Annotated in this window: 48 protein-coding genes (1 of these 48 running past the window's edge); 28 read left to right on the forward strand and 20 right to left on the reverse strand. The window is 71.1% G+C overall.

What is annotated here, in order from left to right; translation table 11 throughout:
* Positions 1-121 precede the first annotated feature (121 nt).
* Complete coding sequence (locus tag ABT070_RS10065; RefSeq protein WP_351757398.1) at positions 122-856, reverse strand: class I SAM-dependent DNA methyltransferase; 735 nt, start codon at positions 854-856, stop codon at positions 122-124.
* A gap of 195 nt (positions 857-1,051) precedes the next feature.
* Positions 1,052-1,255: a cold-shock protein gene (locus tag ABT070_RS10070; protein ID WP_003974443.1), complete on the reverse strand. Its 204-nt coding sequence runs from the start codon at positions 1,253-1,255 to the stop codon at positions 1,052-1,054.
* A gap of 288 nt (positions 1,256-1,543) precedes the next feature.
* On the opposite strand from ABT070_RS10070, the gene ABT070_RS10075 reads away from it, so the two are divergent.
* From ABT070_RS10075 to ABT070_RS10085, 3 genes are all read left to right on the forward strand, one after another.
* The gene (locus ABT070_RS10075; RefSeq protein WP_351757401.1) at positions 1,544-2,392 is read left to right on the forward strand and encodes a menaquinone biosynthetic enzyme MqnA/MqnD family protein; all 849 of its coding nucleotides are present in this window, start codon (positions 1,544-1,546) and stop codon (positions 2,390-2,392) included.
* 72 nt (positions 2,393-2,464) lie between these two features.
* Positions 2,465-4,198: a serine/threonine protein kinase gene (locus ABT070_RS10080; RefSeq protein ID WP_351757404.1), complete on the forward strand. Its 1,734-nt coding sequence runs from the start codon at positions 2,465-2,467 to the stop codon at positions 4,196-4,198.
* Entirely contained in the window at positions 4,195-4,800 is a 606-nt protein-coding gene (locus tag ABT070_RS10085; protein ID WP_351757407.1) for a hypothetical protein, read from the forward strand. The genes ABT070_RS10080 and ABT070_RS10085 overlap by 4 nt, the downstream gene beginning before the upstream one ends.
* A gap of 11 nt (positions 4,801-4,811) precedes the next feature.
* On the opposite strand, the gene ABT070_RS10090 is transcribed toward ABT070_RS10085, so the two are convergent.
* Entirely contained in the window at positions 4,812-5,807 is a 996-nt protein-coding gene (locus ABT070_RS10090; RefSeq protein ID WP_351757410.1) for a hypothetical protein, read from the reverse strand.
* 144 nt (positions 5,808-5,951) lie between these two features.
* Between ABT070_RS10090 and ABT070_RS10095 the strand changes: the two genes are divergently transcribed.
* The 3 genes from ABT070_RS10095 (at position 5,952) to ABT070_RS10105 (ending at position 8,873) form a co-directional block, all read left to right on the forward strand.
* A complete protein-coding gene (locus ABT070_RS10095; RefSeq protein ID WP_351757413.1) occupies positions 5,952-6,989 on the forward strand; it encodes a prepilin peptidase in 1,038 nt (345 codons plus the stop codon).
* Positions 6,990-7,060: 71 nt separating this feature from the next.
* Positions 7,061-8,260, forward strand: coding sequence for a cyclic dehypoxanthinyl futalosine synthase (gene mqnC / locus ABT070_RS10100; protein ID WP_351757416.1), 1,200 nt, complete (start codon positions 7,061-7,063; stop codon positions 8,258-8,260).
* 7 nt (positions 8,261-8,267) lie between these two features.
* Positions 8,268-8,873 carry a hypothetical protein gene (locus ABT070_RS10105; RefSeq protein WP_351757419.1) on the forward strand — a complete coding sequence of 202 codons (606 nt, stop codon included), beginning with the start codon at positions 8,268-8,270 and terminating at the stop codon, positions 8,871-8,873.
* A 118-nt stretch (positions 8,874-8,991) separates the two neighbouring features.
* Here ABT070_RS10105 and ABT070_RS10110 read toward each other — a convergent pair whose 3' ends face one another.
* The gene (locus tag ABT070_RS10110; RefSeq protein WP_351757422.1) at positions 8,992-10,035 is read right to left on the reverse strand and encodes a chitinase; all 1,044 of its coding nucleotides are present in this window, start codon (positions 10,033-10,035) and stop codon (positions 8,992-8,994) included.
* Positions 10,036-10,342: 307 nt separating this feature from the next.
* Here ABT070_RS10110 and ABT070_RS10115 point away from each other — a divergent pair, with 307 nt between their 5' ends.
* The 4 genes from ABT070_RS10115 to ABT070_RS10130 are packed head-to-tail and all read left to right on the forward strand — an operon-like array spanning position 10,343 to position 15,330.
* Positions 10,343-10,753, forward strand: coding sequence for a hypothetical protein (locus ABT070_RS10115; protein ID WP_351757425.1), 411 nt, complete (start codon positions 10,343-10,345; stop codon positions 10,751-10,753).
* A gap of 19 nt (positions 10,754-10,772) precedes the next feature.
* On the forward strand, positions 10,773-13,163 hold the full coding sequence (locus tag ABT070_RS10120; protein WP_351757428.1) for a bifunctional polysaccharide deacetylase/glycosyltransferase family 2 protein: 2,391 nt from the start codon (positions 10,773-10,775) through the stop codon (positions 13,161-13,163).
* Positions 13,163-14,602 carry an acyltransferase family protein gene (locus ABT070_RS10125; protein WP_351757431.1) on the forward strand — a complete coding sequence of 480 codons (1,440 nt, stop codon included), beginning with the start codon at positions 13,163-13,165 and terminating at the stop codon, positions 14,600-14,602. The genes ABT070_RS10120 and ABT070_RS10125 overlap by 1 nt, the downstream gene beginning before the upstream one ends.
* Positions 14,603-14,634: 32 nt before the next feature.
* Positions 14,635-15,330, forward strand: a complete 696-nt coding sequence (locus ABT070_RS10130) for a demethylmenaquinone methyltransferase (protein WP_057602793.1) — start codon at positions 14,635-14,637, stop codon at positions 15,328-15,330.
* A gap of 185 nt (positions 15,331-15,515) precedes the next feature.
* On the opposite strand, the gene ABT070_RS10135 is transcribed toward ABT070_RS10130, so the two are convergent.
* Together ABT070_RS10135 and ABT070_RS10140 are read right to left on the reverse strand one after the other, a co-directional pair.
* Positions 15,516-15,830 carry a PASTA domain-containing protein gene (locus tag ABT070_RS10135; protein ID WP_351757434.1) on the reverse strand — a complete coding sequence of 105 codons (315 nt, stop codon included), beginning with the start codon at positions 15,828-15,830 and terminating at the stop codon, positions 15,516-15,518.
* Between the two features lie 148 nt (positions 15,831-15,978).
* Positions 15,979-16,485 carry a GNAT family N-acetyltransferase gene (locus ABT070_RS10140; protein WP_351757437.1) on the reverse strand — a complete coding sequence of 169 codons (507 nt, stop codon included), beginning with the start codon at positions 16,483-16,485 and terminating at the stop codon, positions 15,979-15,981.
* 97 nt (positions 16,486-16,582) lie between these two features.
* Between ABT070_RS10140 and ABT070_RS10145 the strand changes: the two genes are divergently transcribed.
* Positions 16,583-17,878 (forward strand): geranylgeranyl reductase family protein, encoded by a 1,296-nt coding sequence (locus ABT070_RS10145; RefSeq protein WP_351757439.1) that lies wholly within the window; start codon positions 16,583-16,585, stop codon positions 17,876-17,878.
* Positions 17,879-18,439: 561 nt separating this feature from the next.
* Here the strand turns inward: ABT070_RS10145 and ABT070_RS10150 are convergent.
* Positions 18,440-19,246 carry a C40 family peptidase gene (locus tag ABT070_RS10150; protein ID WP_351757442.1) on the reverse strand — a complete coding sequence of 269 codons (807 nt, stop codon included), beginning with the start codon at positions 19,244-19,246 and terminating at the stop codon, positions 18,440-18,442.
* Positions 19,247-19,987: 741 nt separating this feature from the next.
* Here ABT070_RS10150 and ABT070_RS10155 point away from each other — a divergent pair.
* The 15 genes from ABT070_RS10155 (at position 19,988) to recQ (ending at position 38,340) form a co-directional block, all read left to right on the forward strand.
* Entirely contained in the window at positions 19,988-20,347 is a 360-nt protein-coding gene (locus ABT070_RS10155; protein ID WP_007383963.1) for an NADH-quinone oxidoreductase subunit A, read from the forward strand.
* Between the two features lie 13 nt (positions 20,348-20,360).
* Complete coding sequence (locus ABT070_RS10160) at positions 20,361-20,915, forward strand: NuoB/complex I 20 kDa subunit family protein (protein WP_062640096.1); 555 nt, start codon at positions 20,361-20,363, stop codon at positions 20,913-20,915.
* Positions 20,912-21,676, forward strand: coding sequence for an NADH-quinone oxidoreductase subunit C (locus tag ABT070_RS10165; RefSeq protein WP_351757445.1), 765 nt, complete (start codon positions 20,912-20,914; stop codon positions 21,674-21,676). Before ABT070_RS10160 ends, ABT070_RS10165 begins: the two co-directional genes overlap by 4 nt.
* A complete protein-coding gene (locus tag ABT070_RS10170; RefSeq protein ID WP_351757448.1) occupies positions 21,673-22,995 on the forward strand; it encodes an NADH-quinone oxidoreductase subunit D in 1,323 nt (440 codons plus the stop codon). The genes ABT070_RS10165 and ABT070_RS10170 overlap by 4 nt, the downstream gene beginning before the upstream one ends.
* A complete protein-coding gene (nuoE, locus tag ABT070_RS10175; RefSeq protein WP_351757451.1) occupies positions 22,992-23,864 on the forward strand; it encodes an NADH-quinone oxidoreductase subunit NuoE in 873 nt (290 codons plus the stop codon). Before ABT070_RS10170 ends, nuoE begins: the two co-directional genes overlap by 4 nt.
* The gene (gene nuoF / locus ABT070_RS10180; RefSeq protein ID WP_351757454.1) at positions 23,861-25,213 is read left to right on the forward strand and encodes an NADH-quinone oxidoreductase subunit NuoF; all 1,353 of its coding nucleotides are present in this window, start codon (positions 23,861-23,863) and stop codon (positions 25,211-25,213) included. The genes nuoE and nuoF overlap by 4 nt, the downstream gene beginning before the upstream one ends.
* Complete coding sequence (locus ABT070_RS10185) at positions 25,210-27,714, forward strand: NADH-quinone oxidoreductase subunit G (RefSeq protein WP_351757456.1); 2,505 nt, start codon at positions 25,210-25,212, stop codon at positions 27,712-27,714. Before nuoF ends, ABT070_RS10185 begins: the two co-directional genes overlap by 4 nt.
* The gene (nuoH, locus tag ABT070_RS10190) at positions 27,711-29,072 is read left to right on the forward strand and encodes an NADH-quinone oxidoreductase subunit NuoH (protein WP_351757459.1); all 1,362 of its coding nucleotides are present in this window, start codon (positions 27,711-27,713) and stop codon (positions 29,070-29,072) included. The genes ABT070_RS10185 and nuoH overlap by 4 nt, the downstream gene beginning before the upstream one ends.
* Entirely contained in the window at positions 29,065-29,715 is a 651-nt protein-coding gene (gene nuoI, locus ABT070_RS10195) for an NADH-quinone oxidoreductase subunit NuoI (RefSeq protein ID WP_351757462.1), read from the forward strand. The genes nuoH and nuoI overlap by 8 nt, the downstream gene beginning before the upstream one ends.
* On the forward strand, positions 29,712-30,554 hold the full coding sequence (locus ABT070_RS10200; protein WP_351757465.1) for an NADH-quinone oxidoreductase subunit J: 843 nt from the start codon (positions 29,712-29,714) through the stop codon (positions 30,552-30,554). The genes nuoI and ABT070_RS10200 overlap by 4 nt, the downstream gene beginning before the upstream one ends.
* Entirely contained in the window at positions 30,551-30,850 is a 300-nt protein-coding gene (gene nuoK / locus ABT070_RS10205; protein WP_020130147.1) for an NADH-quinone oxidoreductase subunit NuoK, read from the forward strand. Before ABT070_RS10200 ends, nuoK begins: the two co-directional genes overlap by 4 nt.
* Positions 30,851-30,865: 15 nt before the next feature.
* On the forward strand, positions 30,866-32,779 hold the full coding sequence (gene nuoL / locus ABT070_RS10210) for an NADH-quinone oxidoreductase subunit L (protein ID WP_351757468.1): 1,914 nt from the start codon (positions 30,866-30,868) through the stop codon (positions 32,777-32,779).
* A 5-nt stretch (positions 32,780-32,784) separates the two neighbouring features.
* Positions 32,785-34,380 (forward strand): NADH-quinone oxidoreductase subunit M, encoded by a 1,596-nt coding sequence (locus ABT070_RS10215; protein ID WP_351757471.1) that lies wholly within the window; start codon positions 32,785-32,787, stop codon positions 34,378-34,380.
* Positions 34,377-36,035: an NADH-quinone oxidoreductase subunit NuoN gene (nuoN, locus tag ABT070_RS10220; RefSeq protein ID WP_351757473.1), complete on the forward strand. Its 1,659-nt coding sequence runs from the start codon at positions 34,377-34,379 to the stop codon at positions 36,033-36,035. Before ABT070_RS10215 ends, nuoN begins: the two co-directional genes overlap by 4 nt.
* A gap of 226 nt (positions 36,036-36,261) precedes the next feature.
* Positions 36,262-38,340, forward strand: a complete 2,079-nt coding sequence (recQ, locus tag ABT070_RS10225) for a DNA helicase RecQ (protein ID WP_351758525.1) — start codon at positions 36,262-36,264, stop codon at positions 38,338-38,340.
* Positions 38,341-38,499: 159 nt separating this feature from the next.
* Here the strand turns inward: recQ and ABT070_RS10230 are convergent, their stop codons facing one another.
* The 8 genes from ABT070_RS10230 to fahA all read right to left on the reverse strand — a co-directional run bounded on the left by ABT070_RS10230 (position 38,500) and on the right by fahA (position 48,416).
* The gene (locus ABT070_RS10230) at positions 38,500-41,532 is read right to left on the reverse strand and encodes a fumarate reductase/succinate dehydrogenase flavoprotein subunit (protein WP_351757475.1); all 3,033 of its coding nucleotides are present in this window, start codon (positions 41,530-41,532) and stop codon (positions 38,500-38,502) included.
* A gap of 11 nt (positions 41,533-41,543) precedes the next feature.
* Complete coding sequence (locus ABT070_RS10235; RefSeq protein ID WP_351757478.1) at positions 41,544-42,371, reverse strand: ABC transporter ATP-binding protein; 828 nt, start codon at positions 42,369-42,371, stop codon at positions 41,544-41,546.
* The gene (locus ABT070_RS10240) at positions 42,355-43,236 is read right to left on the reverse strand and encodes an ABC transporter permease (protein ID WP_351757481.1); all 882 of its coding nucleotides are present in this window, start codon (positions 43,234-43,236) and stop codon (positions 42,355-42,357) included. Before ABT070_RS10240 ends, ABT070_RS10235 begins: the two co-directional genes overlap by 17 nt.
* Positions 43,233-44,579 carry an ABC transporter substrate-binding protein gene (locus tag ABT070_RS10245; protein WP_351757484.1) on the reverse strand — a complete coding sequence of 449 codons (1,347 nt, stop codon included), beginning with the start codon at positions 44,577-44,579 and terminating at the stop codon, positions 43,233-43,235. Before ABT070_RS10245 ends, ABT070_RS10240 begins: the two co-directional genes overlap by 4 nt.
* A 15-nt stretch (positions 44,580-44,594) precedes the next feature.
* Positions 44,595-44,822: a 4Fe-4S dicluster domain-containing protein gene (locus tag ABT070_RS10250; RefSeq protein WP_020130156.1), complete on the reverse strand. Its 228-nt coding sequence runs from the start codon at positions 44,820-44,822 to the stop codon at positions 44,595-44,597.
* 142 nt (positions 44,823-44,964) lie between these two features.
* Positions 44,965-45,753 (reverse strand): GntR family transcriptional regulator, encoded by a 789-nt coding sequence (locus ABT070_RS10255; RefSeq protein WP_351757486.1) that lies wholly within the window; start codon positions 45,751-45,753, stop codon positions 44,965-44,967.
* A gap of 136 nt (positions 45,754-45,889) precedes the next feature.
* Positions 45,890-46,828, reverse strand: coding sequence for a M56 family metallopeptidase (locus ABT070_RS10260; protein WP_351757489.1), 939 nt, complete (start codon positions 46,826-46,828; stop codon positions 45,890-45,892).
* 376 nt (positions 46,829-47,204) lie between these two features.
* On the reverse strand, positions 47,205-48,416 hold the full coding sequence (gene fahA, locus ABT070_RS10265; protein WP_351757492.1) for a fumarylacetoacetase: 1,212 nt from the start codon (positions 48,414-48,416) through the stop codon (positions 47,205-47,207).
* A gap of 301 nt (positions 48,417-48,717) precedes the next feature.
* On the opposite strand from fahA, the gene ABT070_RS10270 reads away from it, so the two are divergent.
* Both ABT070_RS10270 and ABT070_RS10275 read left to right on the forward strand, forming a co-directional pair.
* A complete protein-coding gene (locus tag ABT070_RS10270; RefSeq protein ID WP_351757495.1) occupies positions 48,718-49,953 on the forward strand; it encodes a DegT/DnrJ/EryC1/StrS family aminotransferase in 1,236 nt (411 codons plus the stop codon).
* Positions 49,946-52,378, forward strand: a complete 2,433-nt coding sequence (locus tag ABT070_RS10275) for a lipopolysaccharide biosynthesis protein (RefSeq protein ID WP_351757498.1) — start codon at positions 49,946-49,948, stop codon at positions 52,376-52,378. The genes ABT070_RS10270 and ABT070_RS10275 overlap by 8 nt, the downstream gene beginning before the upstream one ends.
* Here ABT070_RS10275 and ABT070_RS10280 read toward each other — a convergent pair.
* From ABT070_RS10280 to ABT070_RS10300, 5 genes are all read right to left on the reverse strand, one after another.
* Positions 52,299-53,705 (reverse strand): glycoside hydrolase family 26 protein, encoded by a 1,407-nt coding sequence (locus ABT070_RS10280; RefSeq protein ID WP_351757501.1) that lies wholly within the window; start codon positions 53,703-53,705, stop codon positions 52,299-52,301. The genes ABT070_RS10275 and ABT070_RS10280 overlap by 80 nt on opposite strands.
* 179 nt (positions 53,706-53,884) lie before the next feature.
* Complete coding sequence (locus ABT070_RS10285) at positions 53,885-54,544, reverse strand: hypothetical protein (protein WP_351757504.1); 660 nt, start codon at positions 54,542-54,544, stop codon at positions 53,885-53,887.
* Positions 54,545-54,564: 20 nt separating this feature from the next.
* Entirely contained in the window at positions 54,565-56,487 is a 1,923-nt protein-coding gene (locus ABT070_RS10290; RefSeq protein WP_351757507.1) for a hypothetical protein, read from the reverse strand.
* A 72-nt stretch (positions 56,488-56,559) separates the two neighbouring features.
* Positions 56,560-57,315, reverse strand: coding sequence for a polysaccharide deacetylase family protein (locus ABT070_RS10295; protein WP_351758527.1), 756 nt, complete (start codon positions 57,313-57,315; stop codon positions 56,560-56,562).
* Between the two features lie 86 nt (positions 57,316-57,401).
* A protein-coding gene (locus ABT070_RS10300) for a glycosyltransferase family 2 protein (RefSeq protein ID WP_451101760.1) crosses the window boundary here: on the reverse strand, positions 57,402-57,671 show its 3' end. Its footprint extends 927 nt past the window's final position; only the last 270 of its 1,197 coding nucleotides appear in the window; its start codon lies off the right edge, out of view; the stop codon is at positions 57,402-57,404.

Consider the following 57,671-nt stretch of genomic DNA (forward strand, 5'->3'; position numbering starts at 1 on the left):
GTCGGCCCCTGCGGATTGCCGGTGACCGTGACGTTGTTCCTGCGCTCGATGTCCATACCCACCAGTTTCCCCGACCTCGCCCGTCACTCCGGTACCCGGCCGGGGTCACCCCATGCCCGGCTCAGGCGTCCTGCGCGGCCGGCCTGCGGGCGATGAGAAAGGCCTGCGGGGTCGACTCGGCGGGGCCCGGCTCCCGGACCGTGCGCGACACCATCGCGAAACCGGCCGCCGTCAGCAGCTCGGCCATCCGTTCCGGGCGGCGCCGCAGGAAGTCGATGGCGACCGGGTAGCCCCACGGCTGGTCGTAGTGGCGCGGTTCGTCGCCGACCTGGAAGGCGAAGAGGAGATGGCCGCCGGGGGCGAGCACGCGGAGGAACCCGGCGAAGAGGGCGGGCAGCTCGTCCACAGGGGTGTGGATGGAGGAGTAGAAGGAGACGACCCCCGCCAGACTCCCGTCGGCGAAGTCCAGCTCCAGCATCGAGCCCTGCTCGAAGCGGATCTCCGGATTCTCCCGCCGTGCGATCGCCAGCATCGACTCCGACAGGTCGAGCCCGCAGATGTCGAGCCCGCGCGAGGCGAGGAACCCCGTCGACCGGCCGGGACCGCACCCCAGGTCCGCCACCCGGCCACCGGCGCCGACGAGCTCGGCGTACGCGGTCAGTACGGCCCGCTCCAGCGGCTTGTCCACCAGCTCGCCACGGAAGCGCTCGGCGTACTCCTCGGCGATGGCGTCGTAGAAGGTACGGGTCACGGCGACGAAGCCGGGGGTGGCGGCGGCGGGAGTGGCGGGAGCGCCGGTGACGGAGGCGGAGTCGGAGGCGGGAGGAGTGGGGGTGGCGTCCGTGGTGTCGGTCATGGACGGGGACCCTAACCGCGCCCACTGACAATCCACGCCCACCTGCAACCCCGTGCCCGCCGACAGCACGGGAGCGCCGACAGTGCGGGAGCGCCGACAGCACGGGAGTGCCGGGCAAAGGCAGGAGCCCCGTGCCGGAAGGCACAGGGCTCCTTGGGTACTGCTCTCAGACTTACGATCTCAGGGTTCTGAAGATCAGACGGGGGTGACGTTCTCCGCCTGGGGACCCTTCGGGCCCTGCGTCACGTCGAAGGAGACCTGCTGGTTCTCCTCGAGCGAGCGGAAACCCTGCGCGTTGATCGCGGAGTAGTGGACGAAGACGTCGGGGCCGCCGCCTTCTTGGGCGATGAAGCCAAAGCCCTTTTCGGCGTTGAACCACTTCACGGTTCCGGTAGCCATAAGCCCTCCTTGGGCCCAAAGGGTTGCCCTGCTCCAGAACCCTGCAAGCGTGAAAGCAAGTGCCGCACAACTGCATACGTCTGAAAACGACGAGAGCCCGCGGTTACATGCTCCGCAGGCTCTGTACTGCAAGGGAAACCAAACTGCAACTTGCGGCGAGCCTAGCATGCAGGCACCCGAAAGCAATAGAGGTCAAGATCACGTCACCCGGATGTTTGAACATGCCCGGAAGAGCTTGACCGAGGGGGTGGAGTGCCCCCGCTATCCGATGGGGTCTAGCCTCGCGATGTGGACAATTCTCGCACCCGGCCGCGCGTCGGCCACATCCAGTTCCTCAACTGCCTGCCCCTCTACTGGGGGCTCGCGAGAACCGGCACGCTCCTCGACTTCGAGCTGACGAAGGACACCCCGGAGAAGCTCAGCGAGCGACTGGTGGCGGGCGACCTCGACATCGGGCCCATCACCCTCGTCGAGTTCCTCAAGAACGCCGACGACCTCGTCGCCTTCCCCGACATCGCGGTCGGCTGCGACGGCCCGGTGATGTCCTGCGTGATCGTCTCCCAGGTCCCGCTGGAGGAGCTCGACGGCGCCCGGGTCGCCCTCGGTTCGACCTCCCGCACCTCCGTGCGCCTCGCCCAGCTGCTGCTGGCGGACCGTTTCGGCGTACGGCCGGACTACTACACCTGCCCGCCCGACCTCAGCCTGATGATGCAGGACGCCGAGGCGGCCGTCCTCATCGGAGACGCGGCGCTGCGGGCCAACCTGCTGGACGGACCGAAGTTCGGCCTGGAGGTGCACGACCTCGGGGCGCTCTGGAAGGAGTGGACCGGCCTGCCGTTCGTCTTCGCGGTGTGGGCGGCCCGCCGGGAGTACCTGGAGCGCGAGCCGGTCATCACCCGTCAGGTCCACGAGGCCTTCATCGAGTCCCGCAACCTCTCCCTCGACGAGGTCGGCAAGGTCGCCGAGCAGGCTGCCCGCTGGGAGGAGTTCGACGAGCGCGTGCTCGAGCAGTACTTCACCACCCTCGACTTCCGCTTCGGCGGGCCCCAGCTGGAGGCCGTGACCGAGTTCGCCCGCCGGGTCGGCCCGACGACGGGCTTCCCGGCGGACGTGAAGGTCGAGCTGCTCCGGCCGTAGCCACGGCACTACGCTGCTGCCGAGTCCTAGGGGCCCCGCGGGGGCGCCTTTCGGGGGAGAGGTGGACGTCCCATGCAGCCGCTCGGAGCCGACGAACCCACGACCGTGGGTCCCTACCGGCTGCTCGGCCGCCTCGGTTCCGGCGGGATGGGCCGCGTCTACCTGGGGCGCAGCGCCGGCGGCCGCACGGTCGCCGTGAAGATCGTGCACCCGCACCTCGCGCTCGACGAGGAGTTCCGCGCCCGTTTCCGGCGCGAGGTCGACGCCGCGCGGCGGGTCGGCGGCGCGTGGACCGCGCCGGTCCTGGACGCCGACCCGGAGGCGACGGTGCCGTGGGTCGCCACCGGCTACGCGGCCGGCCCGTCCCTGGCCGCGGCGGTCGCCTCCGGCGGCGGACCGCTGCCCGAGCACTCCGTACGGGTGCTGGGCGCGGGCCTGGCGGAGGCGCTGGCAGCCGTGCACGAACTGGGCCTGGTGCACCGGGACGTGAAGCCGTCCAACGTCCTGCTGACGGTGGACGGTCCGCTGCTCATCGACTTCGGCATCGCCCGGGCGACCGACGGCACGGCGTCGCTCACCTCCACCGGCGTCTCGGTCGGCTCGCCCGGCTACATGGCCCCTGAACAGATCCTCGGCAAGGTCGCGTCCAGCGCGGCCGACGTCTTCTCCCTCGGCGCGGTGCTGGCGTACGCGGCGACCGGACAGCCCCCGTTCCCGGGGGACTCCTCGGCCGCCCTCCTCTACAAGGTCGTCCACGAGCAGCCCGAGCTGGGCGCGCCGGAGGGCCGGCTGCGGGGCGGACTGCGGGCGGTCGTCGAGGCCTGTCTGTCCAAGGACCCGACCGCCCGGCCGACCCCCGCCGAGGTGGCCCGGCGGCTCGCCCCCGAAGGCGCGGCCCGGCTGGTGGCGGGCGGGTGGCTGCCGGGTGCGCTGGTGGAACAACTGGGGCGGAGCGCCGTACAGCTGCTGAATCTGGAGGGGACGGGGGCCGGTGCGGAGCCGGCCCTGTCCGGACCGGTGGGGTTCAGCAGCCCGGCGGTGACCACGGGGAGCCCGGCGGTGACGCTGGGGGAGTTCGGGCCGCCGCCGGTGATGGGCGGAGGCGCCGCCGCTCCGGCCGACGAGCCGCGTCCCGTCCCCCAGCCGAGGGACGCCGGGCCGGCGGCCACCGGCCCGGACCGGCCGGGCAAGGTCTCCGTCACCGTGGCGGCCACCGCGACCCCGGGGGAGGGCGGCCGCGGGCGGCGGCTGAGCTGCACCGTCGCGCTCGCGGTCGCGGGGGCGATGGCGGCGGTCACGGTCGGGTCGGTGTTCCTGTTCCACCTGCTGCCGGGTGACGGGAACCGCAACGACGCCTCCGGCAGCGACGCCCACTCCTCGGCGCCGACGGTCGGTTCCTCGGCGCCGGCGAGCGGTTCGAGCTCCGACCCGACCGCCTCGGCGGCGTCCACCGCGCTCCCGGCCCGCTATGTCGGCACCTGGGAGGGCGAGGGCAGCGGTCTCGGCGGCACGCTTCCGATGGGCACCTTCCGCGTGACGGTCCGACAGGCCGCCGTGGGAGACAAGCTGGGGGAGCTGCGGCAGACCGATGTGCTCGGCGGCAGCTGTCTCGACATCCTGACGCTGAAGCAGGTGACGGAGAAGGAGGTCGTCGCCACCTCGGTCGGGGCCAAGGGCAACCACAGCGGCTGCAATCCCGAGCCCCACACGATCCGGCTCACCCCGACCGGCGACGACCTGACCTACGCCTCGGACAGCGCGGCGGAGGGCAATCCGGTGGCGCGCATGTCGAAGGTCGGACAATGAGCGGGTTCCCGTCCCGGCTCCGGTCCCGGTTCCGGGCCGGGTTCCGGTCCCCGGCCCGGTCCCGGGCCGGCCTCGGAATCGCCGGAGGCGTCCTCTTCCTCGCGGTCCTCCTCGCCGTCCTGCTGTTCGCCATGGGCCTGTGGAGGTGGTTCGTGCGCGTGACGGCGCCGGCGCTCGTGGACCTGCCCGGCGGCGGATGGACGGCCGGCGCGGTGCTCGGGCTGCTCTCGGTGGCCGGCTGGGCCGGCGGCGCCTGGTTCTCCTCCCCGGAACGCGACCGGGAGCGCGGCCGTACCCGCCCGGCGCGGGCCGGGTCCGCGATCGGGGGAGCGGTCTGCTGGACGGTGGCCCTCGGCGCGCTGATGTACGTCCTCGGCGCGCTGCCCGGCCGCAACTGCCGTTCGGGCGACGCGATGTGCGCGTACATCCCGGGCACCGGCAGCGTGTTCCTCGCCTACGCGGCCACGGCCGCACTGCTCGGCTGGCTCCGGTACCGCCGGCGCGGCACGGTGACCGCGGCACGTCGCGCGCAGGAGCGGGACCGGATGAGGAGGCTGCGCAAGAAGGGCGGGGGCAGGAGCAGGGCGGCCCGGGGGAGGTAGCCGGCGACGGTCTACTTCCGGGCCGGCGCCCCCTCTTCCTCGTCGAGCAACCTCCGCAACACGGGCGACAGTTCCGGCGCCCGCGCACCGGACGCCTGAGCCGCCGCGATCGTCCGGACATAGGCGAGCGCCTCCTGGCGCAGCCGGGCCTTCTCCTTGCCCTGCCGACTGCCCAGCACCCACACGCGTACGGCGAGCGGGACCAGGAACAGGGCGCCGACGACGGCGACCGGCATGTCCTGCGACACACCCCATGCCGCGCCCAGTACCCCGCCGAACAGCAGCAGACAGCCGCCCTCGTCGTGCCATCCGCCTTCGTCGGCGACCTGCTCGTAGGAGAGGACGGCCGCGGACTTCGGAGGGATCGGGACGGGCGACGGGGGCAGGTCGGACGGGGCCGACCGCGTCGGTGACGGCGGGGCCGCCCCAGGGAGGACCGACGACGGGTCCGGTGCCGCCCAGTCCGCCGATGGAGCCGTCGGCCCCGGCGGGGGCGTCCCCCCGTCCTCCTCCGGGACGGCCCTGTACGCGGGCACCGGCGCCGCGCCCTTCCCGGTCCCGCCGGACGACCTGCCCTCCAGCCACGCCGGCACGTGCGTCACCGGCAGCCCGTGGGCCCGGGCCACGCCGACGACCTCCCGGTAGCCGGCGAGCGTGCCGTGCACCAACGCGCGCTTCCAGCGGAGGTGTACGGCGCTCAGCGTGCCCACGGCGACGACGAGGAGGGGACCCGCGGGGGCGTACGAGAGCGGGAGTCGCTCGGCGAGCGCCGGGACCAGCTGCGCCATGAAGGGCCAGAGCACACCTGCCACCAGGGTGAGGCCTCCCACCCACACCAGCGGTCCGTGCCGGGTGGCTTCCAGGGCCCGCCGCCGTTCCGCCAGCAACTCGCTCACGGCCGCGTCGTCCGTGTAGTCCACGCCATGGCGCTCGCCGATCGCGCGCACCGCCGCGAGCACCCTGGCGTCGGACTCCAAGGTCGCCCGGCTCACCGGGAGAAGTGCCATCCGGGCCCCCGTTCTTCCTGCCGCATCCGGGGATGATGGCACGGACGTTCGACCGGTCGCGAGGTGCTTCGTGGCCGATTCCGTGCAGGCTTCATGAGGACGCGTCAGCGCCAGGACCCCTCCGGCTCCCTAGGATCTCTGTCGATGACCACACCTCCCGGTGACCTGGCACTGGTCACGATCGCGGCGCTCTGGGGCGCCATCGCGGGGGCGTTGCTGCCGCGGGCCGTCCACCGGTTCTCCGTGCCCTGGGAGGAGAGGGACGGCGGCTGGCGGACGACCTGCCCGAACGGCCACCCGATCCACGGGTGGCTCGGGCGAGCGAGATGCGCTCGCTGCGCCGAGTCGACACCGGCAACGGCAACGGCAACGGCACCGACATCGGCAACGGCAACGGCAACGGCAACGGCAACAGAGCCGACACCGGAGCCGACACCGGAGCCGACACCGGAGCCGGCTCCGACACCGACACCGACACCGGCTCCGACACCGGAGCCGGAGCCGGAGCCGGAGCCGAAGTGCGGGGCGGACGCGCCCCCCGCAGCCCCTCCCGCCACGCCTCCCGTCGTCACTCCCGCCGTCACTCCGCCTCCCGCCGTCACTCCCGCTCCCGCCGTCACTCCCGCCTCCTCTGCTTTCTCCGCGCCCGGTGCCGTCGGGCTTCCTCTCCTCACCGCCGGCGTCTGCGCCGCGCTCGCCGCGGCGACCGGTGTCCGGCCCGAGCTCGTCGTGTGGCTGTTGCTCGCACCGGCCGGGGTGCTGCTGGCCGCCGTCGACCTGCGGGTGCGCCGGCTGCCCGATCCGCTCACCCTCCCGCTCGCGGCCGCCGCCCTCGCGCTGCTGGGCCCGGCCGCGCTGCTGCCCGAGCACGCCGGCGACTGGACGACGGCCCTGCTGGGCGCGCTCGCCCTCGGCGGCGGATATCTCGTGCTGCATCTCGTCAACCCCGGCGGCATGGCCTACGGCGACGTGAAGCTGGCGCTGTCCACGGGCGCCGTCCTCGGCTGGTACGGCTGGGCGACGGTCATGCTGGGCACGTTCGCCGCGTTCCTGCTCGGCGCGCTGTACGGCGGTGTGCTGGCCGTCGTGGGACGGGCCGGCCGCGGGACGACGATCGCCTTCGGGCCGTTCATGCTCGTCGGGACCTTCGCCGGGCTGCTGATCGGTGCGTACGCGGCCTGACGTCCGGGTGCCGGGACCGCTGGCGTAGGCTGGTTCGGTCCGTCCACAACCCTTGACGAAAGGGACCTCCGGTGCCCGAGAAGGCCGACCTCCAGTCTGTGCTCGACCGCGCCGCGGACGGCGGGCGGATCACCCCGGAAGAGGCCCTCGACCTCTACCGCGACGCCCCCCTGCACGCGCTCGGCGCCGCCGCCGACGCCGTACGCCGCCGGCTGTACGCGGGCACCGAGCACATCGCCACGTACATCATCGAACGGAACATCAACTACACGAACGTGTGCGTCACGGCGTGCAAGTTCTGCGCCTTCTACGCGGCCCCCAAGGACAAGGCCAAGGGCTGGACGCGCGACCTCGACGACATCCTGCGCCGGTGCGCCGAGACCGTCGAGCTCGGCGGCACGCAGATCATGTTCCAGGGCGGGCACCACCCGGACTTCGGGGTGGAGTACTACGAGAAGCACTTCGCGGCCATCAAGGAGGCGTTCCCGCAGCTGGTGATCCACTCGCTGGGGGCGTCCGAGGTCGAGCACATGGCGCGGATCTCGAAGGTGTCGGTCGAGGAGGCCATCACCCGTATCCACGCCGCCGGCCTCGACTCCTTCGCCGGCGCCGGCGCCGAGCTGCTGCCCGCCCGTCCCCGCAAGGCCATCGCCCCGCTCAAGGAGTCCGGCGAGCGCTGGCTGGAGATCATGGAGACCGCGCACGGGCTGGGCGTCGAGTCGACGTCCACCATGCTGATGGGCACCGGCGAGACCAACGCCGAGCGCATCGAGCACCTGCGGATGATCCGTGACGTGCAGGACCGTACGGGCGGCTTCCGGGCCTTCATCCCGTACACGTACCAGCCCGAGAACAACCACCTGAAGGGCCGTACCCAGACGACCCTGTTCGAGTACCTCCGGATGATCGCGATCGCCCGGCTGTTCTTCGACAACGTCCGGCACATCCAGGGCTCGTGGCTGACGACCGGCAAGGAGGTCGGCCAGCTCTCCCTGCACTACGGCGCGGACGACCTCGGCTCGATCATGCTGGAGGAGAACGTCGTCTCCTCGGCCGGCGCCAAGCACCGCTCCAACCGCCTCGAGATCATCGACCTGATCCGTAAGGCGGGCCGCGTCCCGGCCCAGCGCGCGACGACGTACGAGCACCTCCTCGTGCACGACGACCCGGCGAACGACCCGGTGGACGAGCGGGTCATGTCCCACATCTCGTCGACCGCGATCGCCGGTGGCACGGCCCACCCCGAGCTGAAGCTCCTCGCTTCCAACTAGGGCCCTCTTGCAGACGATTCACGCCGACTCCAGGGGCCGGGCCCTCGCCGTCGAGGGCGCCTGGATCGCCGGGGCCGGCCCGCTGGAGCAGCTCGTCGCCGCGTATCCGTCGGCGCGGGTGCGCCGGTGGCCCGGCATCCTGACGCCCGGTCTCGTCAACCCGCACGGCACGGAGTTGCTGGAGGCGGCCTACCACCCCGACCCGCGCGAGGCCGACGAGCTGGGCACCGACCCGCTGACCGGGGACGCGCTCATCGCCCTGGCCCCGGACGACGCCCGCTGGGGCGCCAGCGCCCGGCGCGGGGTGCAGCGCATGCTGGCCCACGGCACGGTCGCCGTGGCCTGCGAGGAACTGCGCCGGCGCGCGGTGCGGGACGCGGTGGCCCGCTCCGGACTTGCGGTGGTGGGCCGGCCCGGAAGCCCCGGCGGGGCGCCCTCGCTGGATCCGTACGCCTGCGGCCTGCCGGTGGAGTTCGCCCCGCCCAGGGAACGGGGCTCCGCCGCCCGCTTCGCCGTCTTCGACGTGCCCGACGAGGCGGCCCTGCCGGCCCGGGGCGCGGGAACCTGCGTGGCCACGGTGATCGAGGGCCGCCTGGTGTACCGGCGGCGCTGAGCGCGCCCTTGCAGGGGCGCGGGCCTGTGACATCGTGCGGCTCCGCCGCGCGGGCGCGTCCAGCCACGACGCCCCGGCAGCCGACATACGACCGAACCTCCGGGCGCTGTTTCGGGCATTACTTCGAGAACGCCTCCGCGAACGCCCCCGCACTCTGTTCGACCCCACTGCAATTGGTCAACGCGTCGTCCGTGGACGAGCCGTCCTCGCACTGCTGGTCGCGGAACGTCGACCACATGGACACCCAGGAGATGCCCTTCTCCTCGGCGAACGTCCGCACCTGTGCCGCGTCCGCGAGCGAGAACGTCTCGTTGTCGACGTCGTTGGTGCCGATCATCGAGGTGAGCGCCATCCCCTTCCACGCGGCGGCGTCCGTCGTCCCGAAGGCCTTCTTGAGCTGCGCCTGCGCGGCCGTCGCCGACGTGATCGCGTACCCGCCCATGTCACCGGCGTACGACTCGCCGTAGTTCATCGTCATGAGGTTGACGGTGGAGACCTGGACGTCGTACTTGTTCGCGGACGCCAGCAGCGCCAGGCTGTCGGCGTCCAGCCCGGAGGGCATCACCGGGAGGGTGAAGGACACCTCGAGGTCAGGGCGCTCCTCCTGGAGGGCCGCGATCGCCTGGGAACGCAGGGCGACCGAGGCGGAGTCGGTCAGTTCGTCGCCCTCGATGTCGAAGTCGGCCTGGCTGGAGCCGGCCGCGTCGAGCGCCTCGCCGTACGCCTCCGCGAGTTCGGACGCGCTGTCACAGGTGGCCGCCAGCTCCTTGCCGGAGGCCCCGCCGAAGGAGACGCGCGCCGTGGCGCCCGACTCGGTCAGCGCCGAGATGCGGGACTTCACGGCGGAGTCGCCGATGGCGTTCGTACCGTTCCACTTCGGCGTACAGCCGCTGCCGCCGGAGATGACGAACGCCAGGTTGTACGTCGTCGGCGAGCCTGCCGAGTCGTTGTCGTCGGCCTCCACCGCGCTCACGTAGGGCGCGTAGGAGGTGCCGGTACTGGAGGATGTGGCGCTGGTCGATGGTGAGGGACTGCTTGCCTGTTCGCTCTCCGCGGGTGGTGCCGCGTCCGACGTGCTGTCGTCGGACCCCGCGGAGCATCCTGTAACGGCCAGGGCAAACAGGCAGGTGACCCCGGCCATCGGCATCGGGAAACTCCTCATTGCGTATGCACCCGCTCTCGTGATTTCTGTCTCAGCATGGAAACAAAGCGTGTTTCCCAAATGGAAATGTCTCACAAGTGGGCGGATCGCGCGGGAACAGTGGACACACAGACAGTTCATGGAGGTAACCGCGCAAAAGGTGATATCCACCCGCCCAAAAGGGACAATCAACCCTCCCATGGTGGGCAGGTGTCGCGCAGGGGATTAGGGGATCTCTCAGGGAAGAGACAGGTTCACGCGTTTCTCATGGGCCTCTCACAAGTGGCGCAGAGTTTGTGCCACATAAAGGCTCTCTAATATCCGTGGAATGCAATCCGAGCCTGCCATCGAAAGCCGTGCCGCCGCTCGCGGCAGCCGTCGCGGCCGCAAACGTGACGACGCCTCCGCCGAGGGGCCCGTGTTCGTTGACACCTCCGGACGCAGGTCCAAGCTGCTGCGCCGGATCGGCCTCCTGATGGGGGTCGGCTGTCTTGTGTACGCCGTCGTCCTCGGCGCCGCCTTCATGGGCTGGGGCACCTCCCTGGCCCCGTCCTCCCTGCTGCCGTTCGGCAACGGAGGCCCGCGCGGTTCCCAGAACTCCGGCCCCGGCGGCGCCCAGCCGCAGGGCGGTATCGGCACCCCGCCCTCGAGGCCCACCGGTACTCCGCCCACGGGCGTCGCCACCGGCGAGCCGCCGAGCTCCACCCCGACCGCGACCGCCTCCGCGGCCGCCAACTGACCGGAGTTCAGGCACTCCCATGACGACCACTTCCTCGCGCGGCCGCCGCCGTGCCCCGACCCGTATGGAGCGGGCGGCGGGCAAGGCCGCGGCGCTCCAGAAACCGCGTGTCATCCTCGCCCTGTTGCTCCTCCTCGCGCTGACCAGCGTGATGCTCCTCGACGGCTATCTGCGCGCCGAGGTCGGCGGGGACCAGCGGGTGCGTACCGGGGCCAGCGCCAGCAAGGTGCCCGAGAAGGTCCTCGACGGCGGCCCGATCCTGACCTTCCAGGGCGGCCAGGCCACCACCGTCTCGGTGCCGGACAAGACCATCGCGCTGACCTTCGACGACGGCCCGAACCCGACCTGGACGCCCCAGGTGCTGAAGATCCTCCAGGAGTACGACGTGCCCGGCACGTTCTTCCTGGTGGGCTCGATGGTCTCGCGCTATCCGGACATCGTGAAGGACATGGTCGACGAGGGCAACGAGGTGGGCATCCACACCTTCACCCACGTCGACCTCTCCTACCAGTCCGAGGCACGCGTCGACCGCGAGATGGAGCAGACCCAGCTCGCCCTCGCGGGCGCGGCCGGCATCACGACGACGCTCTTCCGCGCCCCGTACTCCTCCGAGACGGACGCCATCGACAACTACAGCTGGCCCGTCTACAAGGAGCTCGGCGAGGACGGCTACACCAGCGTCTTCGTCGACACGGACAGCGACGACTGGAAGAAGCCGGGCGTCTCGAAGATCATCGAGGGGGCCACGCCGGAGGACGGCAAGGGCGCGTCGGTGCTCTTCCACGACGCGGGTGGCGAGCGCTCACAGACGATCAAGGCGCTGCCGACGTACATCAAGAAGATGAAGGCCGCGGGCTACACCTTCACCACCATCAGCGGTGTGATGCAGGAGCAGAACGCCGCGGCCCGGGAGGCCTCTGGTACGGGCCAGCAGCAGGCCGCGGGTGCGGCCGGGGCCGGCGCGGCGACGGCGACCGAGGGGACCGCGGGGACCGCGGGAACCGGGGGAGCGACGGGAACCGAGGGGGCGACCGGCGGGCAGTCCGGCAACGTGCCCAACGGCGAGGGCGGCACCGGCGGCACCGGGCAGACCATCGACCGCCTCCAGTCGGCGCACCGCGAGGCCACCGGCGTGACGCTCTACGAGGGCAAGGCCCTGATCGCGGCGGTCACCCTCGCCGAGTGGACCGTGCCGACACTGTCGGTGGGGCTGATGATCGTCGGCGTGGCCGTCATGGGCCGGTTCGGGATGATGCTGATCCTGGCCCGCCGGCACTACAGAAAGCGCAACAAGCGCCGCTTCAGCTGGGGGCCGACCGTCACCCGGCCGGTCAGCGTGATCGTCCCGGCGTACAACGAGAAGGAGTGCATCGCCAACACCCTGAAGTCGCTGGCGAAGAGCACCCATCCGATCGAGATCATCGTGGTGGACGACGGTTCGACGGACGGCACCTCCGAGATCTCGCGCGAGGCGGCGAGGGCCCTCGGCATGACGAACGTCCGCGTCATCCGGCAGGAGAACGCGGGCAAGCCGGCCGCCCTCAACAACGGTGTCCGCAGCGCCAGCTACGACATCGTCGTGATGATGGACGGCGACACGGTCTTCGAGCCGGACGCCGTGCACCAGCTCGTGCAGCCCTTCGCCGACCCGAAGGTCGGCGCGGTCGCCGGCAACGCCAAGGTCGGCAACCGCGACACGATCATCGGCGCCTGGCAGCACATCGAGTACGTGATGGGCTTCAACCTCGACCGCCGCATGTACGACCTGCTGCGCTGCATGCCGACGATCCCCGGCGCGATCGGCGCGTTCCGCCGCGAGGCCGTGCTCGACGTCGGCGGCATGAGCGAGGACACCCTCGCCGAGGACACCGACATCACCATCGCCATGCACCGCGGCGGCTGGCAGGTCGTCTACCAGGAGCACGCCAAGGCCTGGACGGAGGCGCCCGGCTCCCTGAAGCAGCTGTGGTCCCAGCGCTACCGCTGGTCCTACGGCACCATGCAGGCGCTGTGGAAGCACCGCAAGTCCCTGACGGACAGGGGGCCTTCGGGCCGCTTCGGCCGGGTGGGCATGCCGCTCGTGGTCCTCTTCCAGATCATCACGCCGGTCTTCGCCCCGCTCATCGACGTGTTCACGATCTACTCGATGATCTTCGTCGACTTCCAGGCGGCCCTGCTGGCCTGGCTCGCGGTCCTCGGCGTGCAGCTGGGCTGCGCGGCCTACGCGTTCCGCCTGGACCGCGAGAAGTACCGCTACCTGCTGATGATGCCGCTCCAGCAGCTGGCCTACCGCCAGATGATGTACCTCGTCCTCATCCACTCCTGCATCACCGCCCTCACCGGCGGCCGCCTGCGCTGGCAGAAGCTGAAGCGCACCGGCGAGGTCGGCACCCCCGCCGGGGTGAGCTGATGAGCTGGGAGCAGCAGGGCTTCGGCCAGGGGTACGGCTACGAGCACGGGCAGCCGTCGTCCTACCCGTACGGGTACGACGGCTACGGGCAGCAGCAGCCCCATCCCCAGCAGCCGTATCCCCAGCAGCCCTCTCCCCAGCAGTACGGGCAGGCGCCGTATGCGCAGGAGTACGGGCAGCAGCCGTATCCGCAGCAGCCGTATCCGCAGGAGTACGCGGAGTACTCACAGCACGCGGAGTACGGGCAGGGCGTCGCCGTCGAGGAGACGGCGACCCTGCCGCCGGTGGACGCGGACCCGGACGCGAACCCGGATCCGGACCCGGAAGCCGTTCGGGAGCCCGGAGCCGGGGCGTCCGTGGCCGAGGAGGCGACGGAGGAGCCCCCGCCCCCGTCCAGGCCCGCTGCTCCCCAGCGCGACCGCTACTTCGACACGCTCCGCGCCCTCGCCCTCATCCGTGTCGTTGCCTACCACACCTTCGGCTGGGCCTGGGCGGGCATGGTCTTCCCCTCCATGGGGATCATGTTCGGCCTGGCCGGCACCCTGATGGCGAAGTCCCTGGAGCGTCCGGCGCTGAAGGTGGTGAAGAGCCGCTTCCGCCGGCTCCTTCCCCCCTTCTGGTTCTGGGGCGTCTTCGTCGTCCTGGCGATGCTGATCCACGACTGGATGCCGGGCTGGGAGATCGTCTACTGGGTCGTGCCGCTCGGCGACCCGCCGGGCAACGCCTGGGGCCAGCAGGCCTGGGAGATCCTCTGGTACCTGCGGACGTACCTCTGGTTCGTCCTGCTCTCCCCGCTCCTGCTGCGCCTGTTCCGGCTGGCCCGGGTTCCCGTGCTGGTGCTCTCCCTCGCGCCGATCCTGGTGCTGACCTTCGTGTGGGCGGGCCCGGACAACCGCGTCGGCACCGCGATGTGGGACCTGTCGACGTACCTCTTCTGCTGGATGCTCGGCTTCGCGCACCGCGACGGCGTCCTGCAGCGCATGAAGCCGGCCCTGGTGGTCGTGATGTCGCTCGCGGCGATCGGATTCGGCGGCTGGTACGCCTTCACGCACCAGGCCGAGTTCGGCACCTACGACCTCGACGAGGACCCCCTCGCGCAGGCGTTCTGGTCGGCGGGCTTCGTCATGCTGCTGATGTGGGCGAAGGCGTACTTCGGGATCGACTTCGCCTGGCTCACCCGCTTCCGGCGCACGAACCGCATCGTCACCGTCTTCAACGCGCGCGCGGTGACGATCTACCTCTGGCACGAGATAGCCCTGATCCTGGCCGTGCCGCTGATCGACCGGTTCTGGGACATCCCGGCCTTCGAGAAGTACCTGCCGCTGGAGAGCCAGTGGTTCATGTTCGGCGTGGGCTGGCTGCTGATCGCCCTGTTCGTGCTGCTCTGCGGGTGGGTCGAGGACGTCGCGGCACGGAAGAAGCCGAGGCTCCTGCCGTGAGCCGGTGAGGAGGGGGCTGCCACAATGGGCGGGTGACCCGTGCTTCCCTGAACAAGCAGCCCCACGAAGTCGCCTCGATGTTCGACCGCGTGGCGGAACGGTACGACCTGACCAACGACGTCCTGTCGCTCGGCCAGGACCGGAGGTGGCGCAAGGAGGTCGCGAAGGCGGTCGACGCCCGCCCCGCCCAGAAGGTCCTGGACCTCGCCGCGGGTACGGCGACGTCCTCCCTCCCCTTCGCGCGGACCGGCGCCTATGTCGTCCCGTGCGACTTCTCCCTCGGCATGCTCCAGGTCGGGAAGAGGAACCACACCTGGCTGCCGTTCACCGCCGGGGACGCCACGCGACTGCCCTTCAAGGACGACGTCTTCGACGCCGTCACCATCTCCTTCGGCCTGCGCAACGTGCAGGACTTCGACGCGGCCCTGCGCGAGATGTACCGGGTGACCCGGCCCGGCGGACGCGTCGTGATCTGCGAGTTCTCGCACCCGACCTGGGCGCCTTTCCGGACCGTCTACACCGAGTACCTGATGCGCGCGCTGCCCCCGGTCGCCCGCGCGGTCTCCTCCAATCCGGACGCCTACGTCTACCTCGCCGAGTCCATCCGCGCCTGGCCGGACCAGCCCGCCCTCGCCGAACACCTGCGCAAGGCCGGCTGGTCGAAGGTCGCCTGGCGCAACCTGACGGGTGGCGTGGTGACCCTGCACCGAGGCTTCAAGGAGGCCTGAGCCCGCCTCGCGCGTCAGCGCGGCCCGGACCACTCGTGCGGCCGGACCACTCGTGCGGCTCGGACAACTCGTGCGGCCCGGACGCACAGTGCGGCTCCGACCCTCCATACGGCTGCGGCGCCCGGTGGGGCTGCGGCGCTCGGTGCGGTGCGGTGCGGTGCGGGCCGACTCCGGCTGCCCTGCCGCTACCCGGTGATCGCCGCGAAGGGATGTCCTGGCCCGTCCAGCTCGCGCTGCAGCCCGCCTCCGCCCGGTCTGGGCACCCGAGGCTCACGCACGCCCGCGCCTCCGCCGCCCTCGCCTTCGCCGAACTCGAACCACACGGTGACGACGGCGCCGCGCGGCACCTCGACACCGGGTGGCGGGTACTGCCGTACGACGTAGTCCACGACCGCGCGGTGGAACTCGGGCCGGTCCGGTGCGGCCAGCAGTACACCTTGTGCAGCGGCCGCCTCGCGCGCGTCCACAGCCATCAGACCGACGAGTCTCGGCACACGCACGTCGGGTTTTTTGGGTGGTATGAGCACAAATGTCACCCCCAGCGGTACTGGAAGGGTAACCGCCCGGGGGTGCCGTCCGGAAGAGCCGAGTGTCTTTCTGTAGCCAATGACTACGGAGGGTGACCGGCGGCGGGTTCGGTGCCGGAGGTCACCAGGCGAGGCGGTAGCAGCGCCCCTCCCGCCGCGACTCCGGCGTCGTGAAGACCTCCGCGAGCCGCATGCCCAGCCGCTCCGTGACGGCGATGGACCGCGTGTTGCGCGCGTCGACCATGGCCACCACCCCCGGCACCCCGGCCGCCCGCACCCGCTCCAGCGTCATCTGCGCGGCCGCCGTCGCATATCCCTGCCCCCAGTGCTCCCGCCCGAGCCGCCACCCGATCTCGATCTCGCCCTCGGGGCCCCACTGCTGCGGCCACGGCTGGGCGCCCGTGAACCCGATGACCCGGTCGTCCCGGTCCAGCATCGTCCACAGACAGAAGCCGCGCTCGGCGTCGTGCCGGCGCTGGCGGGCGGTGAGCTCCTCGTAGGCGGACAGCTCCGCGGACCTGCCGCCGTGGAACTCCATCACGTCCGGGTCGTCGAAGACCCGGTGCCAGGTGAGCGCGTCCTCGTCCGTGGGGACACGCAGCCGTACTACGGGGAGAGCTCGGTTCACGGTGCAGCCCTTCAGCCGGGTGATCAATTCTGCTGAATAGACTGCCCATGTCCAGTGCCGGTCGGCACGAAGATTCCGAACTTGGGGAGATCCCGCCGTGACCGTCGTGAACGAGCCCCTCTCCGAAAACACCGCCGATGTGATCGTCGTCGGCGCGGGGCCGAGCGGCTCCACGACCGCGTACTACCTCGCCAAGGCCGGACTCGACGTACTCCTCCTGGAGAAGACCGAGTTCCCGCGCGAGAAAGTGTGCGGTGACGGCCTGACCCCACGAGCCACCAAGCAGCTCGTGGCCATGGGCATCGACATCTCCGAGGAGGCCGGCTGGCTGCGCAACAAGGGCCTGCGCATCATCGGCGGTGGGGTCCGCCTCCAGCTGGACTGGCCGGATCTCGCCTCCTTCCCCGACTACGGACTCGTCCGCAAGCGGGACGACTTCGACGAACAGCTCGCCCGCCAGGCCCAGAAGGCCGGCGCCCGCCTCTACGAGCGCTGCAACGTCGGCGCCCCGATCGTCGACGACCGCACCGGCCGCATCATCGGCGTGCACGCCAAGCTGGGCGAGGAGAAACGCGAAGTCACCTTCCGCGCCCCGCTCGTGGTGGCCGCCGACGGCAACTCCAGCCGTCTCTCGCTGGCGATGGGCCTGCACCGCCGCGAGGACCGCCCGATGGGCGTCGCGGTCCGCACCTACTTCACCTCCCCGCGCCACGAGGACGACTACCTGGAGTCCTGGCTGGAACTCTGGGACCGCCGGGGCCCGGGCGAGGACCGGCTGCTGCCCGGCTACGGCTGGATCTTCGGCATGGGCGACGGAACGTCCAACGTCGGCCTGGGTGTCCTCAACACCTCCGACTCCTTCAAGGAGCTCGACTGGCGCGAGGTCCTCAAGGCCTGGTGCGCGTCCATGCCGGAGGACTGGGGTTACACCCCCGAAAACATGACCGGCCCGATCCGGGGCGCCGCCCTCCCCATGGCCTTCAACCGCAAGCCCCACTACACCAAGGGCCTGCTGCTGGTCGGCGACGCCGGCGGCCTGGTGAACCCCTTCAACGGCGAGGGCATCGCCTACGCCATGGAGTCCGGCCAGATCGTCGCCGACGTCATCGTGCAGGCCCACGCCCGCGCCACCCCCGCCCAGCGCGAACTGGCCCTCCAGCGCTATCCGCAGGTCCTCGCGGACACCTACGGCGGGTACTACACACTGGGCCGCGCCTTCGTGAAGCTCATCGGCAACCCGAAGGTCATGAAGATCGCGACCCAGCGCGGCCTGACCCACCCCCTGCTGATGAAGTTCACCCTGAAGATGCTCGCCAACCTGACGGACCCCACGGGCGGCGACGCGATGGACCGCATCATCAACGGCCTGAGCAAGGTGGCCCCGAAGGCCTGACCGCGGCTGGGCCCCTCCGGAACGGGGCACCGCGGGCCGGCGCGAAGACCTCTTCCCGCCGGTCCGCCCTTTTTGTTCCCGTTCGCAGCGAAAAGCGGGCGTCCGGCACGCGATTGGCGACGTCGCCGACCCGGCCCGTCGGCAACACGAAGGACGGCGCGCGGGAGAGCGGCGCGCGGGAGGACGGCGCGCGGGAGGACGGCGCGCGGGAGGACGGCGCGCGGGAGGGCGGGGTGCGGGAGGGCACGGCCACAAGACCGGCCGGAGCGCCCGCGCGCGTCCCGAAGTCGGCCGGTGCGCGCCGGCCCGTCGGAGAGACGGCCGGGAGTGGGCTGGGGGCCTCTGCGCGCGTCCTGGAGGCGGCTGGAGGCCTCTACGCGCGTTCTGGCGACGGCCGGTGAGGCTGTCGAGCCGGCGCGCACGCCGAAAGAGCGGCTCGCGGGACCGCGCCTGTCCGCCCCACGTACCCGCCGTGCGAGCCGGCAGTGCTCGAAGGGCCGCTGCCCCCGAGCGGCTGCGGCCCTTGCGTGCATGAGGTGCCCTCAGGGGCACCAGGGGGTGTCAGAGCACCCGTACCGCGCCGGTCGGCGGGTCGTACGACAGCGGCTTCTCGGCCACACCGGTGGACGGGTTCTGCGCGCCGACGAACATGCCGTCGCCGACGTACACCGCCACGTGGTAGGCGCTGCCCGCGCTTCCCCAGTAGAGGATGTCGCCCGGCAGCAGGTTGTCCAGCGACACCTGGGTGCCGAAGGTCGACTGGTCCTGCGAGACGCGCGGCAGGTCGACGCCGACTTGCTTGAAGGCGGTCTGCATCAGACCCGAGCAGTCCCAGGAGTTCGGGCCGGTGCCGCCGGAGACGTAGGCGTCCCCGATCTGTGCCTTCACGAAGGCGATGACGGCCGCGGCCGAACCGGTCGCCGTGGAGCTGCTCGTGCTGTCGGAGCTGCTGCTGCTGCTCGACGTCGAGGTGAGCGTGGTCCGCTCGGCGGCGCGCGTGGCCCGCTCGGCGGCGGCCTTGCGGGCGGCCTCGGCCTTCTTCTTCGCCTCGGCCTTGGCGTCGGCGAGGTCCTTCTTGGCCTCCTTGGCCGCTGCGGTGGCGGCCGCGTCGCGCTCGGCCTGCAACTGGTAGTTCGCCGCGGCCTGCTGCGTGGCCTGAGCGGACTGCGCGACCTGGGCGGCCAGGTCGCCCGTGAGGACGGGCAGTTCGAGCGTCTGCGTCACCGGCTCGGCGGCGTTGGCCGTGCCGGCTGCTGTGGCGACGGCCAGCGTGCCGAGGACACCACTGGCGACTCCGGCCCGCATCGCGATCGTCGACGCGCTGCGGCGGGGTTTCCGGTGGCTGCGTATGTGAGCGGTGTGGGACATGGGTACAACCGGTATCAGGGGCTCCTCCATACCTTCAAGAAACGTGTGCTGCGCCACAGTTGTTCAACGGGCGCCCCAAATTCCCTGGCCCGGGTTCTTTATTGACGCCGTAACGGACATTGCGGACGCGGGTGATCAAGCCTGTGATCATGCACTTTCGTCGTTACGCCCGGATTGCCCGCTGCCTACCACCGGTTGAGACCGTTGGCCAAGCCCCGTTCTTAGGCGCCCCTCACGAGTGTGGCGGAGGTCACGGAACGGTCTCCCCGGCGGCCGCGTCCCGCGCGTCCGGCACGGCCGCCTCCGCTTGTGAACGCGTACACGCGTCCACACCCCGGCCCCGTCTCCCTCTGATGTGTGAACGCGTGCCTCTATCAGGGCCCTGCGTCCATCGCCAATTTGCATGCAAGGGAAGCCTCTTGATATGGAGACGACCCGCGATTCCTGCGGTGACGGGCGCAAATGTCACTTCTTGTGATCACTCTGACGCTTCACGTATGAAGATCACTGTCGATATGACTTCATGATCCTTCGTCAGGTGGTGGAGATCACAAAGCTTGTGTAATACCCCGTGTCGCAGATCACAGAGCGGCGGGCATAAGATGCGAGGCAGTTGGGCTTGTGACCTGCTTCACATGTTCGCGATCTTCGCCGGGACGGGCGGAGTCCGTGGAACCTGCGGGGCTGCTCAGCCCTACGTCATCGCCAGCAGTCAGTGCCGACTGAGAGGAGCGAGGAGCGGTGAACGCGTATGCGCCCATCCTCGTACTGGGAGCCCTCGGGGCAGGCTTTGCGATCTTCTCCGTGGTCATGGCCACGTTGATCGGGCCGAAGCGGTACAACCGCGCCAAGCTCGAGGCCTACGAGTGCGGTATCGAGCCGACCCCCACGCCGGCCGGCGGCGGGCGCTTCCCCATCAAGTACTACCTGACGGCGATGCTCTTCATCGTCTTCGACATCGAGATCGTCTTCCTCTACCCCTGGGCCGTCACCTTCGACGCCCTGGGTGTTTTCGGGCTCGTGGAGATGTTGCTCTTCGTGCTCACCGTCTTCGTCGCGTACGCGTACGTATGGCGGCGCGGCGGCCTGGAATGGGACTGAGGGGCCTTTAGCCATGGGACTCGAAGAAAAGCTGCCGAGCGGATTCCTGCTGACCACCGTCGAGCAGGCCGCGGGCTGGGTGCGCAAGGCGTCCGTCTTCCCCGCCACGTTCGGCCTCGCCTGCTGTGCCATCGAGATGATGACCACCGGCGCGGGCCGCTACGACCTGGCGCGCTTCGGTATGGAGGTCTTCCGGGGTTCGCCCCGCCAGGCGGACCTGATGATCGTCGCCGGCCGGGTGAGCCAGAAGATGGCGCCGGTGCTCCGGCAGGTCTACGACCAGATGCCGAACCCCAAGTGGGTCATCTCCATGGGCGTGTGCGCCTCCTCCGGCGGCATGTTCAACAACTACGCGATCGTCCAGGGCGTCGATCACATCGTGCCCGTCGACATCTACCTCCCGGGCTGCCCGCCGCGCCCCGAGATGCTGATGGACGCGATCCTCAAGCTCCACCACAAGATCCAGAACACCAAGCTCGGCGTGAACGCCGAGGAGGCGGCCCGCGAGGCGGAGGAAGCGGCGCTCAAGGCCCTGCCCATGATCGAGATGAAGGGGCTGCTGCGGTGAGCGACGCGAACGGCACCCACGGCGCGAACGGCTCCTCGAACGGGGTGAACCCCGAGAAGGATCTCTCCGCCTCCAACCTCCCGGGCCAGCGCGGCCAGGGCGGCGAGGAGGTCCGCGTCCAGCGCGGCATGTTCGGCGCCAACAACGGCGGCGACACCTCCGGATACGGCGGCCTGGTCCGCTCCGTCCGGCTCCCGGGCTCGGCGAGCCGGCCCTACGGCGGCTGGTTCGACGAGGTCGCCGACGAACTCGAGGGCGCGCTGGAGGAGCAGGGTCTGCTCCCCGGCAACGCGATCGAGAAGACGATCGTCGACCGCGACGAGCTCACGTTCCACATCGAGCGCGAGCACCTGCTCCGTGTCGCCCGCACCCTGCGCGACGACCCGGCCCTGCGCTTCGAGCTCTGCACCGGCGTCAGCGCCGTGCACTACCCGAACGACAAGGGCCGCGAGCTGCACGCCGTCTACCACCTGCGCTCGATCACCCACAACCGGTTGATCCGCCTGGAGGTCAGCGCGCCGGACGCCGACCCGCACATCCCGTCCCTGGTCTCCGTGTATCCCACCAACGACTGGCACGAACGCGAGACCTACGACTTCTTCGGGATCGTCTTCGACGGTCACCCGGCCCTGACGCGGATCATGATGCCGGACGACTGGCAGGGCCACCCGCAGCGCAAGGACTACCCCCTCGGCGGCATCCCCGTCGAGTACAAGGGCGCCCAGATCCCGGCTCCGGACCAGCGGAGGTCGTACTCATGAGCACGCAGTCAGCATCCGCCCGTGAGACCACCGAGGGCGCTGTATATACGGTCACCGGCGGCGACTGGGACGAGGTCGTCCAGTCCGCGACCCGGGCCGACGACGAGCGCATCATCGTCAACATGGGTCCCCAGCACCCCTCCACCCACGGGGTGCTCCGCCTGATCCTGGAGATCGAGGGCGAGACGGTCACCGAGGCCCGCTGCGGCATCGGCTACCTCCACACCGGTATCGAGAAGAACCTCGAGTACCGCACGTGGACCCAGGGCACCACGTTCGTGACGCGCATGGACTACCTGACGTCCTTCTTCAACGAGACCGCCTACTGTCTCGCCGTCGAGAAGCTCCTCGGCATCGAGGACCAGATCACCGAGCGGGCCAAGATCATCCGGGTGCTCCTGATGGAGCTGAACCGGATGTCCTCCCACCTGGTGTGCATCGCCACGGGCGGCATGGAACTCGGTGCCACCACCATCATGATCTACGGATTCCGTGATCGTGAATTGATTCTCGATATCTACGAGCTCATCACGGGCCTGCGGATGAACCACGCGTTCATCCGCCCCGGCGGCCTCGCCCAGGACCTGCCGCCCGGCGCGGTGGACCAGATCCGCGAGTTCGTGAAGAAGATGAAGAAGAACCTTCCCGAGTACGACAAGCTCGCCACCGGGAATCCCATCTTCAAGGCCCGTATGCAGGACGTCGGGTATCTCGACCTGGCCGGCTGCATGGCCCTCGGCGCCACCGGCCCGATCCTGCGGTCCACCGGCCTCCCGCACGACCTGCGCAAGGCGCAGCCGTACTGCGACTACGAGACATACGACTTCGATGTCCCGACCGCCGACTCCTGCGACTCCTACGGCCGCTTCCTGGTCCGCCTGGAGGAGATGCGCCAGTCGCTCCGGATCGTCGAGCAGTGCCTCGACCGGCTGCAGCCCGGTCCCGTCATGGTCGCCGACCGGAAGATCGCCTGGCCCGCCCAGCTCGCCCTGGGCCCCGACGGTCTCGGCAACTCCCTCGACCACATCAAGAAGATCATGGGCACCTCCATGGAGGCCCTGATCCACCACTTCAAGCTGGTGACCGAGGGCTTCCGCGTCCCGCCGGGACAGGCGTACGCGGCCGTCGAGTCACCCAAGGGCGAACTCGGGGTGCACGCCGTCTCCGACGGAGGCACCCGCCCCTACCGGGTCCACTTCCGGGACCCGTCCTTCACCAACCTTCAGGCCATGGCAGCGATGTGCGAGGGCGGCCAGGTCGCCGACGTCATCGTCGCCGTGGCCTCCATCGACCCCGTAATGGGAGGCGTCGACCGGTGACCACCTCTTCTTCCGAGCGGGGCGTCAGCCTGGGTATGCCCGAACTGCCCGCGCCCGCCTACCCGGACGACGTCCGGGCCCGGCTGGAGGCGGATGCGCGCGAGATCATCGCCCGCTATCCCGACTCCAGGTCCGCGCTCCTGCCGTTGCTGCATCTCGTGCAGTCGGAGGAGGGACACGTCACGCGCACCGGGATGCAGTTCTGCGCGGACGTGCTGGAACTGACCACGGCCGAGGTCACCGCGGTCGCCACCTTCTACACCATGTACCGCCGCCGCCCCAGCGGCGACTACCAGGTGGGTGTCTGCACCAACACGCTGTGCGCGGTGATGGGCGGCGACGCGATCTTCGAACAGCTCCAGGAACACCTGGGCATCGGCAACGGCGAGACCACCGACGACGGCAAGATCACCCTGGAGCACATCGAGTGCAACGCGGCCTGTGACTTCGCGCCGGTCGTGATGGTCAACTGGGAGTTCTTCGACAACCAGACCGTGCAGAGCGCGAAGCGCCTGGTGGACGACCTGCGGATCGGTCACACCGTCTCCCCGACGCGCGGCGCGCCGCTGTGCACCTTCAAGGAGACCGCGCGGATCCTGGCGGGCTTCCCCGACGAGCGGGACGGGGCCGTCGAGGCGAGCGGCAGTGCGGGACCGGCGTCGCTGGTGGGTCTTCGCCTGGCAAAGGGAGAGACCGCACCCGCGCGCGTGGTCCACCCGCGGGACGGCGGGCCGCACGACGAGCCGCAGGACCGGGCGGTGCACGAACCGTCGCCCGCGGAGCACCGGAGTTCGCACGACGCGCCTCAGGACACATCGGCCTCCGACCCGGCCCACCCGGCAGGGCCTACCGCCGAGGAGGGGGAGTGATGACCTTGGCACCCGAGTTGAAAGGCAGCAGCCCGGAGAAGCTGCTCGCACCAGTGCTGTCGGCCTTCTGGGACGAGGACCGGTCCTGGAGTCTGGACGTCTACCGAAGGCACGAAGGGTACGAGGGCCTCCGCAAGGCGCTCGCCATGTCGCCGGACGACCTGATCGCGTACGTCAAGGAATCAGGTCTGCGAGGGCGCGGCGGCGCGGGATTCCCGACGGGAATGAAATGGCAGTTCATTCCCCAGGGTGATGGAAAGCCGCACTATCTAGTTGTCAACGCCGACGAATCGGAGCCGGGGACCTGCAAGGACATCCCGCTCCTCTTCGCGAACCCGCACAGCCTCATCGAGGGCATTGTGATCGCGTGTTATGCCATCAGGTCGTCTCATGCCTTCATCTATCTGCGTGGTGAAGTCGTCCCTGTTCTGCGGCGGTTGCACGAGGCCGTGCGCGAGGCCTACGCGGCGGGCTACCTCGGCGAGAACGCCCTGGGCAGCGGACTCGATCTCGAACTCACCGTGCACGCCGGCGCCGGCGCGTACATCTGCGGTGAGGAGACCGCGCTGCTCGACTCGCTCGAAGGCCGCCGTGGCCAACCGCGGCTGCGCCCTCCTTTCCCTGCTGTCGCGGGCCTCTATGCGTGCCCGACTGTGGTGAATAACGTCGAATCGATCGCGTCAGTTCCCGCGATTCTGCAAAACGGCAAAGAATGGTTCAGGTCGATGGGAAGCGAGAAGTCCCCGGGCTTCACGCTCTACTCGCTCAGCGGCCATGTCGCCGCCCCCGGCCAGTACGAGGCCCCGCTCGGCATCACCCTCCGCCAGCTCCTCGAGATGAGCGGCGGCATGCGACCCGGGCACCGGCTCAAGTTCTGGACACCGGGCGGCTCCTCGACGCCGATGTTCACCGAGGAGCACCTCGACGTCCCTCTTGACTACGAAGGAGTGGGTGCCGCGGGTTCCATGCTCGGCACCAAGGCTCTCCAGTGCTTCGACGAGACGACCTGCGTCGTGCGGGCCGTCACCCGGTGGACCGAGTTCTACGCCCACGAGTCCTGCGGCAAGTGCACCCCGTGCCGTGAAGGAACGTACTGGCTCGTGCAGTTGCTGCGGGACATCGAGGCCGGCAAGGGAGCCCTCTCCGACCTCGACAAGCTCAACGACATCGCCGACAACATCAACGGCAAGTCCTTCTGCGCCCTCGGCGACGGTGCCGCCTCGCCGATCTTCTCCTCGCTCAAGTACTTCCGTGAGGAGTACGAGCAGCACATCACGGGCCGCGGCTGCCCCTTCGACCCGGCCAAGTCGACGGTCTGGGCGGACACGCACACGGAGGTGAACGCATGACGGTGACCACCAGCGCTCCCTCCGGAGGCGGCGAGGCGGCGGTCCCGCCGGAAGATCTCGTCACGCTGACGATCGACGGCGCCGAGATCAGCGTGCCCAAGGGCACCCTGGTCATCCGGGCCGCCGAGCGACTCGGCATCGAGATCCCGCGCTTCTGTGACCATCCCCTCCTCGACCCGGTCGGCGCGTGCCGGCAGTGCATCGTCGAGGTCGAGGGCCAGCGCAAACCGATGGCGTCCTGCACGATCACGTGCACGGACGGCATGGTGGTGAAGACCCAGCTCAGCTCGCCGGTGGCCGAGAAGGCGCAACACGGCGTGATGGAACTGCTCCTCATCAACCACCCGCTGGACTGCCCGGTCTGCGACAAGGGCGGCGAGTGCCCCCTGCAGAACCAGGCCGTGTCGCACGGCCAGGCCGAGTCCCGCTTCGAGGGCAGGAAACGGACGTACGAGAAGCCCCTGCCGATCTCCACTCAGGTACTGCTCGACCGTGAGCGGTGCGTGCTGTGCGCGCGCTGCACCCGGTTCTCCAACCAGGTGGCGGGCGACCCGATGATCGAGCTGATCGAGCGGGGCGCGCTCCAGCAGGTGGGGACCGGTGAGGGCGACCCCTTCGAGTCGTACTTCTCCGGCAACACCATCCAGATCTGCCCGGTCGGCGCGCTGACCTCGGCGGCGTACCGGTTCCGCTCCCGGCCCTTCGACCTGGTCTCCTCGCCGTCCGTCTGCGAGCACTGCTCCGGTGGCTGCGCCACGCGCACCGACCACCGGCGCGGCAAGGTCATGCGGCGCCTGGCCGCCGACGACCCCGAGGTCAACGAGGAGTGGATCTGCGACAAGGGGCGCTTCGCGTTCCGGTACCCCCAGCAGCGGGACCGGCTCGAGACGCCTCTGGTGCGCGACGCCGAGGGGGACCTCGTACCGGCTTCCTGGCCGGAGGCGTTGCAGATCGCCGCTCAGGGCCTGCTGGCGTCACGCGGCAGGACCGGTGTCCTGACCGGCGGCCGCCTCACCATCGAGGACGCCTACGCGTACAGCAAGTTCACGCGCGTGGCGCTCGACACCAACGACATCGACTTCCGCGCGCGCGTGCACAGCGGCGAGGAGGCCGACTTCCTGGCCGCCCACGTCGCCGGTCGCGGCCGTGACCTCGACGGTACGGGCGTCACGTACACCTTCCTGGAGAAGGCGCCCGCCGTCCTGCTGGTCGGGTTCGAGTCGGAGGAGGAGGCGCCCGGCGTCTTCCTGAGGCTGCGCAAGGCCTGGCGCAAGCATGGACAGCGGGTGTTCTCGCTGGCCACGCACGCGACCCGGGGTCTGACGAAGGCGGGCGGCACGCTGCTGTCGGCCGCGCCGGGCACCGAGACGGAGTGGCTGGACGCGCTCGCGGGCGGTGTCGGTCTGGAGGACGCGGGCGGCAGGGCCGCCGAGGCGCTGCGGGCCGAAGGCGCGGTGATCGTCGTCGGCGAGCGGCTGGCCGGTGTGGCCGGTGGTCTCACCGCCGCGGTGCGGGCCGCCTCGGCGACCGGCGCCCGACTGGTGTGGATTCCGCGCCGGGCGGGCGAGCGGGGCGCGATCGAGGCGGGCGCACTGCCGTCGCTGCTGCCGGGCGGCCGTCCGGCCACCGACCCACGCGCGCGTGACGAGGTCGCCGCGGCCTGGGGTCTGGCCGCACTTCCGCACCGTCACGGCCGGGACACCGGGCAGATCGTGGAGGCCGCCGCGTCCGGCGAGCTGCAGGCGCTGCTCGTCGCGGGCGTCGAGGTCGCGGACCTGCCCGACCCGGCACGCGCGCGTGCGGCGCTCGCCGAGGCCGGCTTCGTAGTGTCGCTGGAGTTGCGGCCCGGTGAGGTCACCGAGCACGCCGATGTCGTCCTCCCGGTGGCCGCGGTCGCCGAGAAGGCGGGCGCCTTCCTCAACTGGGAGGGCCGGGTCCGCTTCTTCGAGGCGGCGCTGAAGCCCGACCAGATGACACGCCGTCCGGCGCCCGCCGACGCGCGCGTGCTCCAGATGCTCGCCGACGCCATGGACGTCCACCTCGGCCTGCCGGATCTGCGCACCACGCGCGCGGAGCTCGACCGGCTCGGCGCGTGGGACGGGCCGCGGGCCACCGAGCCCGTCGAGACCGCCGCCCATCTGCCGCGTCCGGCCGCGGGGGAGGCCGTCCTAGCCGGGCACCGCCTGCTGCTCGACCAGGGTGTCCTCCAGCAGGGTGACGAGGCGCTCGCCGGGACCCGGCACGCCGCACACGCGCGTGTGTCGCCCGCGACGGCCGCCGAGGTGGGCGTCAAGGACGGCGACGTCCTCGCCGTGACCGGGCCCGCGGGGTCGGTCGAACTCCCGCTGCTGATCACTCAGATGCCCGATCGGGTGGTCTGGCTCCCGCTGAACTCCACGGGTGGGGGCGTCGCCTCCGACTCGGGGGCGACGCCCGGCGCCCTTGTCCGCATCGGCCCGGCGACGCTCATCGCCGACGCCCCCAAGGAGGTGGAGGCATGAGCCCGTACTTCGCTGCTGAGGACCTCTCGATGTTCGGCCGCGACCCCTGGTGGCTGGTCGTCGTCAAGGCGGTCTTCTGCTTCGCCTTCCTGCTGCTGTCCGTGCTCTTCGCCATCGTCTGGGAGCGGAAGGTCGTCGCGTGGATGCAGCTGCGCGTCGGTCCCAACCGGCACGGCCCCTGGGGCATGCTCCAGTCGCTCGCCGACGGCATCAAGCTGATGCTGAAGGAAGACCTCATCGTCAAGCGCGCGGACAAGGTGGTGTACATCCTCGCGCCGATCATCGCGGCCATCCCGGCCTTCATGGCGATCGCGGTGATCCCCTTCGGCCCGGCCGGCAACGAGGTCTCGATCTTCGGCCAGCGCACCACGATGCAGCTGACCGACCTGCCGATCGCGATGCTCTACATCCTCGCGTGCGCCTCGATCGGCATCTACGGCATCGTGCTGGCGGGCTGGAGTTCCGGCTCCACCTATCCGCTGCTGGGCGGTCTGCGGTCCTGCGCGCAGATGATCTCCTACGAGATCGCCATGGGCGCCTCGTTCGCCTCGGTGTTCCTCTACTCGGGGTCGATGTCGACGTCGACGATCGTCGAGCAGCAGCAGGACCGCTGGTACATCCTGCTGCTGCCGGTCTCCTTCATCCTCTACGTCATCACGATGGTCGGCGAGACCAACCGCGCCCCCTTCGACATGCCGGAGTCCGAGGGCGACCTGGTCGGCGGCTTCAACACCGAGTACTCGTCGATCAAGTTCGCGATCTTCATGCTCGCCGAGTACGCGAACATGATCACGGTCTCCGCGGTGTCGACCACGCTCTTCCTCGGCGGCTGGCGGGCTCCCTGGCCGATCAGCACCTTCTGGGAGGGCGCGAACCACGGCTGGTGGCCGATGCTCTGGTTCATCGCCAAGGTGCAGTTGCTGCTGTTCCTCTTCATCTGGCTGCGCGGCACGCTGCCCCGCGTCCGCTACGACCAGCTGATGAAGCTCGGCTGGAAGGTCCTGATCCCGGTCTCGGTGACGTGGCTGATGCTCGTCGCGACCGTACGGACCCTGCGCAACGAGAACTACGACTTCGCCGAGATCGCCCTCTACGTCTGCGGCGGTGTCCTGGTCCTGTTGCTGCTGTCCTTCATCGCGGACATGTTCCGCAACGGAGGGAAGGAAGCACAGGCCCCCGCCGAACCTGCCGGCTTCGACCCGATGGCGGGCGGATTCCCCGTACCGCCACTGCCGGGACAGGAGTTGCCGCCGGTGCCCAGGCGCCGCCCGCACCAGGAGCGCGAGCTCATTGTCAGTGGCGGAGTGGACACTGTGAGTGACGGATCGCTGGATGGAAAGGAGGCGTCCGATGGCTGAGGAGCCCAAGGAGGCCGGGCAGACGAAGCCTGGTTTCCAGAACCCCGTGGCCGGCTTCGCCGTGACCTTCAAGGCCATGTTCAAGAAGCGGCTGACCGAGCAGTACCCGGAGCAGCAGAAGACCACCGCTCCCCGGTTCCACGGACGGCACCAGCTCAACCGCCATCCGGACGGCCTGGAGAAGTGCGTCGGCTGCGAGCTGTGCGCCTGGGCCTGCCCCGCCGACGCCATCTATGTCGAGGGCGCGGACAACACCGACGAGGAGCGCTACTCGCCGGGCGAGCGGTACGGGCGGGTGTACCAGATCAACTACGCCCGCTGCATCCTGTGCGGCCTGTGCATCGAGGCATGCCCCACGCGCGCGTTGACGATGACCAACGAGTTCGAGCTCGCCGACTCCAGCCGCGCCAACCTGATCTACACCAAGGAGCAACTGCTCGCCGGCCTCGAAGAGGGCATGGTCGACTCGCCGCACTCGATCTACCCGGGTACCGACGAGCAGGACTACTACCGGGGTCTGGTGACGGAGGCGGCGCCCGGCACGGAGCGGCAGCCGGCCGTCTCCAAGGGCGAGGACCCGCAGGAGGCCGCCGCCGCGTCCGGCGCGGACGAGCCGGCGTCGGGGAAGGTGGTCGGCCGATGAGCGCGCAACTCGCCGCCTACTCCACCTCGACCGGCGAGGCCTTCCAGTTCTGGGTGCTCGGCACCGTCGCGGTGATCGGCGCCCTGTGCACCGTCTTCATGCGCAGGGCCGTGCACAGCGCGCTCTGCCTCGCCGGCACCATGATCGTCCTGGCGGTGTTCTACCTCGCCAACGGCGCCTACTTCCTGGGCGTCGTGCAGATCGTCGTCTACACCGGCGCGATCATGATGCTGTTCCTGTTCGTGGTGATGCTCGTCGGCGTCACCGCGGCGGACTCCCTGAAGGAGACCATCAAGGGCCAGCGCTGGCTGGCCCTCGTCAGTGGCCTCGGCTTCGGCATCCTGCTGATCGCCGGCATCGGAAACGCCTCCCTGACGGAGTTCAACGGCCTCGCCGAGGCGAACGCGAACGGCAACGTGGAGGGCCTCGCCGCCCTCATCTTCACCAAGTACGTCTTCGCCTTCGAAATCACCGGCGCCCTGCTCATCACGGCCACCGTCGGCGCCATGGTGCTCACCCACCGCGAGCGCACCGAGCGGGCCAAGACCCAGCGGGAGCTGGCCGAGCAGCGTGTCCGCGAGGGCAAGCACGTACCGCCGCTGCCCGCCCCGGGCGTGTACGCCCGGCACAACGCCGTGGACGTCCAGGGCCTGCTGCCCGACGGCACCCCGTCGGAGCTCACGGTCAGCAAGACGCTGCGCGAGCGCGGTCAGGTCCGGGACGTGTCCACCGAGGCGCTGAACGACCTCAAGGCCCTGGAGCAGCGTGCCGAGGAGCGTCTGGAACGGTCCGCGATCGAGCCGCCGCACCTGAAGCGGACCGAGGAGGCCTCGAAGTGAACCCCGTCAACTACCTCTACCTCGCGGCCCTGTTGTTCACGATCGGTGCGACCGGTGTGCTGATCAGGCGCAACGCGATCGTCGTCTTCATGTGCATCGAGCTCATGCTCAACGCCTGCAACCTCGCGTTCGTCACCTTCTCCCGGATGCACGGCAATCTCGACGGCCAGATCATCGCCTTCTTCACGATGGTCGTCGCCGCCGCGGAGGTCGTGGTCGGACTCGCGATCATCGTGTCGCTGTTCCGTTCCCGCCACTCGGCCTCGGTCGACGACGCCAGCCTGATGAAGCTGTAAGGGGTCGGAAGAAACGTGGAGAACCTGATTGCGCTGCTGATCGCGGCGCCCCTGCTCGGAGCGGCCGTCCTTCTGGTCGGCGGCCGTCGGCTCGACGCCGTCGGCCACTGGGTCGGCACGCTCCTGTCGTCCGTCTCCTTCGTGTTCGGCGTCATCCTCTTCAGCGACCTGCTGAGCAAGGACGCCGAGGACCGGACGCTGACCCAGCACCTGTTCAGCTGGATCCCGGTCGAGGGCTTCCAGGCGGACGTCGCCTTCCGCCTCGACCAGCTGTCGATGACGTTCGTGCTGCTGATCACGGGCGTCGGCTCGCTGATCCACCTGTACTCGGTCGGGTACATGGAGCACGACGAGCGCCGCCGCCGCTTCTTCGGCTACCTGAACCTGTTCCTGGCGGCGATGCTGCTGCTCGTCCTCGCCGACAACTACCTGCTGCTGTACGTCGGCTGGGAAGGCGTCGGACTCGCGTCCTACCTGCTCATCGGCTTCTGGCAGCACAAGCCCAGCGCCGCCACCGCCGCCAAGAAGGCCTTCCTGGTCAACCGCGTCGGCGACATCGGCCTGTCGATCGCCATCATGCTGATGTTCACCACCTTCGGGACCTTCGCCTTCGGCCCGCTGCTGGGGACGGAGGGCGAGCCCGGCATCGCGGGTGACGCGAGCGAGGGCAAGCTGACCGCCATCGCCCTGATGCTGCTGCTCGCCGCCTGCGGCAAGTCCGCCCAGGTGCCGCTCCAGTCCTGGCTCGGGGACGCGATGGAGGGCCCCACCCCGGTCTCGGCCCTCATCCACGCGGCGACGATGGTGACGGCGGGTGTGTACCTGATCGTCCGCTCGGCGGCCGTCTTCAACGGCGCGCCCGACGCGCAGCTGGTCGTCACCATCGTCGGTGCCGTCACGCTGCTGTTCGGTGCGATCGTCGGTTGCGCCAAGGACGACATCAAGAAGGCGCTGGCCGGCTCGACCATGTCGCAGATCGGCTACATGGTGCTGGCCGCGGGCCTCGGCCCCATCGGCTACGTCTTCGCGATCATGCACCTGGTGACGCACGGCTTCTTCAAGGCCGGGCTGTTCCTCGGCGCGGGCTCGGTCATGCACGGCATGAACGACGAGGTCGACATGCGCAAGTACGGCGGCCTGCGCACCTACATGCCGATCACCTTCGTCACCTTCGGGCTCGGCTACCTCGCCATCATCGGCTTCCCCGGCCTGTCCGGCTTCTTCTCCAAGGACAAGATCATCGAGGCGGCGTTCGCCAAGGGCGGCACCGAGGGCTGGATCCTCGGCGGTTGCGCCCTGCTCGGCGCGGCCATCACCGCGTACTACATGACGCGCGTGATGCTGATGACGTTCTTCGGCGAGAAGCGCTGGCAGCCCGACGCCGAGGGGCATGAGCCGCACCCGCACGAGTCGCCCAGGTCGATGACCGTCCCGATGATCGTGCTGGCCTTCGGATCGGTCTTCGCGGGCGGCTTCTTCAGCATCGGCGACCGCTTCCTGCACTGGCTGGAGCCCGTCACGGGCCACAGCCACGGCGACTCCCCGATCAGCGCCCTGACGGTCACCCTCGCCACCATGGTGGTGCTCGTCATCGGCGTGGCGATCGCCTACGCCCAGTACGGCCGACGCCCCGTCCCGGTCATCGCCCCGCGCGGGTCGCTGCTGACCCGGGCCGCCCGGCGCGACCTTCTCCAGGACGACTTCAACCACGTCGTCCTGGTCCGCGGCGGCGAGCACCTCACGCGCTCCCTGGTCTACGTCGACCACACCCTGGTCGACGGAGTCGTCAACGGCACGGCGGCCTCGGTCGGCGGCCTCTCCGGGCGGCTGCGCCGGCTCCAGAACGGCTTCGCGCGGTCGTACGCGGTCTCGATGTTCGGCGGTGCGGCGGTCCTCATCGCCGCGACCCTGCTGATGAGGGCGGTCTGATACCGATGTCCTTTCCTCTGCTGACAGCGACGGCGGCGCTCCCGGCGATCGGGGCGGTCGTCACGGCCGCCGTACCGGCCGCCCGGCGCAACGCCGCCAAATCGCTGGCCTTGCTGTTCTCCCTGGCGACACTCGCCCTGGCGATCGTCGTCCTGGTCCGCTTCGACCCGGACGGCGGCCGCTACCAGCTCACCGAATCCCACTCCTGGATCAAGGACTTCGGGGTCAGGTACGAGCTGGGCGTGGACGGCATCGGGGTCGCGCTCCTCGCGCTGACCGCGCTGCTGATCCCGTTCATCATCCTCGCGGGCTGGCGCGACGCCGACCCGCTGGAGACGGGCGACGCGTCTCTCAGCAGCTTCGCTGCGGGGCGCTGGCGGCCGACGCAGGGCTTCTTCGCCCTGATCCTGGCCGTCGAGGCGATGGTGATCATCTCCTTCGAGGCGACCGACGTCTTCCTCTTCTACATCTTCTTCGAAGCCATGCTGATCCCGATGTACTTCCTCATCGGCGGCTTCGGGGACCGAGCCCACGAGCACGGTGAGCAGGCGGCGTCCACGCAACGGTCGTACGCGGCCGTGAAGTTCCTCCTGTACAACCTGGTCGGCGGCCTGATCATGCTGGCCGCGGTGATCGGCCTCTATGTGGTCGCCGGGAACTTCTCGCTCACCGAGATCGCCGAGGCCCGCGCCAACGGAACGCTCGACATGGCGACGAACACCGAACGCTGGCTGTTCCTGGGCTTCTTCTTCGCCTTCGCGGTGAAGGCGCCCCTGTGGCCGCTGCACACCTGGCTGCCCAACGCCATGGGTGAGGCAACCACCCCGGTCGCCGTGCTCATCACGGCGGTCGTCGACAAGGTGGGCACCTTCGCGATGCTCCGGTTCTGCCTCCAGCTGTTCCCGGAGGCGAGCAAGTGGGCGACGCCGGCCATCCTCGTCCTCGCGGTGATCAGCATCATCTACGGGGCGCTGCTCGCCGTGGGTCAGCGGGACATCAAGCGGCTGGTGGCGTACGCGTCGATCTCGCACTTCGGTTTCATCATCCTGGGCATCTTCGCGATGACGAGCCAGGGCCAGTCCGGCGCGACGCTCTACATGGTCAACCACGGCATCTCGACGGCCGCCCTGATGCTGGTCGCCGGCTTCTTGATCTCCCGGCGCGGCTCGCGGCTCATCGCGGACTACGGCGGGGTGCAGAAGGTCGCCCCGGTGCTCGCCGGCACCTTCCTGATCGGCGGTCTGGCGACGCTCTCGCTGCCGGGACTCGCGCCCTTCGTGAGCGAGTTCCTGGTCCTGGTCGGCACCTTCGCGCGCTACCCGGCGATCGGCATCGTCGCCACCTTCGGCATCGTTCTCGCCGCGCTCTACACCCTCGTCCTCTACCAGCGGACGATGACGGGCCCGGTGAAGCCCGAGGTCTCGACGATGCCCGACCTGCGCACGCGTGAGCTCGTGGTCGTCGCCCCGCTGATCGTGCTGCTGATCTTCCTGGGCGTCTACCCGAAGCCCCTCACGGACATCGTGAATCCGGCGGTCAAGCAGACCTTGTCCGACGTGCACCAGAAGGACCCCCAGCCCGAGGTGGAGGCGGCCAAGTGAGCGCATCAGCCGTCCACAGCCTGTGGACAACGGCGGCAACCGCGGCCGAACCGATCTCGAAGATCGACTCGCCGAAGATCGAGTACGGGCAATTGTCGCCCACCTTGATCGTCGTCGGCGCGGCGATCATCGGAGTGCTGGTCGAGGCGTTCGTGCCGCGCAAGCACCGCTACTACGTACAACTGTTCGTATCCGTCGTGGCGCTGACCGCCGCCTTCGCGGCGGTGGTCGCGCTGGCGGAGGGCGGCTACGGCACCACGAAGGCACGCATCGCGGCCATGGGCGCGATCGCGGTCGACGGACCGGCCCTCTTCCTCCAGGGCACGATCCTGCTGGCCTCCCTGGTCGCTCTGTTCACCTTCGCCGAACGGCGCCTCGACCCCGAGGTGCACGGCAACCGGGTCGACTCCTTCGCCGCCCAGGCGGCTTCCGTGCCCGGCAGCGACAGCGAAAAGGCCGCGGTCAAGGCCGGTTTCACGACGACCGAAGTCTTCCCGCTGCTGCTGTTCGCGGTCGCCGGCATGCTGGTCTTCCCGGCGGCCAACGACCTGCTGACCCTCTTCATCGCCCTGGAAGTCTTCTCACTGCCCCTGTACCTCCTGTGCGCACTGGCCCGCCGCAAGCGGCTCATGTCGCAGGAGGCCGCGGTCAAGTACTTCCTCCTCGGCGCGTTCGCCTCCGCGTTCACCCTCTTCGGCATCGCACTGCTGTACGGGTACGCGGGCTCGGTGTCGTACGGCACGATCGCGCAGGTCGTCGACGGCACCGTCCAGAATGTGAACCCGGCGCTCGCCGACACCATGGGCAACGACGCGCTGCTCCTCGTCGGCGCCGCGATGATCGTCATGGGGCTGCTCTTCAAGGTGGGCGCGGTGCCGTTCCACATGTGGACGCCCGACGTCTACCAGGGTGCGCCGACCCCGGTCACCGGGTTCATGGCCGCGGCGACCAAGGTGGCCGCCTTCGGCGCGCTGTTGCGTCTGCTCTATGTCGTCCTGCCCGGCCTGCGCTGGGACTGGCGGCCGGTCATGTGGGGCGTCGCGATCATCACCATGCTGGGCGGCGCGATCGTCGCGATCACGCAGACCGACATCAAGCGGCTGTTGGCGTACTCGTCCATCGCGCACGCCGGATTCATCCTCGCGGGTGTCATCGCGACCACCCCGGACGGCGTCTCGTCGGTGCTCTTCTACCTGGCCGCGTACTCCTTCGTGACGATCGGCGCGTTCGCGGTGGTCACCCTCGTGCGCGACGCCGGCGGTGAGGCGACCCACCTGTCCAAGTGGGCCGGACTCGGGCGTAGGTCCCCCCTGGTGGCGGCCGTGTTCGCGGTGTTCCTGCTGGCCTTCGCCGGTATCCCGCTGACCTCCGGGTTCGCCGGTAAGTTCGCCGTGTTCAAGGCGGCGGCCGAGGGCGGCGCGGCCCCGCTGGTCGTGGTCGGTGTGATCTCGTCGGCCATCGCGGCGTTCTTCTACATCCGCGTCATCGTGCTGATGTTCTTCAGCGAGCCGCGGCCCGAGGGACCGACCGTCGCCGTTCCGTCACCCCTGACGATGACGGCGATCGCGGTGGGCGTGGCGGTCACGCTGGTGCTCGGCGTGGCCCCGCAGTACTTCCTGGACCTGGCGAACCAGGCGGGAGTGTTCGTGCGCTGAGCCGCTCCGCCCAGGTGCGCCGACCTGCGTGTGCCGGTCCGTCGGGCCCGGTTCCCCATCTGGGGGGCCGGGCCCGACGGCGTCGTACGGTTGATCGAGTCCGGGACCTTTCCCGCGCCTGTCACCCGGAGTCACCGGATCGAGCCTGTGGATAACTCCGATGCTGTCAGTCCTGCCCCCTATCGTGGAGGCAGTGGTCGAGAGACGACGTACGGGGGACCAGTCGATGGGCGGGACGGACGGGATCAGCGAGATGACAGGTATCACCGGGACACCGGAGCGGACCGAGAGCGAGGCCCTGGCCACGCTGCACCGGGTCTTCGGATACGACGCCTTCCGCGGCGAGCAGGAAGCGGTCATCGAGCATGTGGTGGCGGGCGGGGACGCGGTCGTCCTCATGCCGACCGGCGGCGGCAAGTCGCTGTGCTACCAGATCCCCGCGCTGGTCAGGCCCGGCACAGGCATCGTCGTCTCGCCGCTGATCGCGTTGATGCAGGACCAGGTGGACGCGCTGCGGGCGCTCGGCGTGAACGCCGGGTTCATGAACTCCACCCAGGACTTCCACGAGCGGCGGGTGGTCGAGGCCGAGTTCCTCGCGGGCGAACTGGACCTGCTGTACCTGGCGCCGGAGCGACTGCGCCTGGACTCCACCCTCGACCTCCTCTCCCGCGGCAAGATCGCGGTCTTCGCGATCGACGAGGCGCACTGTGTCTCCCAGTGGGGCCACGACTTCCGCCCCGACTACCTCTCCCTCTCGCTGCTCGGCGAGCGCTGGCCGGACGTCCCGAGGCTCGCACTCACGGCGACGGCCACCCGCGCGACGCACGAGGAGATCACCCAGCGGCTGAACATGCCGTCGGCCCGGCACTTCGTGGCGAGCTTCGACCGGCCCAACATCCAGTACCGGATCGTGCCGAAGGCCGACCCGAAGAAGCAGCTGCTGAGCTTCCTGCGCGAGGAGCACGCGGGCGACGCCGGCATCGTGTACTGCCTCTCGCGCAACTCCGTGGAGAAGACAGCCGAGTTCCTCTCGCGCAACGGCGTCGAGGCGGTGCCCTACCACGCGGGCCTGGACGCGGGCACACGGGCGGCCCACCAGTCCCGGTTCCTGCGGGAGGAAGGCCTGGTCGTGTGCGCGACCATCGCCTTCGGCATGGGCATCGACAAGCCGGACGTACGGTTCGTCGCCCACCTCGACCTGCCCAAGTCGATCGAGGGCTACTACCAGGAGACCGGGCGTGGCGGCCGCGACGGACTGCCGTCCACGGCATGGATGGCGTACGGCCTCAACGACGTCATACAGCAGCGCAAGCTGATCCAGTCCGGCGACGGTGACGAAGCCTTCCGTCGGCGGGCCGCCGCCCACCTGGACTCGATGCTGGGGCTGTGCGAGACCGCCCGGTGCCGCCGCGGCCAGCTCCTCGCCTACTTCGGCCAGGAACCGGAGCCGGCGGGCTGCGGCAACTGCGACACCTGCCTCACACCACCGGAGACCTGGGACGGCACCGTCGCGGCCCAGAAGGTGCTGTCGACGGTGGTGCGGCTCCAGCGGGAGCGCGGACAGAAGTTCGGCGCGGTGCAGATCATCGACATCCTGACGGGCAAGCGCTCGGCCAAGGTGATCCAGTTCGACCATGACCAGCTGTCGGTGTTCGGCATCGGTGAGGACCTCTCCGAGGGTGAATGGCGCGGTGTCGTACGGCAGTTGCTGGCCCAGGGGCTGCTCGCGGTCGAGGGTGAGTACGGCACGCTGGTGCTGACGGAGGCCAGCGGGTCGGTGCTGCGCCGCGAGCGGGACGTGCCGCTGCGCAAGGAGCCGAAGAAGCCGGCGTCGTCGAAGGCGTCGGGCTCCTCCTCCGGCAGGGGCAAGTCCAAGGCCGCCGTGGCCGAGCTGCCCGAGGAACTGCTGCCCGCCTTCGAGGCCCTGCGTGCCTGGCGTGCCGAGCAGGCCCGTGAGCAGGGCGTCCCGGCGTACGTCATCTTCCACGACGCCACGCTCCGGGAGATCGCCACGGTCTGGCCGACCTCGGTGCAGCAGCTCGGCGGCATCAGCGGGGTCGGCGAGAAGAAGCTGGTGACGTACGGGGAGGGCGTGGTCGAGGTCCTGGCCGCACTGGGCGGGGCACCGGGCCCCGCAGCTCCGGGGCCCTCCGCGCCGGGCTCCGCTGCTCCGGGGCCCGCCGCTCCGGGGCCCGCTGAGAGTCCGGCTCCCGGTGGCGCCGCTCGGGCCGCCGCAACGGATCCGGGCGCCCCGGACTACTGGCCCGAGATGGACGAGGAGCCGGAGCCCGAGGACTGGATGTAGCGGACCGGAGTCACCAGCAGACAGGGGGGACTGGGCACAGGGGGCTTGGGACTAGGCACAGGGGACTGGGGACCGGGACTGATTACGAGGGCCCGGGGGCCGGGCGTCGGCGCCCCTGGCTGTCGGCCGGGGGCGGTGCGGAAGCGACGGGTGAGCTGGTCACAGAGCGCGCGTCGCGTACGCCCTGACGTCCGCGTCGGAGTCCGTCGTCGCCGTGGCGAGGGCCGCGCGGGCGGCTTCCGAGGCGCGGTGCCGGGTGAGGGCCAGGACGGCGGCCTTGCGGACGTCGGCGTTCGGGTCGGCCAGGGCCTTGGCGAGGACGGGGAGGGCCGTGGTGGGGTGGGCCACGGACAGCGCGGTGGCGGCACCGGCGCGGACCTGCCAGGCGGGGTCCGCCAGCGCGCTCACGGCTCGCGCGGCGAGTGGCGCCGGGCAGCCGGTCGTGCCCAACGCCCCGTAGGCGGCGGCACGCACCAAGGCGTCGGGGTCGTCGACGAGACCGGCGAGGGCCGCGTGGACGGCGTCGCGCTCGGGGGCGATACCTGCGTCGAAGCTGGTGCTGGTGCCGTCTCCGGAGGCGGAGCCGGGGTTGGGGCCGGAGCCGGGGTTGAGGCCGGAGCCGAGGTCGGGGTCGGCGCCAGGGCTGAGATCAGGGCCAGGGCTGAGATCAGGGCCAGGGCTGAGATCAGGGCCAGGGTCGAGATCAGAGCCGGGGTCGCGGTCAGGGCCGGGGGCGGAAGCGGAGCCTTCGATGGAGCCGGCGTCGGACGTCGAGGTGTCGCTCAGGCGTCCGGCCGCCACCGTGGCCAGGGACTTGGCGATCGTGACGCGGACCTCGCGTGACGGGTCGGCGGTCGCCGCACGGGCCAGTTCCTCGGCGGCGTCGACGGAGACCAGGGCGCGGACGGCCTCGATACGGACGGCGATGTCGGCGTCGGTCAGAGAGCCCGCGAACAGGGCGGCGTCACCGAGGCGCAGGGCGCGCAGCACGTCCAGGGCCGCGGCACGGACGACGGGGTCGGGTTGGGCGAGGGCGCTGGCGAGGCCGTCGCGCAGGGCCGGTTCCGCCGGCAGGGTCTCGACGAGTTCGCGCAGGGAGGCCGCGGCGGCGGCACGTACCTCGGCGGCGGGGTCGCGCAGCGCCTCGGCGAGGGCCGGACCGGTGCCCGACGGCACGGTCTCGGTGAGGACGGCGACGGCCTCGCGCCGGACGGCGGGCACCGCGTCGGTCAAGTAGGGGAGCAGGGAGTCGAGTTCGGGCTCGTCCTCGGCCAGGGCGACGAGTTCGAGGAGACGGGCGGAGGACCGGGGGGAGGACCGGTCGGGGGCGGGCTCGGGCGTCGGAGGCGCCGAGGCGTCCGTGGACTGCGGGGCGGCTGCCTCGGCCCCGGTGGCGACGGGCGCGACATCCCGTGAACCGGCCGTGGCCACGCCCTCGGGGTGTACCTCGCCGAGCTGCCGGGACGGGCCGCCGACGGGGGTGAACTCGTCGACCGGAACCAGGTACGGAGCCACCGGCCGGGCCGTGAACTCCATCGCACCGGAAGGGGACTTGTGCAGATCGAGGTGATGGAACCAGGATGCGTCGTCGCGGTGCGGGTGGTCGAGGCGGTCGTGGTAGAGGCCCCAGCGGGACTCGGTGCGGGCCAGCGAGGCGCGCGCGGCCATCTCCGCGCAGTCCCGGATGAAGGAGACCTCGGCGCACCGCATCAGCTCGTGCGGGGTGCGGGCACCCATCTCGGCGATGTCGCCGCGCATCCGCTCGAAGGCCTCCAGGGCCAACGACAGCCGCGCGCCCGACTTCGGCGGGGCCACGTAGTCGTTCACGAAGCGGCGCAGTTTGTACTCGACCTGGGGCTGCGGCGGGCCCTCCGGGTTGCGCAGCGGGCGGTAGATCAGCTCGTGCGCCGCGCGGAGCTGGTCGGCGGGAAGCTCACCGTCGTACGCCTTGTACCGGGCCGCGTCCGCGCCGGCCAGGTCGCCGAACACGAACGCGCCGATCATGTAGTTGTGCGGGACGCAGGCCAGGTCACCGGCGGCGTACAGGCGGGGGACGGTGGTGCGGGCGTGCTCGTCCACCCGTACGCCCGAGGCCGAATGGCCGCCGCACAGGCCGATTTCCGAGATGTGCATCTCGATGTCGTGCGTGCGGTAGTCGTGACCGCGCCCCGAGTGGAAGGTGCCCCGGGTCGGGCGCTCGGTGGAGTGCAGGATCGACTCCAGGGCCGAGATCGACTCCTCGGGGAGATGGCTCAGCTTCAGGTACACCGGGCCCCGGTCGCTGGCGACCTCCGCCGCGAACTCGGCCATCATCTGGCCCGACCAGTAGTCGGAGTCGACGAAGCGTTCGCCGTGCCGGTTGACCTGGTAACCGCCGAAGGGGTTGGCGACGTAGGCGCAGGCGGGACCGTTGTAGTCCTTGATCAGCGGGTTGATCTGGAAGCACTCGATGCCGGTCAGTTCCGCGCCGGCGTGGTAGGCCATGGCGTAGCCGTCGCCCGCGTTGGTGGGGTTCTCGTAGGTGCCGTACAGGTAGCCGGATGCGGGCAGGCCGAGGCGGCCGCAGGCGCCGGTCGCGAGGACGACCCCGCCCGCGCGGACGGTGACGAACCGCCCCGTGCGGGTGTTGAGGCCGACCGCCCCGATGGCCCGCCCGTCCTCCGGCGAGGTCAGCACGCGCACCGGCATCACCCGGTTCTCGATACGGATCCGCTCCCGCATCTCGCGCCGCCGCAGCTGCCGGTACAGCACCTTCTTGACGTCCTTGCCCTCCGGCATGGGCAGCACATAGGAGCCGGACCGGTGGACCTGGCGGACCGCGTAGTCGCCGTGCTCGTCCTTCTCGAACTTCACGCCGTACGACTCCAGGCGCTGCACCATGGCGAAGCCGCGGGTGGCGGTCTGGCGGACGGTGGACTGGTCGACGATGCCGTCGTTGGCGCGGGTGATCTCGGCGACGTAGTCGTCGGGCTCGGCGCGGCCGGGGATGACCGCGTTGTTGACGCCGTCCATGCCCATCGCGAGCGCCCCGGAGTGGCGGACATGGGCCTTCTCCAGGAGCAGGACGTCCGCGCCGCGCTCGGCGGCGGTCAGGGCCGCCATGGTGCCGGCGGTGCCGCCACCGATGACGAGGACGTCGCAGGTCAGCTCCTCGGCGTCGCCGAGCGCGGGGATCTGCAGGAGGGTGTCCACCGGGGTGCCTTTCAGATGCTCAGTGAGGTCAGGACATCGCGCCGCAGGGCCACGCGCGCCGGGTCGTCATGGGCGGCCCGGTCGCGCGGACGCGGCACGTCCCGTACGGCGACGAGGCGGCCCGCGCCGAGGAGGGCCACGCGGTCGCCGAGGAACAGGGCCTCGTCCACGTCGTGGGTGACGAAGACGACGGTCGCGCCCGTGCCGCGCAGCACCTCCACCAGCAGGTCCTGCATGCCGGCGCGGGTCTGGGCGTCGAGGGCGCCGAAGGGCTCGTCCATGAGGACGGCGCGCGGACCCGTGGCGAGGGCCCGGGCCAGTTGCGCCCGCTGGCGCTGGCCTCCGGAGACGCGGTGCGGCAACTGCCGGGCACGGTCGGCGAGTCCGACCCGCTCGAGCCAGGCCGCGGCCTGCTTCCTGCGCTCCGCGCGCGGTGAGCCCTTGATGGCGAGGGGCAGTTCGACGTTGGCCAGCAGGGTGCGCCACGGGAGCAGGGCGTCCTCCTGGAAGACCAGCGCGCGGTCCGCCGCCGGTCCGCCGATCGGCCGGCCGTCCTGCTCGACGGCTCCGGTCAGCGCGGGCAGTAGTCCGGCCAGCGTGCGCAGCAGCGTCGACTTGCCGCAGCCCGAGGGGCCGACGACGGTGAGGATCTCGCCCGGCGCGACGTCCAGGTCGACATCGGCCAGGGCGGTGGCGTCGGGGCGGCCGAGGGCGGCCGACCGGAGGGTGAGCCGGGTACCGCGTACGGCCGTACCGGTGGCCGTGGTGCCGGCCGTGGTGGTGGCCGCCTCGGCGGTGTCCGTACGGGGGGTCTCGCGGGTCTCAGACGAGGTGCTCATCGCGCGCCTCCGCGGGTTCGGGTCCGGTGGGGACGGCGGGGGAGGCGGCCGGTGCCGGAGCGGCCGACCGGGGACCCTTCGGCCGGGCCCGGCCGGTGGGGACGTACGAGGTGCGGGGCAGCCAGCGGGTGAGGCGGCGGCCGAGGAGTTCCACCGCCGTGGACGTGGCCCAGCCGAGCACGCCGATCGTGACCATGCCGACGAACACCCCGGGGTAGTCGACGACCGTGTAGTCCTGCCAGGTGCGGTAGCCGACGCCGTACTGACCGGAGATCATCTCGGCGGAGATCACACAGATCCACGACACCCCGATGCCGACCGACAGACCGCCGAAGATGCCCGGCAGCGCCCCGGGCAGCACGACCGAGCCGAGGATCCGCCACCGGCCGCCGCCCATGGTGCGGACCGCCTCCTCCCACCCGGGGGGCAGCGCGCGGACGGCGTGCCGGGTGGAGACCAGGACCGGGAAGAAGGCGGCGGTGAAGGTGATGAAGACGATGCCCTGTTCGTTGGAGGGGAAGAGCAGGATCGCGACGGGCACCAGGGCGATAGCGGGGATCGGGCGGACGACTTCGAGGATCGGTCCGAGCAGGTCCTCGGCGAGGCGCGAGCGCGCCACGAGCACGCCCGTGGCCACGCCCAGGACGGCGGCCAGGAGGAATCCGGTGACGATGCGGGTCAGGCTGTCGGTGAGGTCGGTCCAGTAGTCGTCGCCCGCCAGCCGGTCGGCGAAGGCGCGGGCCACGTCGGCGACCGTGGGGAACTGCGAGAAACGCAACCACAGGTCGACGTTCAGGCTGGTCAGCAGCTGCCACAGGCCGAGGGCGGCCGCCACCGAGGCCACCCGCAGCGCGTACCGGGTCACGACGCCCGCCCCAGCGCGTCGGCGTACGTGACGACGCGGGCGCCGCCATGGGCGTCGACGTAGGCCTGCGCGGTCGCCGGGGCGACGAACGGCACGAGCGTCGTGCCGTCGGTCACCCAGACGGCCTTGTCGGCGAACCACAGGGTGCCGGTGGTGGCGTCGGGGACGTAGGCGGCGCGGATGCCGTCCTTGTGCTGCGCCACGTAGGCCAGCAGTTCGGCGGGCGTCTTGAAGGCACGGGTCTGCGTGGCGTCCTTGGGCCAGACCTCGCTCGCGGCCGGTGCGGGCGTGGCGGCGAGCTGCTCGGCGTAGGACGGGCCGAGCGCCTTCTTCACGTACTGGTCGTCGACGAAGGAGTCCACGTCGACGTCTCCGGTCAGCTTGGCCGCCTTCAGGATCGCGACGTCCTTCTTGAGCGCGGCGACGAGCTGAGGCTTGACGGCCGGGTCGAAGGTGGAGATGCCGTGGGCGCCGTTGTAGAGGTAGACCACCTCGGCGGGCAGTCCGGTGGCCTCGGCGACCTTCTCGGCGGCGGCCACCGGGTGGGTGCCGAGGTAGCCGGTGGCTTCCGACTGCGCCCTCAGGAACGCCTCCAGCACGGCCGGGCGCTTCTTCGCGAAGTCCTCGCGGGCGGTGACGCCGTGGAAGGTGGGCAGGTCCAGCTGGGCGCCGTCGTACAGGGCCTTGGCCTTGCCCTGGTAGGCGAGCAGGCCGGGCCAGGCGACGAACTGCGAGAGCGCGTCGGCGCTGCCCGCGGAGAGGGCCGACGCCCCGACGGCCGGCTGCTGGTTGAGCTTCTCGATGCCCTTGGCCGGGTCGATGCCGGCGCGCTGCAAGGCCCGTACGAGGGTGCCGTCGGCGGCGGAACCGATGCTGGTGGAGACCTTCTTGCCCTTGAGGTCCTCGATGGAGGCGAGCTTGGAGTCGGGCGCCGTGACGATGGTGTTGAGGCCCCCGCGGAGGTTGTAGCCGGTGACCGAGACCAGGTGGGTGGGCTTGCCGAGCTGCTTGCCGCGGGCCGCGTTGATGAGGAGCGGGAAGTCGCCCATCGAACCGATGTCGATCTTCCCGGCGGTCATCTGCGCGGTGATGGGGGCGCCGGTGGCGTAGTCCTGCCAGTCCACCTTGTAGGTCGTGCCGTCACCGAGGGCGTTCAGCTCCTTCTCGAAGTAGCCGAGCGAGCGCAGCAGGGTGCCCGCGGTGACGGTGTTGATGGTCTTGGACTGGTAGCCGACGGTGACGGTGACCGTCGAGCCGCTGCCGGCCTCGGCGCTGCCGCATCCGGTGAGGGGGAGCAGGAACAGGAACAGGGCGGCGGACGCGGTGATCGCTTTGGGTTTCATGGAGGTTCGGGCCTTTCACCGGAGCAGGTAGGGCATGTTGACCGTGACGGCACCGGTGGGACAGCGAGCCGCGCACGGGCCGCAGTACCAGCACTCGTCGACGTGCATGTAGGCCTTGCCGTTGCTCTCGTCGATGGCGAGGGAGTCCAGCGGGCACATGTCCACACAGAGCGTGCAGCCGTCGATGCACTTCGACTCGTCGATGGTCACGGGCACGTCGGCCCGCTGGGGTGCCAAGGTCATGGCTGTCTCCAGAAAAGTCCCGAGAAATTCTGCGAAATCCCGCCCGGCGGTGAACCGATCAGGCCGTGCCGAACGATCAGGGGTTGAGGGCGAAGAAGGGGGACGGAAGCGATGCCGACGGAAGCGATGCCGACGGGAGGAATCAGAGGGAGCGGTGCAGCAGGCCGCTCATCGAGATGCGGTCTCCGCGGAAGCGGATGAACTCCAGGTCCACCGGGCGGCCGTCGGCGAGGTGGGTGAGGCGTTCGAGCATCAGGACGGCCGCGCCACGCGGTGCCTCCAGTACGGCGGCGGAGTGGGCGTCCGCGGTCACCGCCTCCAGGGTGATCTCGGCGTGGCCGAGGCGCTGCCCGGTGACGGCCTCCAGGAGCCGGAAGACGTCGGTGTTCTCCAGGTCGGCGCCGAGCAGGGCGGTGCCGATGTCGAGCGGGATGTAGGTGAGGTCGAGAGAGAGGGGGAGGCCACCCAGACGGCGCAGGCGTTCGATGTAGAGCACGTCGGTGCCGGGCGGGACGTGGAGGCGGTCGGCCACCGGGGCGGGCGCGGCGACGGGGCCCATCGTGCGGACCTCGTTGGTGACGTGGCCGTGCTCGTGCAGGGTTTCCGCGAGGCCCATCAGGCGGTCCAGGCCGTGCGGGTACTTCTGCGCCACGACGACCGTGCCGACGCCGGGCAGGCGCTCCACCAGTCCCTCCGCCCGAAGGAGGTCGAGGGCCTGGCGGACGGTGTTGCGGGAGGCGCGGTAGTCACCGGCGAGGGTCGACTCGTGGGGGAGCGTGCCGTCCGGGAAGCCGTCGGAGAGCAGCTGGCGGCGCAGGAGGTCCGCGAGCTGTCGGGCCTGGTCCGCGCGCAGCCGACGACGCGCACGGTGGGCGGCGACGGTGGTCGCGCCCTGGCCGGCGTGGTCTCGGATGCGGTCGGTGGGTGGCATGTTTCGAACCATAGCGAGCCGGTAGGAAAAGCAGTGTTGCCGGAGTGTTGCGCCACCTGCGGGAGCGTCAGGGAAGGCGCTGACCTGGGAGAACAGGACCGGCGTACACAAGATCTGCCAGGTCGCGACAAGGCCGTCAGGACAACGCCGTCAGTCCCGGGGCGAAGGCGATCAGCAGGGGCAGCAGCGGCACCAGCGTGGCCGCCGTCGTCGTCAGCGCCCGCTGCCGGCGGAGCAGGCGCGGGGGCGGCTGGAGCAGGCGGTCGACCCGCTCGCCGAGGAGACGGTTGCTCGAGGCGCAGGACAGGACGCCCCGGTGCTGGTTCAGCTCGATCAGGGCCAGCGCGGTGGTCAGGTGACCGCAGCGGCGGGACGCCGTGTCGTCGGCGGCGAGTTCGACCAGGCGATGGGTCTGGTCGCAGAAGTGGGAGAAGAGCGGAATGCGGGGGAAGCCGGTGGCGAGGGCGGTCGACAGGTGGAGCAGCCAGTCATGGTGGGCGCGGGCATGGCCGCGCTCATGGGTGAGGACGGCGTCCAGCTGGTGGGAGGTGAGGCGGTGCAGGGCGCCGGTCGTCACGATCAACTGGGGTGGGCTGCCGGGCATCCACCAGGCGTCGGGGTACTCGTCCTCCAGTACCAGCAGCGGGCCCCGGGCGGACGGCAGGCCGGCGGGCAGGTCGGGGGCGCGCTCACGCAGGTGGGCCCTGGCCCGGCCGCGGCGCCGGCGGGCCTCGACGAGTTCACGGGCCAGCATCGCGGTGGTCCAGGCGGCCCCGCAGGCCAGCAGCAGGGTCAGGGTCGCGGCCCACAAGGGGGCGGCGGAGAGGTCGTACGCCTCGGAGACCCCGGGTGGCGCGGGGGCGAAGACCCGGGCGCGGACGGTGTGGAACACGGCGGCGGCGCCCAGGGTCAGGGCGGTCAGGCAGCACAGCAGGACCGTGGCGACCAGGCACTGCCACACCCACAGTCCGATCACGGGCTCGCGCTCGGGCCAGGCGGACCGGGTGAGCGCGCGCGGAGCCGGCACGGCGGCGGACAGGGCGACGACGCTCAGCAGGAGCAGGCAGAGGGTCATGCCATGGGCTCCGGATCCTGGTCGGGAAGGGGGCGTGGGCCACATGCGCGCGGAGTGCGTACGGCGTACCCGCGTGCGTGCGGCCTGCCATGGGCGGCGGGCTCGGCACGAGAACCGTGCCCGCCGCCAGTATGACGGCGGTTGCTCCGGGAGTCAGCCCACGACGAGGCCCCGATTCAGCCCCGGCCGCCCCCGCTCGGCGGCCCCACCACTACCAGCCACCCCGCCGCCGGCATCGGTGCAGGATCCGCCGCCGGCACCGGTGCCGGACCCGCAGTCGGCAGGTGCGCCGGCTTCGGCCCCGCCGCCGGCTCGGTCACGGACTGCGGCACCGGAACCGCCGTCCGCCGCGACCTCCGGCCCGTCACCGGGGGCTTCACCCGGCGAGCACCTGTCCGCTCACCTCTCCCAGGCCCACTCGCGTCCCGCCGGGGCCGGGGGCCCACGCCGACAGGGTCACCACGTCGCCGTCCTCCAGGAAGGTGCGCTTGCCGTCGGGGAGCTCCAGCGGGTCACGGCCGTTCCAGGTCAGTTCCAGCAGGGAGCCGCGCTCGTGCGGGTGGGGGCCGCTCACCGTGCCCGAGCCATACAGGTCGCCCGTGCGCAGGGAGGCGCCGTTGACCGTGAGGTGGGCGAGTTGCTGGGCGGCCGTCCAGTACATGGTGGCGAAGGGCGGATCGGAGACCACGTGACCGTTGAGCGCGACGGAGATGCGCAGGTCGTAACCGCCGGGTTCGGCCGCCGCGTCGTCCAGGTAGGGGAGGAGGGGGTGGGTCCGCTCCGGGGGCGTCACCCGCGCGTCCTCCAGGGCCTCCAGCGGGGTGATCCACGCCGACACCGACGTGGCGAACGACTTGGCGAGGAACGGGCCGAGAGGGACGTACTCCCAGGCCTGGAGGTCGCGGGCGGACCAGTCGTTGAGCAGGCACAGACCGAAGACGTGCTCGCGGAAGTCGGTCAGCGCGACCGGGCTGCCCTGCCGCGAGGGCACGCCGACGACGAAACCGACCTCGGCCTCGATGTCGAGCCGTACGGAAGGGCCGAAGACGGGCGCCGGGTCGGCGGGCGCCTTGCGCTGGCCCGACGGGCGGACGACGTCCGTACCGGAGACCACGACCGTGCCGGCCCGGCCGTGGTAGCCGATCGGCAGGTGCTTCCAGTTGGGCAGGAGGACGTCCCCGGCGTCCGGGCGGAAGATCGCTCCCGCGTTCCGGGCGTGGTGCTCGGACGAGTAGAAGTCGACGTAGTCGGCGACCTGGAAGGGAAGGTGCAGGCTCACGCCGGAAAGAGGATGGAAGAGCGGTTCGACGGTGGGCCGGTGGGCGGGGTCGGTCACCCACTCCGTCAGGGCGCGGCGCACCTGCGACCAGGTCGTGCGTCCCGCCGCGAGCAGCGGGTCGAGCGTCGGCGAGGCGAGCAGGCCGGCGTGTGGCGAACCGAGCGCGCGGGCTGCCGCGCCCGCGTCGAGGACATGATCGCCGAGCCGGACGCCGACGGTCCGCTCCGTCGAGCCCGGCAGGGAGAAGACGCCGTACGGGAGGTTGTGCGGACCGAAGGGGTCGCCCTCGGGAAGGTCGAAGGGGGGCATCGGGTACTGCCTCTCTTTCGTGCGCTCTTTGGTGCTCGCCATGTCGGGCTCGCCGGACCCCGAGCGGGTGTCGCGCGGGTGCGCCGAGCCGCGCCACACGTTACGGCCGACGTCGCGGAAGTGACATGGGGGCCGGACCGGCGCGGCCCGTCGGCCGGCAGCTCTCCGCTACCGCTCACTCACTCGAAGTCGTCCACCGGCCGGTCCGCAATCTTGACGGAGCGGTGCGAAACGGGAGACTCTGGGCGGGTGCTGGAAGGCCTCGGGGAGGGGGCCTTCCCCTGGCACAACTGGGGGGCGGATGGCCATAGGGGAGGCCGGCCTCGGGTCGGCGCGGCGTGGCTCACGGCCGGAACGGCTGGAAGCGGCCATGCGCGACAGACTCGGCCGGGAATGCGTGTACGTGCCGTCGTGCAGATTCGGGCTGTACGTGGCCTTGCGCCACTGGTGCCCGCCCGGCGGACGGGTACTGATGTCGCCGGTCAACGACGACGTGATCTTCTTCGTCCTGCTCGCGGCCGGACTGCGGCCCGTGCAGGCGCCGTTGAACCCGCTGGACGCGTCGATCGACATCGATGCCGTGCCCGACGAGGTGTGGGGCTCGCTCTCCGGCGTCCTCACGACGAATCTGTACGGCAACCCGGACGACACGCCGCGCCTGCGGAGGAAGTGCGACGCGCTGGGCATCCCGTTGTTCGAGGACGGGGCGCACGCCATCGGCAGCGAGGTGGGCGGCAGACCGGTCGGCGCCTGGGGGGACGCCTCCGTCTTCAGCCTGTCCAAGCATGTCGGCGCCAAGGCCGGCGGATTCCTGGCCTGTGCCGACCCGGGACTGCGCGAGGCACTGGTGAAGACCTGCGAGGACCTGCTGCTGCCGGGACGGTTCACGGCCGAACTCGCCTACACCGTGCGGCCGTACGCGGAGGCGACCGTGCGGGGGCTCCGGTTGCGGCGGGCCGCCTGGGCCACGATGCGGCTGCTCAGGCTGATGGAACGGGAGGAGATCCGGATGCCGCTGCGGCCGGCCGAGCTGGCCCGCGCCGTCGAGGCGGCGCCGGACCTCACCGCGCACGACTCCTGGGTCCGCGTCGACATGCACGACTACCGATTGCGCTCAGGACCGCTGAGAGCGGGCCGCATCGGCCGCAGGCTCGACCGCCTGGACGAGGTGCTGGCGGCCTGCCGGGCAGGCACGGAGCTGCTTCTGGCCACGCCGTGGGCGCGGCCCGGAGCACCCCGCGCCGACCGGGTCCAACCCCTGTTCCGGGTACCCCTGTTCGTCGCCGATCGGGATACCGCGAGGGCGGCGCTCGCACGGCGGGGCCTCGTCGTCGGGTACCTCTATGACCCGCCTCTGGACGACTACGCGGGTGCCGCCTTCACCGACCCCTCGCCCGATCCCGCCGGGGCACGCTGGTTCGCCCGGCACGCGCTGCCCGTGGATCCGCTGCGGGCCCGGCAGGTCGTCGAGGTGCTCCAGGAGTCCGGCGTACGGCCGGCCGAGGCGCCGGGAGGGCTGGAACCGACCCGTGGCTGAGACGCAGGCCGAGATCCAGGTACCCGAGCCCTCGGCGCCGCCCGCAGGAAAGGACAAGGCCGACGCGGCGCCGGCCGACAGGACCCGCGGCTCCGCATCCCTGTTCAAGAACGCCTACTTCCTGATGCTCAGCACGGGCGTGTCCGCCGTGCTGGGCCTGGGCTTCTGGCTGGTGGCCGCGCGCTACTACTCGGAGGAGGCCGTCGGCCAGGGCTCGGCGGCGATCGCGGCGATGCGGCTGCTGGCCAGCATCACGGCGACGACGATGATCGGGGCCGTCGTCCGCTTCGTGCCGCGCGCCGGGCGGGCCACGGGCTCGCTGGCGTGGCGGGCGTACGCGGCCAGTTCGGTGGTCGTGGCCGTCGCGGCCTTCGTCTTCCTGCTCACCCTGGACCTGTGGGGCGCGACGTACGCGCCGCTCGGCACGACCGCCGCGGGGGCGACGTTCGTCGTCGCGTGCGTGGCGTGGGCGCTGCTCACGCTCCAGGACGGGGTGCTCACCGGTCTGCGCAGGTCGGGCTGGGTGCCCATCGGCAACGCGGTGTTCTCCGTCGGCAAGCTGATTCTGCTGGCCGTGTGCGCGACCGCGCTGCCGGTGCTCGGCATCTTCGTGTCCTGGGCCGTCGCGATCGCGTTCTCGACACTGCCCCTGGGCTGGCTGATCTTCCGCCGGCTGATCCCGCGCCAGGCCGCCGCCGACCGTGACCTGGAGCCTCCCCGGCTGCGCGAGATGGGCCGCTTCCTGGCCGGGGACTCGCTGGGCGCGCTCTTCAGCCTGGCGATGATCAACCTGCTGCCGGTGATGGTCGCGGTCCGCTTCAGCGCGGCGGAGAACGGCTACTTCTACGTGGCGTACACCGTCGGCGGCACGATGGAGTTCATGGCCATCAACATGGCCTCCTCCCTCACCGCGCACGCCTCGCACGATCCGCGCCAGCTCGCCGAGGGCGTGCGCGGGGCGCTGCGCCGGATGACGCTGCTGCTGGTGCCGGTGGTGCTGTTCCTGGTGGTGTTCGCTCCGCAGATCCTGCTGCCGTTCCACGAGGACTACGCCGAGCACGGCACCACCGTGCTGCGGCTGCTGGCCGCCGGGGCGCTGCCCCGGGTCGTGGTCGAGCTGTACATCGGGGTGCTGCGGGTGCAGGGCCGCACCGGCGTGCTCGCCGCGCTCCAGGGCGCCATGTGCACGCTGGTGCTGGGCAGCGCCGCCCTGCTGTTCGCCCCGACCGGGATCGCGGGCGCGGGCTGGGCGGTGCTGATCAGCATGACGCTGATCGCCGCCGTCTCCGCCGCCGGTCTGCGTTCCGCGCTGCGCCGCAACGACCGTCCGCCCGTAGGCCGGTCCGCTGCCGCCCCGGCCTACGGCACCCATTGGGCGCGGCTGAACGCCACCGCCGGGTACGGCACGAACTGGGCACGCCGGGCGGCTCACGAACGCGACGGCGTCGACGAGGACACGGTCGCCCTGTTCATAGGGCGCCCCGGGTACGAGCGTGAGGCGCTGCAAGCGGACACGCTTGCGTTGATAAGGCGGCCCCCGCACGAGCCCGAGGCCGTCAAGAGGAACACGCCGGAGGGGACCGGTCCCTCCCGACCTCCCGCGCCGCCTCGCCCCGCCCTTGGGCGTCCTCGGCCCCGTCAGTCCCTCGGGCCCCCTCGATCCCCCGGCCCCGGGAACCGGGAGCGGTGGGTCACGGGCGGACTGTGGGCCCTGCTCGGCGGGGCCACCGCGGTCTTCTGGACGGCACTGCGCGATCTGCCCTGGCTCGACGCCCTCGACGCCCTCGACGCCCTCGACGGCCCGGCCGAGGACGTGCCGACCGGACGTCAGCTGCTGGCGGCGCTGCCGCTCACGGCGCTCGTCGCCGGGGGCCTGCTGCTCGTGGTGTTCGTCGGTGCGGTGACGCTGCGCGCGGCGCGCGGCGCCCTGCTGCCGGGGGCCGCCCTGGGTTCGGTGCTGCTCGCCCTGTACGCCGTGCCCCTCGCCTTCGGCCGGGAGCCGTCACCGGTCGACGGGGCGCTGTACGCGAAGGCGGCCGGTTTCCTCGCGGAGGGGACAGGGCTCGACGGGCCCGGGCCGCTGCTGCGCTGGGCGCCGCCGACCGTGCAGCTGCTGTGTCTCCTGCCGCTGTGGCTGCTGCTCACGCGGGCGGATCGGTGGTTGACGTGGCCGGGGCGCTGGGGCGTCCTCTACCTCGTCGCGGTGGGCGGCTGGGTGTGGCGGCAGGAGCTCGCGCCGGCGGCCCTGCCCCTGTTCGTCGGCCTCACCGCCGCCGTCGCGGCCGCCACGTTCCTGCCGCTCGCCACCGGTGGCCGCGCGAAGGCCGGAAAGGCGCGGGGCGCGGTCAGCGGGGCGGCACGGGCTGGTGGAAGTAGCCGTTCCTGCCCGCCTCCCGGTAGCCCTCGAGACCCGGGCCCTCGTTGACGGTCAGATCACACACGGGCTTCTCGGAGGTCGGCCGGTTCCAGTGCACCAGAGCCTTCACCTCCGGCAGCTCCTTCACATCGGCGGGAATCCGGGTGTACCAGTCGCGCTGGCGCTGCGGGGCGTCGGCGTCGGGCGCGGTGGCGAACTCCGCGAGCATCACCGGCTTGTCGTCGCTGATGTTCGCGCGCAGCCACTCGTAGCTGGGCCGTTGGCTGCGCAGGAAGTCCTTCCAGTCCGTGGTGCCGTGGCACTGGTAGTAGTTGTACTGGTCCATGGCGATCCAGTCGACGTACTCGTCCCCGGGGTAGAGGGCCTTCATGTCGGCCGCGCTGCCGAGGTAGCCGGAGACGGTCCACACCCACACCACGTTGTCGGCGCCCAGTGCGCGGAACCGGTCGCGGACATGGCGGTACGCGGCGACGAACTCCTCCGGGGTGCCCGCGCCCTCCTTGATGCGGGCGTCGGTCTCCTGGTCGAAGGAGAGGAAGACGCGTTTCCCGTAGGCCTTGATACGCCGGATCTGCGGATCGAGGATCTCCTCGTCGAGCTTGCCGGAGGCGATGTTCTTCCAGCCGAGCTGGGTCTCCGTCCAGTTCTCGTGGTGCGGCTCGGTCCAGACGGTGGACTCCCAGGCCAGCATGAGCAGTCTGTCCTTGCCGAGTTCCTGTTCGTCGGGGGTGAGGAGCTCTCCGTCGAGCTTCGTGCCCGACATGTCGTGGTAGTTGTAGACGAGGTCCAGCTTGCGGCCGATCCTCTTCTCGAAACCGTGCACGGCGTCCTTGAGCGAGCCGTCCTCGGCGTACGGCACGGCGGCGCCCCACCAGGCGCCGCAGGGCGGGATCAGGGTGTCGGTGGGGGCGCAGGGGCCGGTGGGCAGTTCACCCGAGGCCGCGTTGTCGGGCAGGGCGTCGGCGGCGGAATCCGGGTCCGCGGAGCGGCCGGCCCAGATGCCGAGCCCGGCGAGCAGCGCGGCCACCGCCACCAACGCGACAGCCATATAGGCCCGCCTCGCACTCCTCAGGCCCCGCTCCCTCCCCGGGTCGCCCGCCGGGCCGCCGCCTGCGTGGTCCGCCGGACCGCTGCCCAGGTCGTCCGCCGGACCGCTCTCCGGTCCGTCCGTCGAGCGGCTCCCCGGGTCGCCCGCCGGGCCGCTCCCCGGGTCGCCCGCCGGGCCGCTGCCCGGGTCGCCCGCCGGGCCGCTGCCCGGTCCGTCCGGCGGGTCGCCGTCCGGCCCGTCCGTCGAGTCCCTGTCCGGCCCGTCCGTCAGGTCGCCCTCCGGGCCGCCTTCCGGGCCGCCCGCAGGGTCGCCCTCTGCGCCGCCCACAGGGTCGCCCCCCGGGCCGTTCCGTGAGTCGTGCCCCGAGCTGTGGGCCGAGCCGCCGTCTAAGCCGTCGCCCAACTCGTCTCCCAAGCCGTCCCCCATGTGGTTCTTCACGTTCCTCACCTCGTGCGGCTCGGCCGGCTCGGCCGGCTTGCGTGGGCCTCGCAGCCGATGCCGGCCCGTCATGTCTCACTGCCGCCGGAGGGCCGGCGCCTGACCTTGGCGCGCTCGACCGCGCCGCGCCGAGCGGCGGGCAGCGGCAGCCCCGGCAGGGCCGCGGTGACCGTGGTGAAGCAGGCGAGCGAGACCAGGAAGGCGGTCATCGAGAAGGCCTCCACCAGGAACAGCGAGGTGGCGGCGAGCACACCGAGGGAGAGGCTGATGGGCGCGGCGAGCGCGATGGCCTCCAGCCTGGCGCCGGAGGCCAGGCGACCCGGCTGCGGATACAGCGCCGCGCAGCCGGGACCGAACAGGACGAACAGCAGCACCGGGATCCAGCGCAGTGGAGAGGGGCCGGGTACGGCGGTGGCGGCCAGGGCCGGCCAGCCCGAGGCCCCGACGAGGACTCTCAGATGCGCCGAGGTGAACCCGATGCCCTTGGCCGCTTCGTCCTCGCCCATGACCTCGTGGCCCGTGCCCCCGTGGCCTGTGACCGCGGCGCTGCCCGCGCCCCCGTGGCCCGTGACCGCTGCGCTGCCCATGACTCGGTGGCCCGTGACCGTGGGGCTGCCCGTGACCTCGGGGTGCAGGTCCACGGTGCCCGGATCCTCGTGGCTCAGGTTTCCGTGGCCCCTGGGGGCGGTGTTCCCGTTGTCGATGTCCTCGGAGTCTGTGGTCGTCACTTCGATCACCTTGTGGTCATTCATCGGGTGGCCGGGCGGTACTCCAGGACAACGCCGTACGGATGGCTCTCGACGGTCCGGAAGAGGGGCGAGGCGGACAGCTTCGAACGCAGGGTCTCGAAGCCGCCGGGCGGCAGCAGGCCCTCGCCGGCGGCGTAGATGTCCTGGGTGCGGGTGAGGACGACGTACGCCCTAGCGCCGGGGGGGATCCCGTCCGCGAGGTAGCGGGCCGGGTCCTTCAGCATCTTCTCGTTCTCGGGCAGCGCCTGTTCGGCGAAGAACCAGTGCTCGAGGCGGTCGTAGTGGTGGAGTGCCTGCGGGAAGGAGCCGCTGGTGGCGAGGATCAGCGAGCCGTCGGGGGCGTTGTCGAGGGCCCGGGTGACCAGCGCGGTCTCCTCCGGAGGCGTGTAGAACATCTTCTCCTTGCCGTAGTACGACGGCAGGAAGCCGGCCAGCAGCACCAGCAGGACGGCAGGCAGGGCGATGGCCGCCGCCCTGCGCCGCAGCGTCTTCGCCCGGCTGCGGTGGGTTCCCGCAACGGCCGGCACGAGGGCCGCGGCGGCGAAGAAGGCCGCGCCGGGCAGGGCGAACAGATAGACCCGGAAGAGCATCTCGCCGCCGTAGTCGTTGACGGCGAACAGCGGTACCGGGGCGACGGACACCAGCAGCAGGGGGAGTGCGCTGCGGGTCAGCCGGCGCCGCAGCACGACCGCGGTCCCGGCGAGGACGGCGACCGCGAGCACCATCACCACGTTGGCGGTGCCCGCGAGTTCCGGCCCGGGCCCGGTGAGCTGTCCCGCGTAGCCCGCGCGGGAGTTCTCCGTCAGTTCGCCGATCGACTTCCTGACGGTGGAGAGCGTCTCGACGAACAGCGGCCGCCCCATGGTCAGGTCCCAGGTCAGCATCAGCAGCGCGGCGACGACCAGCAGCCCGTAGTTGCGGTAGCGGCGGGTGAGGCTCAGCGCGACCAGACAGATGGTGAGCATCACCGGGGTGAGCTGGTGCGTGGCGTTGACGGCGGCGATCAGCGGGGCCAGGATCACCACGCACACCGCGCGCTGCCCTCTCCCCGTGGGCGGCGGGACGGGCGCGGCCACCGGGTCGAGGAAGGTGCGGTCGCGCAGCCGTCCGGCGGATCCGGGCCGCACGAAGTGCCGCAGCACCACCGCGAGGACCGTCAGATGCAGCAGGTACGCGAGCGCCTGCGGGGCGAAGTAGTCCTGGCCCACCCAGTTGGCGAGCTGGAAGATCCACACGGCGGTCCAGATCAGCCGCCAGTCCTCGCAGAAGGTGCGGTAGATCAGGACCAGCACCGGCATCATGAGCAGGCCGACGACGATCGGCGCCCAGTTGGCGTACGCGGCGGCGCTCTCCACGCCGAAGGCGCGCACCAGGCCCGCGTCGAGGGTGAAGAAGCCCGGCCACTGGTCGTACGCGGACATGTTGCCCGACAGGGCCGCGCCCGGTCGCAGCTCACCGTTGGCGAGCAGCGTGTCGACGACGGCGTCGTGCTTGGACGCCCACGGGTAGCGCACCGCGTCGTACAGCACCGCCGGTGGCGCCTTCAGCGCGAGGAGCAGCGCGGCACAGTGCGCGGCCGGCCACCAGGGCGCGGTGCCAGCGCGCCGCAGACTGAGAATGAAGCCCGCGGTGAGCACCAGCAACGACAGGTAGTAGGCGACCGGCAGCCGGTCCAGCAGGCCGTAGTCGCCCATCTCGCGGAAACCGATGCGGGGCAGCGCGTACACCCAGAGCCCGGCGGCGAGCAGCAGCGTCAGCAGACCGGCGTCCGGTGGGCGAAGCGGGATCCGACGGGGTCTGCGGGCGCCGCCGGCGGTCGGGCCCGGACTGCCCGGACCAACGGGACTGCCGGGTCCGGTGGAGAGGTCAGGGGTGGGCAGCTCGCTGCTCTCGGTGCTCGGTACGGGAACGTGTTGCCGCACTCCAGGCTCCCCTCCCTCAAATCAACTATAGGAATTTTCTCTTCTTTTCACACCAAAATCGTCGAACTCGGCTCAACCCGCGAACACCGGCCCCTGTACGAGGGCACGGGCGCGGCGGTACCAGCGCCAGCCGACCGTCTTCGGCCCGTCGCGGTACGGGGCGACCCGGGCGCCGGATCCCGCCAGCCAGCCCCGGACGTCGGCGACGGTGTGACCGCGGCGCACGATGAGCCGGGCGATGCGGTAGTGCTCGTCGCGGTCCGAACTGAGCGCGTGCCGCACGGCGGTGGCCGTCTCGTAGCCCGCGGCCGCCGCCGTCCGCCGTACCCGCCCGCTGTTGTAGCCGTGCGGGTACGCGAGATGACGGACCTGGTGACCGAGGGCGTCCTCCAACACCGAGCGGGAAACCCGCAGTTCGTGCGCGAGCGCCCGGGGTGCGAGGGTGTCCAGCTGGGCGTGGGTGACGGTGTGGCTGCCGATCTCCACGCCGTACCGCTCGAGTTGGGCCGCCTGCTCCAGCGTCATCATCGGCGCGGGCGGCAACAGGCTGCGCCCGCCGCGGGTGATCGCTCCGGTGGTGAGATAGGCGGTGGCGGACAGCCCGCGCCCGGCCAGCGCCTCGGCGGTGGCACCGGGCAGATCGGCGAAGCCGTCGTCGAAGGTGAGCAGCACCGGCCGGGGCGGCAGCGGTGTCCGCCCCGCGAGGTGGTCGGCGAGCGCGCTGATCGTGACGGGCGTCCGGCCGCTGTCCACGACGGCGTCCAGATGCTCGCCGAACTGCTTCGGGCTGACGGTGAACTCGGCGATCCAGTCGGGCGGTTCCTCCATCACGGCGTGGTACAGGAACACCGGGACAATGCCGTCGGCGTCGTTGTCGCCGCCGCCTTCTCCGCCGGCTCTGTGCGCGGACGTCGTCATCGCGCGGCACCTCGCAGCGCGCGCCGGGCCCGCAGATAGCCCACCGGCCCGTAGAGCATGCCGCGCCGCTGGAGCCGGGAGAGCCGGGCGGGCCAGGCGTGGGTCCGGGCGTCGTGACCGCCGGGCGCGCCGTCCGCCGCGGGCTCCGCCTCCCGGCTCGCCGTCAGCGACCGCGCGTGGGCGAGCCCCCGGGGCAGCCGGGCCAGGAAGGCCGGCAGCAGGGCGGGCCGGTTGACGAGGATCGCCGTGAGGTAGGCGGTGAGGCC

Origin of the sequence: Streptomyces sp. NPDC002884, assembly GCF_040295245.1 — a bacterium.
Lineage (GTDB): Bacteria > Actinomycetota > Actinomycetes > Streptomycetales > Streptomycetaceae > Streptomyces.

Coding starts and splice junctions, on each gene's coding strand:
- ABT070_RS10065 (WP_351757398.1), bottom strand. CDS start 856: ATGACCGACACCACGGACGCCACCCCCACTCCTCCCGCCTCCGACTCC.
- ABT070_RS10070 (WP_003974443.1), bottom strand. CDS start 1,255: ATGGCTACCGGAACCGTGAAGTGGTTCAACGCCGAAAAGGGCTTTGGC.
- ABT070_RS10080 (WP_351757404.1), top strand. CDS start 2,465: ATGCAGCCGCTCGGAGCCGACGAACCCACGACCGTGGGTCCCTACCGG.
- ABT070_RS10085 (WP_351757407.1), top strand. CDS start 4,195: ATGAGCGGGTTCCCGTCCCGGCTCCGGTCCCGGTTCCGGGCCGGGTTC.
- ABT070_RS10090 (WP_351757410.1), bottom strand. CDS start 5,807: ATGGCACTTCTCCCGGTGAGCCGGGCGACCTTGGAGTCCGACGCCAGG.
- ABT070_RS10095 (WP_351757413.1), top strand. CDS start 5,952: ATGACCACACCTCCCGGTGACCTGGCACTGGTCACGATCGCGGCGCTC.
- ABT070_RS10110 (WP_351757422.1), bottom strand. CDS start 10,035: ATGAGGAGTTTCCCGATGCCGATGGCCGGGGTCACCTGCCTGTTTGCC.
- ABT070_RS10115 (WP_351757425.1), top strand. CDS start 10,343: ATGCAATCCGAGCCTGCCATCGAAAGCCGTGCCGCCGCTCGCGGCAGC.
- ABT070_RS10120 (WP_351757428.1), top strand. CDS start 10,773: ATGACGACCACTTCCTCGCGCGGCCGCCGCCGTGCCCCGACCCGTATG.
- ABT070_RS10125 (WP_351757431.1), top strand. CDS start 13,163: ATGAGCTGGGAGCAGCAGGGCTTCGGCCAGGGGTACGGCTACGAGCAC.
- ABT070_RS10150 (WP_351757442.1), bottom strand. CDS start 19,246: ATGTCCCACACCGCTCACATACGCAGCCACCGGAAACCCCGCCGCAGC.
- ABT070_RS10160 (WP_062640096.1), top strand. CDS start 20,361: ATGGGACTCGAAGAAAAGCTGCCGAGCGGATTCCTGCTGACCACCGTC.
- ABT070_RS10170 (WP_351757448.1), top strand. CDS start 21,673: ATGAGCACGCAGTCAGCATCCGCCCGTGAGACCACCGAGGGCGCTGTA.
- ABT070_RS10185 (WP_351757456.1), top strand. CDS start 25,210: ATGACGGTGACCACCAGCGCTCCCTCCGGAGGCGGCGAGGCGGCGGTC.
- nuoH (WP_351757459.1), top strand. CDS start 27,711: ATGAGCCCGTACTTCGCTGCTGAGGACCTCTCGATGTTCGGCCGCGAC.
- nuoI (WP_351757462.1), top strand. CDS start 29,065: ATGGCTGAGGAGCCCAAGGAGGCCGGGCAGACGAAGCCTGGTTTCCAG.
- ABT070_RS10200 (WP_351757465.1), top strand. CDS start 29,712: ATGAGCGCGCAACTCGCCGCCTACTCCACCTCGACCGGCGAGGCCTTC.
- ABT070_RS10215 (WP_351757471.1), top strand. CDS start 32,785: ATGTCCTTTCCTCTGCTGACAGCGACGGCGGCGCTCCCGGCGATCGGG.
- recQ (WP_351758525.1), top strand. CDS start 36,262: ATGGGCGGGACGGACGGGATCAGCGAGATGACAGGTATCACCGGGACA.
- ABT070_RS10235 (WP_351757478.1), bottom strand. CDS start 42,371: ATGAGCACCTCGTCTGAGACCCGCGAGACCCCCCGTACGGACACCGCC.
- ABT070_RS10245 (WP_351757484.1), bottom strand. CDS start 44,579: ATGAAACCCAAAGCGATCACCGCGTCCGCCGCCCTGTTCCTGTTCCTG.
- ABT070_RS10250 (WP_020130156.1), bottom strand. CDS start 44,822: ATGACCTTGGCACCCCAGCGGGCCGACGTGCCCGTGACCATCGACGAG.
- ABT070_RS10255 (WP_351757486.1), bottom strand. CDS start 45,753: ATGCCACCCACCGACCGCATCCGAGACCACGCCGGCCAGGGCGCGACC.
- ABT070_RS10260 (WP_351757489.1), bottom strand. CDS start 46,828: ATGACCCTCTGCCTGCTCCTGCTGAGCGTCGTCGCCCTGTCCGCCGCC.
- fahA (WP_351757492.1), bottom strand. CDS start 48,416: ATGCCCCCCTTCGACCTTCCCGAGGGCGACCCCTTCGGTCCGCACAAC.
- ABT070_RS10270 (WP_351757495.1), top strand. CDS start 48,718: ATGGCCATAGGGGAGGCCGGCCTCGGGTCGGCGCGGCGTGGCTCACGG.
- ABT070_RS10295 (WP_351758527.1), bottom strand. CDS start 57,315: ATGGAGGAACCGCCCGACTGGATCGCCGAGTTCACCGTCAGCCCGAAG.